Genomic DNA, 57,671 nt, shown 5'->3' with positions numbered 1-57,671 from the left:
GGGTCCACGCGAGCGTGCCCGATACCGGTGCGCCCGCGGCCTATACCGGCGGTTTCTTCGGCCACGAGCCCAGGCAGATCCGCCAGGGCTGGAAATCGACCGAGCACAACGTCGATACCTATGCCGCCTTCAGCTGGCTCGCCAGCCTGCGCAACGACCCGCGCTGGCGCGACGGCGCGGCGCTGTCGCGCGGCTTTGTCAATGCCATGTGGCAGCCGCGCGAGGGCCGCTTCGTGATCGGCACCAAGGACGACGGCCGCGGCCTCAATGCCGGCCCGTCCGCACTCGATGCCGTGCTGTGGCCGCTGATCGCCCTGCCCGATACGCCGCGGGACTGGTACCGCGCGCTGGGCTGGGTCGATGCACGCCATCGCGCCGGCGCGGGTTACGGCTTCAAGGCCAGCCCGGACGGCATCTGGACCGAAGGCACCGGCCAGGCCGCGCTGGTGCTGCAGGCCGCTGGCCGCGCGCAACAGGCGCAGCCGTTGTGGCCGCTGCTGCTGTCGCAGCGCGCTCCCTCGGGCATGCTCTACGCCACGCCCGATGCGCGCATCAGCACGGGGCTGTCGATCGGGCCCACGTCGACCACCGAAGACTTCCACTACTTCCACCTGCCGCATCTTGGCGCCACCGCGTGGGCCGTGCTCGCGGCAGCGCGCTGGAATCCGTTCCGCCCCGGCGGCTGCCTGGACCCGTCGTGCCCGCCGCCTGCCATCGCCGCGGCCAATACCGGCACCACCAACGCCACCAACACCAACGCCCCCGGCAAGGACTGACGATGTTCACCCTCTTTCTCGAGAACCAGTCGCTGCTGGCCATCAACGGCGGCGTGCTGCTGGCGATGGTGCTGCTGACGCTGCTGTGCCGCCAGGAGCGGCCGGCTGACCGCATGCTGTTCGGCGGCATCACCTTCCTGCTGCTGATGGTCTACGTGACCTGGCGCGTGCGCGAGACGCTGCCCCCATGGCAGCCGACCTTCGCCAGCGCATGGGCGCATGTGTTCTTCGCCTTCGAGTGCATGACGCTGGCCTACACGCTGCTGTCGATCGTGGTGCTCAGCCGCAACAGCAACCACTCGCCCGCGGCCGACGCCGGCGAATCCGCGCTGCGCCGCGCCGCACACGTGCCGCGCGTGGACATCTTCATCGCCACCTACAACGAAGGACTGGACATCCTGGAGAAGACCATCGTTTCGGCGCTGGCGATCGACTATCCCGATTTTCGCGTCTGGGTGCTCGACGACACGCGCCGCGACTGGCTGCGTGAATTCTGCGGCCGCGTCGGCGCCTACTACGTGACCCGCCCGGACAATGCGCACGCCAAGGCCGGCAATCTCAACAACGGCCTGCGCCACAGCGCCGAAGCCGGCGGCGCGCCGTACATCCTGGTGCTCGACGCCGACTTCGCGCCCCACCGCAACATCCTGCTGCGCACCGTGGGCCTGTTCGACAACCCGCGCGTGGGCGTGGTGCAGACCCCCCAGTTCTACTACAACGCTGACCCGATCCAGTACAACCTGCGCGCCACCGAGTGCTGGGTCGACGAGCAGCGCGCGTTCTTCGACGTGATGCAGCCGGCCAAGGACGCGTGGGGCACCGCGTTCTGCATCGGCACCTCGTTCGTGGTGAGGCGCGACCTGATCGAACACATCGGCGGCTTCCCGACCGGCACCGTGACCGAAGACATCCACCTCACCTACCGGCTGCTGCGGCACGGCTATATCACGCGCTGGCTCAACGAGCGGCTCAGCGTGGGACTGTCCGCCGAAGGGCTGCCCGAGTACATCAGCCAGCGCAGCCGCTGGGGGCTGGGCACGGTGCAGGTGGCGCTGACCTCCGACGGGCCGCTGCGCGGTCCCGGCTACACCGCGGTGCAGCGGCTGCACTACGTGCACGGGCTGCTGCACTGGATGTCGCGGCCGTTCACGCTGATGCTGCTGGCGGGGCCGCTGCTGTACTGGTATTTCGGCGTCTCCACGCTGTACGGCGAGCCGCTGCAATTCCTCGCCTACGGCCTGCCCGCGCTGGTGGCGTACTGGGCCTACAGCATCTGGATCACCGGCCAGCGCGCGCTGCCGATCTTTACCGAAGTCACGCAGATCGTCGCGTCGCTGGCGGTGACAGTGTCGCTGGTCAGCGCGATGTTCAAGCCGTTCGGGCGGCCGTTCAAGGTCACCAACAAGGGACTGGACCGTTCGAAGCTGGTGATCCACGGCAAGTTCGCGGCGCTGTACGCGAGCCTGCTGGCGTTATCGGCGCTGGGACTGGGGCGCGCGCTGGTGGTCGATGCCGATGCGCAGGGGCTGGCCTTCAATACGATATGGACGGGCGTGGCGCTGATGCTCTACCTGGCTTCGTTCCTGGTCTGCGTGGAGCTGCCGCGGCCGCGCAAGGAAGAGCGTTTCCCGCATCGCGCCGCGGCCTTGCTGCGCGTGGACGGGCGCGAATACCGCGTCACCACGCACGACCTGTCCTGCAACGGCGTGGCCGTGACGACGCCGCTGGCCGCCGCCTTCCACCCTGGCGCCGAAGGCGCGCTGTGGCTGGCGCAGACCGGCTGGATTCCATGTCGCGTGGTACGGCGCGATAACCAGTTGCTTGGCATCGCGCTGCATGCCGACATGGCGGCGCGTCACAGCCTGATCCGCCTGCTGTTCAGCGATCCCGCGCACAACATTGCCCGCCAGGGCCAGCCGCGGCTGGCGATCTCGCGCTTCATGCGGCGCGCGCTGCTGGGCTAAACAAAGACTGCCTTTCCCTGACTCTCCGGAAACCCTTCATGCGAAGCCTGAGCCGCCACTCCTCCCCTGCACAACGCTTGCTGCCCCGCGCCTCGGTGTTGGCGCTGTCACTGGCGCTCGCAGCCTGCACGCTGGAGCCGCAATACCAGCGGCCCGACGCGCCGATCCCTTCGGCGTTTCCGGATGGCGCCGCCTACCGCACGCCGCAGGCCGCCGCCGGCCAGCCTGGCCAGCGTGCTCAGGCGGTACAGCCGCCCGGGCCTTCCGCCGCCGATCTCGGCTGGCGCGATGTCTTCCTCGACCCGCAGTTGCGCCAGCTGATCGAACTCGCGCTGGCGAACAACCGCGACCTGCGCATAGCCACGCTTTCCATCGACGAAGCCCGCGCGCTCTACCAGATCGAACGCGCGGCGCAGTTCCCGACGGTGGAGGCCAATGCCGGCATGGCGTCGCAGCGCCTGCCGTCGCGGGTGCGTGCGCCGGGCCAGTCGCAGCAGATCACCACCTACAACGCCGGCATCGGCTTCACCGCATTCGAACTCGATTTCTTCGGCCGGGTGCGCAGCCTCAAGCATGCGGCGCTGGAGCAATACCTGGCCACCGAGGAAGCGCGCCGCAGCGCGCAGATTGCGCTGGTGGCGGAGGTTGCCAACGCCTACCTGACGCTGCGCGCCGACCGCGAGCTGCTGCGGCTGTCGCAGGACACGCTGAAGACGCAGCAGGAAGCGGCCGAAATGGTGCGGCGCGGGCGCCAGGCGGGCGCGATGGCGCAGCTGGACCAGCATCGCGTGCAAACCCAGGTGCAGACGGCGCAGGTCGGCGTGGAACAGTACACGCGGCAGGTGGCGCAGGACGAGAACGCGCTGACACTGCTGGTCGGCACCCAGTTGCCGAAGTCGATCGCCGAGGGCGGCAACCCGGCCGCTGGCGCGGCGGCAGACCCGCTCGAGCCGCGCACGCTGATGCAAGAGTTCCCGGAGGGGCTGCCATCGAGCCTTCTGACGCGGCGCCCCGACATCCTCGACGCCGAGCACCAGCTCAAGGCCGCCAACGCCAATATCGGCGCCGCACGCGCGGCGTTCTTCCCGCGCATCTCGCTGACTGGCGCGCTGGGCGTGGCCAGCACCAGCCTGGCGGGGCTGTTCTCCGGCGGCATGGCCTGGCTGTTCGCGCCGCAGCTGACGGTGCCGATCTTTGATGGCGGGCGCAATCGTGCCGGGCTGGATGCCGCCAACGTGCGCAAGGACATCAACGTGGCCAACTACGAGAAGACCATCCAGACCGCCTTCCGCGAAGTGGCCGACAGCATGGCGGCGCGCGCGACCTACGAGCGCCAGGTCAAGGCGCAGGAAGCGCTGGTGCGCGAAGGCAGCGAGACGCGGCGGCTGTCGGAGATGCGCTTCAAGAACGGGGTCGATGACTACTTCGGCGTCTTCGATGCGCAGCGCCAGCTCTATGCCGCGCAACAGTCGCTGGTCACGTACAAGCTGGCGGGGCTGACCAGCCGGGTATCGCTGTACAAGGCGCTCGGCGGCGGCTGGCGGGAGGTAACGGACAACGGGGGCAATGGCGCCCGCCCTGCGCCACCCGGACCGGCGGCATCGGCCGCGCCGCGGGCGCCGGCTGCGGCAGCGCCACGCCCGGCGCAAGCACCGGTCCCGGTAGCTGCAGCGCCACGTGCGGCGCAGGCGCAGGCGCAGGCACCGGCAGCCGCACCGGCCCCTGCACCGGCCCCTGCACCAGCACCAGCACCAGCACCTGCACCTGCACCTGCACCTGCTCCAGCTCCAGCTCCAGCACCTGCAGCGCCACGCTGAACGGCACGGCGGCAGATTGGCAGAGTTGCCGGGGCGCTGCCCCCGACTGCGCGCGCAAGGCGGTGCTTAGCCATCGAGCGCGGGCGGCGGGCCGGAACAACTGTACAGCGCCGCGCACCAAAACCTGTATATGGCGCCCTGGAGGAACTTGCCGCATGATGCGGCTGCATCGCGCACCAGACGCGAGCGTTCCCCCAGGACTCCAATTGCCGCACACCACCTCCGGAAAAAGCTCGACCCTTATTGCTGTCCTGGCCCTGACCGGCTCGATGGCCTCGCTATGCGTCGGCACGTCGTTCGCCAAGCATCTGTTCGACGCGCTCGGCGCGCAAGGCACCACGGCGCTTCGCGTCAGCTTCTCGGCCCTGATCCTGCTGTGTGTATGGCGGCCGTGGCGCATCCCCCTGACGCGCGCCAATGCGGAGGCGATCACGCTGTATGGCGCGGCGCTGGGCGCGACCAACCTGCTGTTCTACATGTCGCTGCGCACGGTACCGCTGGGGCTGGCGATTGCCATCGAGTTCACCGGGCCGCTGGCAGTGGCGGTGCTGTCGTCACGGCGCGCCATCGACTTCCTGTGGATTGCGTGCGCGGTAACGGGCCTGCTGCTGTTGCTGCCGATTGGCGAGGCGGCCGGCACGCTCGATCCGGTCGGCATCGGCTACGCGCTGGCCGCCGGCGTGGGCTGGGCGCTCTATATCGTATTCGGGCAGAAGGCCGGCAACGCGCACGGCGGCCAGGCTACCTCGCTGGGACTGACCATGGCAGCGCTGGTGGTGCTGCCGTTCGGGGTGGCGCACGCCGGCAGCGCGCTGCTCAGCCCGCCGCTGCTGCTGGCGGGGCTGGCGGTGGGCGTGCTGTCCAGTGCGATTCCCTATTCGCTGGAAATGGTGGCGCTCAAGCGCCTGCACCGGCGCACCTTCGGCATCCTGCTGAGCATGGAGCCGGCCATGGGCGCGCTGGCGGGGCTGGTGTTCCTGCATGAACAGCTGAGCCCGCTGCAGTGGCTGGCGATCGCCAGCATCATCACCGCTTCGGTCGGTTGCACGGCGACTTCGCGCGGCAAGCGCGATGCCGGCTGAGCCTGGCGTAGCGCTCAGTACGCGCCGAACCAGTCCGCCGGCAGCCGCTGGCCGCTGCCCGCTTCCTCCCGCAGCGTCATCGAGACTTCGTGCAGGAAGCTGTCCTCCGGATTGCGCCGGCTGCTGAAGCCCAGGCCCCGCAGGATCGCCAGCATGCGGCGGTTCTCGCTGAGCACGTCGCCGCGCATGGCGCGCAAGCCAGCCGCGCGGGCATGGTCGCGCAGCCGCGTGATCAGGCGCCGGCCCAGGCCCTGCCCTTGCCAGCCATCGGCGACGACCACCGCAAATTCGGCGACACGGCCGGTCACGACGTATTCGGCGCTGGCGACGATCGCCGGCGTCCCTTGCGCGTCGGGCGCGACTACCACCAGCGCCACGCTGCCCGGCGCGGGCCGGGCCAGCCCGTCGACGACCTGGTCGACCACCCGCCCACCGGTCAGGAAGCGGAAGTAGCGGCTTTCACGCGACAGTCCATCGATCATGGCGCGCAACGCGCCGCGATCCTGCTCGTGCGTGCGGCGCACCATCACCTGCCCACCCCGGCCCACCGGCCAGCTTTCTGCCAGTGGTTCGCTGGCTGCGTGCGCTGTCGTCGATCGGCTCCTGCCTGTCATGCCATACCCCTGAATACACTATTCGTAGTCAGAGTATAGGCAATAACCTGACTTTTGCAAATGAAGTCAGCATGCTAAGCTTCCGGCATGATGAACGCCACCGCGTCTGACCTCCGCCAATGCTCGATCGCCGCCACGCTTTCGCTGGTCGGTGAAAAGTGGACGATTCTTATCCTGCGGGACGTATTCCACGGCGTCACGCGCTTCGACGAGTTCCTGCGGCGGCTCGAATGCTCTCCGGCCGTGCTGTCCGCACGGCTCAAGACGCTGACCGAAGCCGGCCTGCTGCGTAAGGTCAGCTACCGCGAGCCCGGCGAACGCGAGCGCTTCGAGTACCGCCCCACGCGCGCCGCCGTCGAGTTGTTGCCGGTGTTGATCGGCCTGATGCAATGGGGCGACAGGCACATGACGTCCTGCGGCGAAGGCCCGGTCCAGATCCGCTCGCAGTCCAGCGGCAAGCTGGTGCGCGCGGCGCTGGTCGACGAGGACAATGTGCTGGTGTCTCCGCGCGACATGCAGGTCGTTCCCGTTGCTCCACGCCGCACCGAAGGCAAGCAATAACCCGCTGCCGTCCCTTGCTGCGCCGCACCGGCGCGGCACACCGCACTGCACCATGACTGTGCCGGCGGTCCGCCAACCGCCCCAGCACAGCGCATCGGGGCTTGCCGCCGGCGCCACTGCGCGCTCCAAACCCCCATTCACCGTCACTTCGCGTTCTGGCACACCCCTTGCGTAATGTGGTCCGGGCCCGTCAACGGCGACCGGCCCATCCCACACAGCGCAGCGGCTATCCCATGTAGCGGCTGTCAGGACAACGGCGTCCCCTGAACTGGCTCATCAGACCATCGATGTGCCGGCTCGCGGGACGCCATTTGTTTTTTTTTGGAGCAAGTGACGATGACCGGCAAAGCCACCCGCATCGAGCTGCTGAGCTTGAGCACCCCGCAGATGCGCGCCTTCCACCTGACCTGGATGGCGTTCTTCGTCTGTTTCTTCGCGTGGTTTGCCTGCGCGCCGCTGATGCCGGTGCTCAAGGGCGAGTTCGGCCTGACCCCGGGCCAGATCGCCAACATCAACATCGCGGCGGTGGCCGTGACCATCCTGGTGCGCCTGGTGATCGGGCCGATGTGCGACCGCTTCGGCCCGCGCAAGACCTATACCGGCCTGCTGGCGCTGGGCGCGCTGCCCGTGCTGGGCGTGGCGCTGGCGCAGAACTACGAGACCTTCCTGGTGTTCCGCCTGCTGATCGGCGCGGTCGGCGCCAGCTTCGTCATCACGCAGTACCACACCTCGGTGATGTTTGCGCCCAACGTGGTCGGTACCGCCAACGCGGCCGCGGCCGGCTGGGGCAACGCCGGCGGCGGCGCCGCGCAGGCCATCATGCCGCTGCTGCTGGCCGCCGTGCTGATGATGGGTGCGGATCACGCCTTCGGCTGGCGCATCGCGCTGCTGGTGCCGGGCGTGCTGATGCTGGCGATGGCAGTGGTCTATTACCGCTTCACCCAGGATTGCCCGGAAGGCAACTACTCGGACCTGCGCGCTCAAGGCATCGCTATCAGCGGCAAGGATGGCGGCAAGGGCGGTGGCTGGGCCAGCTTCCGCGCCGCCAGCGCCAACTACCGTGTGTGGCTGCTGTTTATCACCTACGGCGCGTGCTTCGGCGTGGAAATCTTCATCCACAACATCGCCGCCATGTACTACGTCGACCAGTTCGGCCTGAGCCTGAAGGCCGCAGGAATGGCCGCGGCAAGTTTTGGCCTGCTGGCGCTGTTCGCCCGCGCACTGGGCGGCTGGCTGTCGGACAAGGCGGCGCGCCGCCGCGGCCTGGATGCGCGTACCACGCTGCTGTTCGTGCTGATCCTGGGCGAAGGCCTGGGCCTGCTGTGGTTCGCACAGGCCGGCAACGTGGCCATGGCCGTGGTCGCGATGCTGATGTTCGGCCTGTTCACCCACATGGCCTGCGGCGCGACCTACGCCCTGGTGCCCTTTATCGATCGCAAGGCGCTGGGCGGCGTGGCCGGGATCATCGGTGCCGGCGGCAACGTCGGCGCGGTGGCCGCGGGCTTCATGCTCAAGGGCCTGGGCAACGTGCAGCAGACGCTGACGGTGCTGGGCGTGCTGGCCACCATCGCCGCCGTCTGCGCCATCGCCATCCGTTTCAGCGCCGAGCACAAGGCCCGCGAACAGGCGCTGTACGACAGCGCGCTGGCCAACTGAATTTGGTATCGCCCCACAGCACTGCAAGCACCACAAGCACCACAAGCACCACAAGCAGCAAAGACTGACTACCGGACAAGGAAAGCATCATGAAACTGATCATCGTCGGCCACGGCATGGTAGGTCACAAGTTCCTGGAATCGCTGGCGGAAGCCGGCGCAGACAACCTGGAAGTGACCGTCCTGTGCGAAGAACCGCGTCCCGCCTACGATCGCGTGCACCTGTCCGAGTTCTTCTCCGGCAAGTCGGCCGAAGACCTGTCGCTGGTGCCGGCGGGCTTCTTCGAGCAGCACAACAATATGCTGCTGCGCCTGAACGCCCGTGCGGTGGAGATCGATCGCGCCGCGCGCACGGTCAAGGTCTCCACCGGCGAGACCCTGTCCTATGACAAGCTGATCCTCGCCACCGGCTCCTACCCGTTCGTGCCGCCGGTGCCGGGCAAGGACCGCAAGGACTGCTTCGTCTATCGCACCATCGAAGACCTGGAAGCGATGCAGGAATGCGGCGCGCGCTCGAAGACCGGCGTGGTCGTCGGCGGCGGTCTGCTCGGCCTGGAGTGCGCCAAGGCGCTGCGCGACATGGGCCTGCAGACGCATGTGGTGGAATTCGCGCCGCGCCTGATGGCGGTTCAGGTCGACGAAGGCGGCGGCCGCATGCTGCGCCAGAAGATTGCTGGCCTGGGCGTGACCGCGCACACCGGCAAGAACACCGTCGAGATCGTCGACGGCGAGGACGGCACGCATCGCATGGTGTTCGCCGACGGCACGCATCTGGACACCGACATGATCGTGTTCTCGGCCGGCATCCGCCCGCGCGACGAGCTGGCGCGCGCCAGCGGCCTGGAAGTCGGTGCGCGCGGCGGCATCTCGGTCGACAACAACTGCCGCACCTCCGACCCGGACATCTACGCCATCGGCGAATGCGCGCTGTGGGACGGCAAGATCTACGGCCTGGTGGCCCCGGGCTACGACATGGCCCGCGTGGCCGCGCGCCACCTGCGCGGCGAGGCGGCCGAGTTCGGCGGCGCCGACATGAGCACCAAGCTCAAGCTGATGGGCGTGGACGTGGCCAGCATCGGCGACCCGCACGGCACCGTGCCGGGCGCGCGCATCTACCAGTTCAGCGACGACCGCAAGGAGGTCTACAAGAAGCTGGTGGTGTCCGATTGCGGCAAGTACCTGCTCGGCGGCGTGCTGATCGGCGATGCCAGCGAGTACGGCACGCTGCTGCAGATGATGCTCAACAAGATCGAGCTGCCGGAGTCGCCGGAATTCCTGATCCTGCCCGACAGCAGCGGCAAGGCCAAGCCGGCGCTGGGCGCCGACGCCCTGCCTGACACCGCGCAGATCTGCTCGTGCAACAACGTCTCCAAGGGCGAGATCTGCGGCGCCGTGTGCGATGGCGCCACCAGCATCGGCGCGCTCAAGAGCTGCACCAAGGCCGGCACCGCCTGCGGCGGCTGCGTGCCGCTGGTCACGCAGATCATGAAGGCCGAGATGAAGAAGCAAGGGATGGCGGTCAACAACCACATCTGCGAGCACTTCCCGTTCTCGCGCCAGGAGCTCTACCACCTGGTGCGCGTGGGCAAGTTCAAGACCTTCGACGCGCTGCTGGAAGCGCACGGCAGCGGCATGGGCTGTGACATCTGCAAGCCGGCGGTGGGCAGCATCCTGGCTTCGTGCTGGAACGAATTCGTGCTGAAGGAAGAGCACGCCAGCCTGCAGGACTCCAACGACTACTACCTGGCCAACATCCAGAAGGACGGCACCTACTCGGTGGTGCCGCGCATGCCGGGCGGCGAAGTCACGCCCGAGGGCCTGATCGCCGTCGGCCAGGTGGCCAAGAAGTACGGCCTGTACACGAAGATCACGGGCGGCCAGCGCGTCGACCTGTTCGGCGCGCGCGCCGAGGAGCTGCCCTTTATCTGGGAAGAGCTGATCGCCGCGGGCTTTGAATCGGGCCATGCCTATGGCAAGGCGCTGCGCACGGTGAAGTCGTGCGTGGGCTCGACCTGGTGCCGTTATGGCGTGGGCGACTCGGTCGGCCTCGCCGTCGAGCTGGAGAACCGCTACAAGGGCCTGCGCGCGCCGCACAAGATCAAGTTCGGCGTATCGGGCTGCACGCGCGAATGCGCCGAGGCGCAGGGCAAGGACGTCGGCGTGATCGCTACGGAAAAGGGCTGGAACCTGTACGTGTGCGGCAACGGCGGCATGAAGCCGCGCCACGCCGAACTGCTGGCCAGCGACCTCGACCACGACACGCTGGTGCGCTACATCGACCGTTTCCTGATGTTCTACGTGCGCACCGCCGACCGCCTGCAGCGCACCAGCGTCTGGCGCGACAACCTCGAAGGCGGCCTGGACTACCTGAAGGCCGTGGTGCTGGACGACAAGCTCGGCATCGCCGCCGAGCTGGAGACCGAGATGCAGCACGTGGTCGACACCTACGAAGACGAGTGGAAGAAGGCCGTGACCGATCCCGAGACGCGCAAGCGCTTCCGCCATTTCGTCAACAGCGACCGCCGCGACGACAACCTGGTCTTCATCGAAGAGCGCGGCCAGATCCGCCCGGCCACGCCGGAGGAACGGAAATTGCAGCGCTCCCGGCTGGGCCACATTCCCGTGGTCGCCGTGCCCGCAAAAGCAGCCTGATCGTGCATGCATTCAAGGAGAACGTGATGAGCCATTCCCACCATCCCGAAACCTGGACCGCGGTCTGCACCGTTCGCGATATCGTGCCCAATACTGGTGTATGCGCGCTGGTCGACGACAAGCAGATCGCCGTGTTCCGCATCGGCCGCGGCGAAGAGGTCTATGCCATCGATAACTTCGATCCCAACTCGCAGGCAGCGGTGCTGTCGCGCGGGCTGGTTGGCAACCTGGGCGAGCGCCTGGTGGTGGCCTCGCCCATCTACAAGCACCACTTCGACCTGCGCACCGGCGAATGCCTGGAAGCGCCGGAGCAGTCGGTCAACGCCTATGGCGCGCGCGTCTACGACGGCAAGGTGTGGGTTGCCGCCAGCGTGGCAATGCGCGAGGCCGAGGAAGAACTGGCCGCCTGATCCGCCCTTTATCCAACTTCCTGGTCGCGCCCCCGATGCTCACCACCGCCTTCACGCCCAGCCCCGGAGATGCCGGCATGACGCCGTCCGATTCCACCCAGGCCCGTCCGCGCCTGGTCGTCGTCGGCAACGGCATGGCCGGCATGCGCACCGTCGAGGAGCTGCTCAAGCTCGCCCCGGACCTGTATGACATCACGGTGTTCGGCGCCGAGCCGCATGGCAACTACAACCGCATCCTGCTCTCGCCGGTGCTGGCTGGCGAGAAGACGGTGGCGGACATCATGCTCAACACGCGCGAGTGGTATGACGAGAACGGCATCGAGCTGCTCGCCGGCGACCCCGTGGTATCGATCGATCGCCCGCGCCGCGTGGTGCGCTCGGCCTCGGGACGCGAGGTGCGCTATGACCGCCTGCTGCTGGCCACCGGCTCCAAGCCGTTCATCATCCCGGTGCCGGGACACCAGCTCGAAGGCGTGATCGCGTTCCGCGACATCCAGGACGTCGAGACCATGCTGCATGCCGCGCGCAATCACCGCCACGCGGTCGTGATCGGCGGCGGGCTGCTCGGACTGGAAGCTGCCAACGGCCTGCTGCGCCAGGGCATGGACGTGACCGTGGTGCACCTGGCCGACAGCCTGATGGAACGCCAGCTCGACAAGCCCGCCGCGACGCTGCTCCAGGGCGCGCTGGAACGCAAGGGCCTGCGCTTCCTGCTGGGCGCCCAGACCGCGGAGATCCTCGGTACCGAGCGCGTCACCGGCGTGCGCTTCAAGGACGGCAGCGAAATCCCCGCCGACCTGGTGGTGATGACCGCGGGCGTGCGCCCCAATATCGAACTCGCCGCCGGCGCGGGCCTGCACTGCGAACGCGCCATCGTCGTCGACGACACGCTGCAGACCTATGATCCGCGCATCTATGCCGTCGGCGAGTGTGTCCAGCATCGCCAGGCCACCTTCGGGCTGGTCGCGCCGATCTGGGACCAGGCGCGCGTGTGCGCCGCCCATCTCGCCGGCGCCGGCCATCGCCGCTACGTGCAGCAGGCCACCGCGACTAAACTGAAAGTGACCGGCGTCGACCTGTATTCCGCCGGCGATTTCATCGGTGCGGAAGGCTCCGAAGACCTGGTGCTGCGCGACGCGCGCCGCGGCGTCTACAAGCGCTTGGTGCTGCAGGACGGCTGCCTGGTCGGCGCCGTGCTGTACGGCGACGTGCAGGACGGGCCGTGGTATTTCGACATGATCCAGCGCCGCACGCCGGTGGGCGCGCTGCGCCAGCGCCTGCTGTTCGGCAAGGCGCAGTGCGAAGCGCTCGCTGCCTGAGCCTTACCAAAGCCATATAACGCCCCCGCACGGAGAACGCGTGAACCTGTCCGACATCCCGGTTGTATCTGCAACCCTGACCACTACCACCGCCACGACCTGCCCGTACTGCGGCGTCGGCTGCGGCGTGCGTGCCACGGTGCGCGCCGACGGCCAGGTCGAGATCGAGGGTGACGCACAGCATCCGTCCAACCAGGGCCGGCTCTGCGTCAAGGGCTCGGCACTGGGCGAGACCGTGGACCTGGAAGGCCGCCTGCTCCATCCCAAGCTGCGCGATGCCGACGGCCAGCTGCAGCCGGTGTCGTGGGACCGTGCGCTCGATACCGTGGCGCAGGGCTTCAGCGACATCATCCGCCGCCACGGCCCCGACTCGGTCGCGCTCTATGTCTCGGGCCAGTTGCTGACTGAGGACTACTACGTTGCCAACAAGCTGATGAAGGGGTTCATCGGCAGCGCCAATATCGACACCAACTCGCGCCTGTGCATGTCGTCGGCCGTTGCCGGCCACAAGCGCGCCTTTGGCGAAGACCTGGTGCCGGGCAGCTATGAAGACCTGGAACTAGCCGACCTGGTCGTGCTGGTGGGTTCCAATACCGCGTGGTGCCACCCCATCCTGTTCCAGCGCCTGAGCAAAGCCAAGGAAGCCCGCCCCGAGATGAAGATCGTGGCGATCGACCCGCGCCGCACCGCCACCTGCGAGCTGGCCGACCTGCACCTGGCGGTTCGTCCCGGTACCGACGTCTGGCTGTTCAATGGCCTGCTCAGCTACCTCGCGCGCGAAGGCCATACCGATGCGGCCTTCATCTCCGCAAGCACCGCGGGACTGGATGAAGCGCTGCAGGCGGCCGCCGTCGATTGCTCCGACCCGGCCGCCGTGGCCCGCGCCTGCAAGCTCGGCGTGCAGGACGTGCTGGACTTCTATGCGCTGTTCGCCGGCACGGAAAAGACCGTGACCGCGTTCTCGCAAGGCGTCAACCAGTCTTCCGCTGGCACCGACAAGGTCAACAGCATCATCAATTGCCACCTGCTGACCGGCCGCATCGGCCGGCCCGGCATGGGCCCGTTCTCGCTGACCGGTCAGCCCAATGCCATGGGCGGGCGCGAGGTCGGCGGCCTGGCCAACATGCTGGCCGCGCATATGGAGCTGGCCAATCCGCTGCATCGCGATGTGGTGCAGAGCTTCTGGCAGTCGCCAGTAATGGCGGACCGCACCGGCCTGAAAGCGGTGGAGCTCTTCGAAGCGATCGAAGCCGGCCGCGTCAAGGCGGTCTGGGTGATCGCCACCAATCCCGTCGTCAGCCTGCCAGATGCCGACCAGGTGCGCCGCGCACTCGCCAGGTGCGAACTGGTGGTGGCCAGCGACATCATCGAACGCACCGATACCAACGCGGCCGCGCACGTGCTGCTGCCCGCGCTGGGCTGGGGTGAAAAGGACGGCACCGTCACCAACTCGGAACGCCGCATTTCGCGCCAGCGCGCCTTCCTGGCCGCGCCGGGCGAAGCGCGCGCCGACTGGCACATCCTCTGCGACGTGGCACGCCGCATGGGCTTCAATGGGTTCGACTATGCCGGGCCGCACGAGATCTTCGACGAGCACGCGCGGCTGAGCGCCTGGCGCAACGACGACGCGCCGCGCGTTTTCGACATCGGCGGACTGGCTGGCCTGGACAAGACCAGCTACGACAGCCTGGAGCCGATTCAATGGCCGGTGCCAGCCAATGGCGGATCCGACTCGCAGCGCCTGTTCGGCGATGGCCGCTATGCGCACGCCGACGGCCTGGCCCGCTTCGTCGCCACGCCGACGCGCGCACCCGCCAATGCACCGGACGACGATTTCCCGCTGATCCTCAACACCGGCCGCGTGCGTGACCAGTGGCACACCATGACGCGCACCGGCAAGTCGGCACGGCTCGCAGACCACCTGCCCGAGCCCTTTGTCGACATGCACCCGCAGGATGCGCTGCTGTGCGGTGTGGGCGAAGGCAAGCTGGCGCGTGTCAGCACCCGCTGGGGCGCGATGGTGGCGCGCGTGCGTCATGGCGGCGGCATCCCGCGCGGCAGCGTATTCGTGCCGATTCACTGGAATGGCCAGTTCAGTTCCGATGCGCGCGTTGGCGCGCTGGTCAATCCGGTGGTCGATCCGGTTTCGGGCGAGCCGGAGTTCAAGCACACGCCAGTGCGGGTCGAGCCGTTTGGTGTCAGCTGGCACGGGTTCGTGCTGAGCCGGCGAGAACTGCCTGCGGAGGCGCTGACCTACTGGACCCGCGTGCAGGGCCGTCAATTCCAGCGCTATGAGTTTGCTGGCCGCGAAGTCGTCTCCGAGCGTGCCACCTGGGCGCGCGAGTTGCTCGGCGTGCAAGATCCGGAAGCGGACTGGCTCGAATACGAGGACCGTACTGCGGGCGTTTATCACGCTGGCTATGTCGTCAACGACAAGCTCGAAGCCTGCGTCTATGTGTCGACCCGGCCCGAGTTGCCGTCGCGGTCGTGGCTGTCAGGCTTGTTCGGTCGCGAGCGGCTGGAAGATGCGGATCGTATCGGATTGCTACTCGGCCAGCCGATGGAAAAAGGTGCTGATGCCGGGCCGACGGTTTGCTCGTGCTTTGGCGTGGGGCGTAACACCATCTGCGATGCAGTGCGGAAGCACGATCTGAAGACGCCGGCTGAGATCACCGCCTGCGTCAAGGCTGGTGGCAACTGTGGGTCTTGCGTGCCTGAGCTTAAGAAGTTGTTGGTGGAGATACGGGTGGTTGAGGTGGCATGAGGGGTTTTGGATTGCGGCTGGTGACATGCTGGCGGCGGCTTTTAGCGCCCGCTGTCGCTGTTGATGACATGCTCTCGGCCGTTGAACCGTCTGGTTCCGCCCTTCCTGGGCAGGTCACTTTTTGCCCGAGCGGCAAAAAGTAACCAAAAAGCGCGTTTACGGCCCTGCGGGCGGCCGCTCTTATCGTAGTGTTCCGGGGCTTTCGTACGGGGCTTTGCTTCGTTGCAGGGCAGGACTGCCTGACGCCGTGGTGCGCCACGGTGGCCTGGGATAAAAGCGATGTTTGAACGAGCCCAGAGCTGGGCATGGCCCCTGCTGCCGGCGGCGACGTAGGAACGCCTACGGCTGCGCTGCGCGCCGGCCCTAAGGTGGCGGGCTGCGCCCACGTCCTCGGCCCAGATTCGGCCCCGGCGTCTTTCACGACGGCGCTGTGCGAGCGCAGCGATGCACTCCGTGCCCGATCCCCCGACCTACGATACCGAGCCCGCGCAGCGCAGCCGTAGGCGTCCCCGCGTTGACGTCGGCAGCAGGCGGCCTACGCCCGGCATGGGGATCGTTCAATAGTGGGTCGACGCAGCCACCAGCCACATCGAACGGAAATCACCACCGCCCGAACCACCGACGCCGGTGAATTGATAGCCAGCCGCTCAGGCGACGCGTTTTTTGGTTACTTTTTGGCGCTCGGACAAAAAGTGACCCGCCCAGCAGGGCGGAACCAGGCGCTTCAACGGCCGACAGCATGTCACCAGCAACGCCAGCATGGCGCCAACCACCTTGTAGCAAAAAATCAAAACTCAAAAAGCAAAAACCCCTCGCAGCACACGCTGTCGAGGGGTTTTGCACAATAAGAGCCTGGCGATGACCTACTTTCACACGGGTAATCCGCACTATCATCGGCGCGGAGCTGTTTCACGGTCCTGTTCGGGATGGGAAGGGGTGGTTCCAGCTCGCTATGGTCACCAGGCATGAGGGGTTGTGACGCTGGGGTTCAAGCCAGCGTCACGAATCGGGATGTAGTTGGGGTTGTGCGTATCTGGCACAGACACGATCACACACACCAGGTGAAACACACTGGTTATAGGATCAAGCCTTACGGGCAATTAGTACTGGTTAGCTTAACGCATTACTGCGCTTCCACACCCAGCCTATCAACGTCCTGGTCTCGAACGACCCTTCAAGGAGGTCAAGCCTCCAGGGAATCCTCATCTTCAGGCGAGTTTCCCGCTTAGATGCTTTCAGCGGTTATCTCTTCCGTACATAGCTACCCTGCGATGCCTCTGGCGAGACAACAGGTACACCAGCGGTACGTCCACTCCGGTCCTCTCGTACTAGGAGCAGCCCCCGTCAAGATTCCAACGCCCACGGCAGATAGGGACCAAACTGTCTCACGACGTTTTAAACCCAGCTCACGTACCTCTTTAAATGGCGAACAGCCATACCCTTGGGACCGGCTACAGCCCCAGGATGAGATGAGCCGACATCGAGGTGCCAAACACCGCCGTCGATATGAACTCTTGGGCGGTATCAGCCTGTTATCCCCAGAGTACCTTTTATCCGTTGAGCGATGGCCCTTCCATTCAGAACCACCGGATCACTATGTCCTGCTTTCGCACCTGCTCGACTTGTCGGTCTCGCAGTTAAGCACGCTTTTGCCATTGCACTTTAGGTACGATGTCCGACCGTACCAAGCGTACCTTCGAACTCCTCCGTTACACTTTGGGAGGAGACCGCCCCAGTCAAACTGCCTACCATGCACTGTCCCCGACCCGGATTCACGGGCCAAGGTTAGAACCTCAAACAAACCAGGGTGGTATTTCAAGGACGGCTCCACGTGAACTGGCGTCCACGCTTCAAAGCCTCCCACCTATCCTACACAGATCGGTTCAAAGTCCAATGCAAAGCTACAGTAAAGGTTCATGGGGTCTTTCCGTCTAGCCGCGGGGAGATTGCATCATCACAAACACTTCAACTTCGCTGAGTCTCGGGAGGAGACAGTGTGGCCATCGTTACGCCATTCGTGCAGGTCGGAACTTACCCGACAAGGAATTTCGCTACCTTAGGACCGTTATAGTTACGGCCGCCGTTTACCGGGACTTCAATCAAGAGCTTGCACCCCATCATTTAATCTTCCGGCACCGGGCAGGCGTCACACCCTATACGTCCACTTTCGTGTTTGCAGAGTGCTGTGTTTTTATTAAACAGTCGCAGCCACCATTTTATTGCAACCCCTTCACCCTTCTGGCGCAGGCCAGTCAAGCTACCAGGGCGTACCTTATCCCGAAGTTACGGTACCAATTTGCCGAGTTCCTTCTCCCGAGTTCTCTCAAGCGCCTTAGAATACTCATCTCGCCCACCTGTGTCGGTTTGCGGTACGGTCTCGTATGACTGAAGCTTAGAGGCTTTTCTTGGAACCACTTCCAATTGCTTCGCAGCACTAGGCCGCTCGCCCCACATCCTTGAATCCCGCGCCCGGATTTGCCTGAGCGCCTTCTCCAATGCAGGGACCGGGACTTCCAACACCCGGACAACCTTCCGCGATCCGTCCCCCCATCGCATCATACGACGGTGCAGGAATATTAACCTGCTTCCCATCAGCTACGCATCTCTGCCTCGCCTTAGGGGCCGACTCACCCTACGCCGATGAACGTTGCGTAGGAAACCTTGGGCTTACGGCGAGGGGGCCTTTCACCCCCTTTATCGCTACTCATGTCAGCATTCGCACTTCTGATACCTCCAGCATCCTTTACAAGACACCTTCACAGGCTTACAGAACGCTCTCCTACCACGCACTTGCGTGCGTCCGCAGCTTCGGTATATAGCTTAGCCCCGTTACATCTTCCGCGCAGGACGACTCGATCAGTGAGCTATTACGCTTTCTTTAAAGGGTGGCTGCTTCTAAGCCAACCTCCTGACTGTTTTAGCCTTCCCACTTCGTTTCCCACTTAGCTATATTTGGGGACCTTAGCTGGCGGTCTGGGTTGTTTCCCTCTTGACACCGGACGTTAGCACCCGATGTCTGTCTCCCGTGATTGCACTCTTCGGTATTCGGAGTTTGCTATGGCGGGGTAATCAGCAATAGACCCCCCAACCATGACAGTGCTCTACCCCCGAAGGTGAGACACGAGGCACTACCTAAATAGTTTTCGGAGAGAACCAGCTATTTCCAGATTTGTTTAGCCTTTCACCCCTATCCACAGCTCATCCCCTAACTTTTCAACGTTAGTGGGTTCGGTCCTCCAGTACGTGTTACCGCACCTTCAACCTGGCCATGGATAGATCATCTGGTTTCGGGTCTACACCCAGCGACTCAACGCCCTGTTCGGACTCGCTTTCGCTACGCCTGCCCTAATCGGTTAAGCTTGCCACTGAATGTAAGTCGCTGACCCATTATACAAAAGGTACGCCGTCACCCGTTTCCAGGCTCCGACTGTTTGTATGCATGCGGTTTCAGGATCTATTTCACTCCCCTCCCGGGGTTCTTTTCGCCTTTCCCTCACGGTACTGGTTCACTATCGGTCGATCACGAGTATTTAGCCTTGGAGGATGGTCCCCCCATCTTCAGACAGGATTTCACGTGTCCCGCCCTACTTGTCGTACACCTAGTTCCACAACGCTGTTTTCGCATACAGGGCTATCACCTGCTAGGGCCGGGCTTTCCATCCCGTTCTGCTAACAACACTGCTAAAGAGTACAAGGCTGTTCCCATTTCGTTCGCCACTACTTTGGGAATCTCGGTTGATTTCTGTTCCTGCAGCTACTTAGATGTTTCAGTTCGCCGCGTTCGCTTCCCACACCTATGGATTCAGTGTGGGATGACCCATACGGGCCGGGTTTCCCCATTCGGACATCTCCGGATCAAAGCTCGTTTGCCAGCTCCCCGAAGCTTTTCGCAGGCTACCGCGTCCTTCATCGCCTGTGATCGCCAAGGCATCCACCACATGCACTTGTTCGCTTGACCCTATAACAAGTGTGTCTCAAGCTTGCGCTCATGACACCGCTCACTACAGGTTGAGTTCTCGCATTTGTGCCGTATTCCAAGTCATCTTTCGATCACTTTAAATACATTTTGGTTGATACAATCACAACCCGGTATCGCGTTAAACAACTGTGCTTCTCATCAAAGCACCGCGACACCTTTACTACATCCCATATTGTTAAAGAACAGCCGACTTTCGTCGCTTGGCAATGCCAAATGCAAACGCTCAATCCTTAAGCGCTTGCATTTGACCACCAATTCCAGGTATCCGTGCTCACTCGGCAGAGTGATGGTGGAGGATGACGGGATCGAACCGACGACCCCCTGCTTGCAAAGCAGGTGCTCTCCCAGCTGAGCTAATCCCCCCTCGGATAACTTGGTGGGTCTGGTAGGACTTGAACCTACGACCCCCGCCTTATCAAGACGGTGCTCTAACCACCTGAGCTACAGACCCTTGGCTGTAACAGCAAACAAACCGATAAGTGTGAACGCTAGGCTTGAGACACAAGCCTCTGGAAAGGAGGTGATCCAGCCGCACCTTCCGATACGGCTACCTTGTTACGACTTCACCCCAGTCATGAACCCTGCCGTGGTAATCGCCCTCCTTGCGGTTAGGCTAACTACTTCTGGCAAAACCCACTCCCATGGTGTGACGGGCGGTGTGTACAAGACCCGGGAACGTATTCACCGCGGCATGCTGATCCGCGATTACTAGCGATTCCAGCTTCACGTAGTCGAGTTGCAGACTACGATCCGGACTACGATGCGTTTTCTGGGATTAGCTCCCCCTCGCGGGTTGGCAACCCTCTGTACGCACCATTGTATGACGTGTGAAGCCCTACCCATAAGGGCCATGAGGACTTGACGTCATCCCCACCTTCCTCCGGTTTGTCACCGGCAGTCTCTCTAGAGTGCTCTTGCGTAGCAACTAGAGACAAGGGTTGCGCTCGTTGCGGGACTTAACCCAACATCTCACGACACGAGCTGACGACAGCCATGCAGCACCTGTGTCCACTTTCCCTTTCGGGCACCTAAGGCATCTCTGCTTCGTTAGTGGCATGTCAAGGGTAGGTAAGGTTTTTCGCGTTGCATCGAATTAATCCACATCATCCACCGCTTGTGCGGGTCCCCGTCAATTCCTTTGAGTTTTAATCTTGCGACCGTACTCCCCAGGCGGTCAACTTCACGCGTTAGCTACGTTACTGAAGAAATGAATCCCCAACAACTAGTTGACATCGTTTAGGGCGTGGACTACCAGGGTATCTAATCCTGTTTGCTCCCCACGCTTTCGTGCATGAGCGTCAGTGACGTCCCAGGGGGCTGCCTTCGCCATCGGTATTCCTCCACATCTCTACGCATTTCACTGCTACACGTGGAATTCTACCCCCCTCTGACATACTCTAGCCTGACAGTCACAAGCGCCATTCCCAAGTTGAGCTCGGGGATTTCACGCCTGTCTTATCAAACCGCCTGCGCACGCTTTACGCCCAGTAATTCCGATTAACGCTCGCACCCTACGTATTACCGCGGCTGCTGGCACGTAGTTAGCCGGTGCTTATTCTTCCGGTACCGTCATCCACGCCAGGTATTAACCAGCGCGATTTCTTTCCGGACAAAAGTGCTTTACAACCCGAAGGCCTTCTTCACACACGCGGCATTGCTGGATCAGGGTTGCCCCCATTGTCCAAAATTCCCCACTGCTGCCTCCCGTAGGAGTCTGGGCCGTGTCTCAGTCCCAGTGTGGCTGATCGTCCTCTCAGACCAGCTACTGATCGTCGCCTTGGTAGGCTCTTACCCCACCAACTAGCTAATCAGACATCGGCCGCTCCTGTAGCGCGAGGCCTTACGGTCCCCCGCTTTCACCCTCAGGTCGTATGCGGTATTAGCTAATCTTTCGACTAGTTATCCCCCACTACAGGGCACGTTCCGATGTATTACTCACCCGTTCGCCACTCGCCACCAGGCCGAAGCCCGTGCTGCCGTTCGACTTGCATGTGTAAGGCATGCCGCCAGCGTTCAATCTGAGCCAGGATCAAACTCTTCAGTTCAATCTCTGTGTGGGTCCGAAGACCCTCGCTCTTTCGAGCGGTCGCTCACTCTCAGAAAACTGACTGACCAGATCCGAAGACCCGGTCACGTTTTGCTGTGCGAGCACTGTATAACTTGTGAAGCAACACTGTCCGAAGACAGCGGCGTCCGCTACCCAGCGCCCACACTTATCGGTTGTTTGTTTGTTAAAGAACTTCGCTTCCCGGCTTTGCCGTTCAGCGCGCTGCGTTGTCTGCAGCAGAGAAACGAGATTATGCAGAGCTTTCTTCGTTTCGTCAACCGTTGCAGCAATCTTTTTTTGCTGCGGCCGGCGCTGCCAACTTCGCTGCGCCAACCTTGCGGTCGACCCCGCAACCCTTGCTGCGTCTGCTTTACAGCGCCGCGTTGTGTTGCGAGGGGGCGAATATTAAGGGACCCGGAGGTGGCTTGGCAAGGGGTTTCTGAAAACTTCTTCGTGCCGCCATCGCCAGGCACTTAAAATCGGCTGATGCCGGATATGCCCACTTACCTGCCGTCGCGCATGCCCGCGGACGGCAAGCACTTTGCAGACGCCCTCGCGCTCGCCGCGGCGCTGTCGCGCCCGATCGTCTTCGTCGACCTCGAAACCACCGGCGCCGATGCCCAGCGGGACCGGATCACCGAGATCGGCGTCGTCGAGGTCGGCCCGGACGGAATTACCGAATGGGATACCTTGCTGGACCCCGGCATGGGGATCCCGCCGTTTATCCAGCGCATGACCGGCATCTCCGACGAGATGGTGCGTGGCCAGCCGACGTTCGAGTCACTCGCCGAGCCACTTGCCGAGCGCCTGCAGGGCCGGCTTTTCGTAGCCCATAACGCACGCTTCGATTATGGCTTCCTGAAGAACGCATTCCGCCGCGCCGGCGTTACGTTCCGTGCGGATGTGCTGTGCACGGTACGCCTGTCGCGCTCGCTGTACCCGTCGGTGGAACGCCATGGTCTCGATGCGCTGATCGCCCGCTTTGGCCTGACGCCTAAGGGGCGGCACCGCGCCCTGGCCGATGCCGAGCTGCTTTGGCAGTTCTGGCAGAAGATCCACGACACCTATTCGGTCGAGCTGGTCGAGGCCGCGGTGCGCACCCTGGTGCGTCGCGCCAGCCTGCCGGCTGGCCTGGACGAGACCGCGCTGGAAGACGTGCCCGCCGCTCCCGGTGTCTATATCTTCTACGGCGATGACGACGTCCCGCTGTATGTAGGCAAGAGCGTGCACCTGCGCCAGCGCATCGGTGCCCATTTCTCGGGCGACTACCGCTACGGCAAGGATATGCGGCTGGCGCGGCTGGTGCGCCGGGTCGAGTGGCGCGAGACCGGCGGCGAGACCGGCGCGCTGTTGCTCGAGGCCAGGCTGGTCAAGACGATGCAGCCTGTCCACAACCAGCTGCTGCGCAGCAATGCCCGGCTCTACGCATGGGAGCTGCCGCCGCAGTTGCCGGTGCCGCGCCTGCGCACCAGCCGCGATACCGATTTCTGCCGGCATCGCGATCTGTTCGGCGCCTTTGGCAGCCGCGGTGCGGCCGAGGCGCGCCTGCGTGCGCTGGCCGAAGAGCACGGCTTGTGCATGGCCACGCTGTCGCTGGAAAAGACCACGCCGCAAGGCAACCCGTGCTTCGCGCGGCAGGTACACCGCTGCGCCGGCGCCTGCGTCGGCGCCGAGCCGGCCGCCGCGCATCGCGCGCGCCTGGCCACCGCACTGGCGCCGCTGGCACTGGTGCCGTGGCCATTTGACGGTCCGGTGGCATGGCGCGAGGAGCATGCCGGACGCACGTGGTGGCATGTCGCCAACGACTGGTGCTATCTGGGCTGCTCACTCACGCTGGACGAGGCCCGCGCGCTGGCCGTTGCGCCGGCGCACTTCGACCTGGACACCTACCATATCCTCGCCCCGCGCATGGCGCAGTGGATGCCGGAAACGGTCCCGCTGCCGGTAGCGAGCCTGTTCGAGCTGACCCCGCCGGCGAAGCCGCAGGAGCAGGATGTACTGCGGCCGGTGCGTGCTACCGCGGCGACCGCCCCACGCAGGCCAGCCCGCGCGGCCGGTCAGCAAGCCCTGGATCTGTTCGCGGACTGAACCGCGCCGCCGGCTGCCCGCTGTGTGGGCTGGCGCGCAGACCGTGCTTGTGGGCAGGCGTGCCCTTCCGTTAGTCTCGACGGACCGCCCTTGCCGCCGGGCGCGCCGATGCGGAGTCTCAATGCCTGCCAAACTGTTCCGTCCTGCCGAATCGGCCCGCGGCGCCGCGCGGGTGCGCGCGTGCCTGGCCATCCTCTGGGCCGGAGCCTTCACCGGCGCGTGTGCCAACCTGGGCGGCGGCGCCATGCAGGAAATCTTCGACTCCTGGAAGAACGTCTCGGTCGACGAGGCCAAGCGCCAGTGGGGACCGCCACAGGCGGTTCAGGCGATGCCGTCCGGCACCGCCTATGTCTGGAACGAGACCATCCCGGCAGCCCGCGCGCCAGGCAGCGGCCCCCGCGATGCCGGCATGGAACGCACGCCGGTGCCGGGCCATTGCCAGCGCAAGCTGATCGCGGGCCCGGACGGCATTGTCATCGGCGGCGAATGGAGCGGCGATGCCTGCTGCATCAGCACGCTGGTCGGCCGCTGTGCCGCACTGAAATACCGAGGGCCCGGCTGACCGGCGGCACGGCGCCTTGAAGTCCTTGAAGTACTGCATGACCAGCAGGACCGGGGCCGCCATCAGCTGCGCCTGCCCTCCCGTCGCAGAGCGGAAGCGCCATTCAGGCCGCCGGCCACGCGCCGGTGGCAGCCAGGACCGGCGAGTATTCGCGCAACTGCCAGCGCATCGGCAGCACCGACGGGCGCCGCATCACCTGCTCGACATGCAGCCGCACCAGCCGCTCCGCCCCGGCGAATGTCGCCAGCTCGGCGCCGTCCCAGATCACTTCGGCATGGCCACCGACATGGAGCAGCGCGCCTTCGGCAAAATCGGGCACCACCAGCCCGGCGCGTGGGTTCTGCAGCAAGTTGCCGACGGTATTGAAGAAGTTGTTGCCGTTGAAATCCGGGAAGGTGAGCGTGCCATTGCCGTCCACGCGGATAAAACCCGGCTTGCCGCCGCGGTGCGATACATCGACGCCGCCGGTGTGCGCGCCCTCCTCCGGCGAGGCAGCATGGCTGGTGGCAATGAACAGCGTATCGGCGGCCCGCAGCCACGCTGCCGCGGCGTCGTCCAGCACCGTGCCGTGCCATGCCGGCACGGGAGCTCCCGGTTGTGCCATGGTGCCTTCGCGCAGCTGGATATAACGCGGGCAGTTGCCGAAGCTCTGCTCGACTTCGACCGTGAACCCGCGCTGGTCGCGCGCCACGATGATGCCGTTCATCCGGTTGCGCCGGCGCGTGGACAGCTCGATGCCCAGCAAGCCAACGCTCGCACCGTGCTCCAGGGCCTGTTCCAGCGGATCGCCAGGCAGCGGCAAGGAGTCGATGCGCAAGTGCGTGGCATCGGGGCTATATGCAAACCCCGGCGCACCGGCAAGCACCGATGCCCACGGCAAGCCACCGGCATCGACCGCGCCAACCAGCAGGATCGGCAGCTGGGCATAGAAGTCGCGATGCTGTGCGGGCATTTCGCCGCGGATCACGCGCGCGCCGGCCGCAGCCATGCGCTCGCGCTTGCCGGCGCGCTCCTGCGCGGCCAGTTCCCCGGCGTGGAAAGGCAGGCCGGCATGCGGCCAGACGGGCAGTTCCATGATGGACTCCTTGGCTGATGCAGCCGGCGCTCGCGCGGCGGCGTCCGGTTATCCGGCCTCAGGCAGCCCTGCCGGGCCGGGATACGATCATCGGCACGAAGCCGGGCAGCGCCTCGATGCGGCGCAGCCACGCGTTCAGTGCGGGATACGGCGCCAGGGGCACGTTGCCTTCTTCGGCGCGGGCGATGTAGCTGTAGGCGGCGACGTCGGCGAGCGTGGCATGGCTGGCTGCCAGGAACGGCTGCTCGGCCAGCAGGGATTCCATCAGCACGAACAGGCGCTGCGCGCGGGCGATGGCGTCGTCCAGCGGCACCGGCCGGCCGAACAGCACGCCCAGGCGCGCCGCGGCGGGGCCGAAGGCGATTTCCCCGGCGGCCACCGACAGCCAGCGCTGCACGCGCGCGGCTCCGACCGGGTCGCGCGGCAGCCAGCGGCCATCGTCATAGCGCGTGGCCAGGTAGACCAGGATCGCGTTCGAATCGCCGATCACCGCGCCGTTGTCGTCCAGCACCGGCACCTGCCCGAAGGGATTGAGCCGCAGGAACGGCTCGCGATGCTGTTCGCCGCCGCGCAGGTCGACGTCGACCAGCCGGTACGGCAGTCCCAGCAGCGACAGGAACAGTTCGGCGCGATGGGCGTGGCCCGAGAGCGGCGAGCGATAAAGGACGAGCGGAACGCGGGGCTCGGCGGGATGGCTGGCGGCTTGCATGACACACTCCTCGGGGGTTGGGATACCGGGATTCTGGACGCGGAAGGCGCTGCAATAAATGGGGCGCCTGATATTTGACTACTCCAAAAATCGGAGTAATGTGTGGCGCCATGGACAAGCTTCGAGCCATGCAGACCTTCGTGCGCATCGTCGACGCGGGCAGCCTGACTGCCGCCGCGGCGACGCTGCACACTTCCCTGCCCGCGGTGGTGCGCACACTGGCCGCGCTCGAGTCCGAGCTGCAGGTGCGGCTGCTCAACCGCACCACGCGGCGGCTGTCCCTGACCGGCGAGGGGCGCAGCTACCTGGACAGCTGCCGGCGCATCCTGGCCACCATCGATGAAGTCGAGGCCGGCCTGACCGCCAGCCATGTCGAGCCCAGCGGCCAGCTCACGCTGACCGCGCCGGTGCTGTTCGGGCAGATGTATATCGCGCCGGCAGTCACGCGCTTCGTGCAGCGCTATCCGCGCGTGCGCTGCCGCATGGAATTCACCGACCGCGTGGTGAACCTGCTGGAAGAAGAACTCGACGTCGGCGTACGCATCGGCCCGCTGGCGGATTCGACCCTGGTGGCGCAGCCGGTCGGCCATATCCGGCGCGTGGTGGTGGCCACCCCCGCCTACCTGCGCAAGCATGGCACGCCGCGCCATCCCGACGACCTCGCGCGCGCCAATTGCGTGCGCTTCACCGGCAATGCCGCGCACTGGTGGACGTTCCAGGAAAACGGCAAGCCGTTCCAGGTGCAGGTGACGGGCAACCTCGAATTCAACCAGACCGCGCCGGCCGTGGCCGCTTGCGCGGAAGGCGCCGGCTTCGGCAATTTCCTGTCGTACCAGGTGGCGCAACTGGTGCAGGCGCGCAAGCTGCGCATTGTGCTGGAGACGTTCGAGCAGCCCGCCTGGCCGTTGTCGCTGATCTATCCGCATGCGCGCTTGCTGCCGGCGCGCACGCGCGCCTTTATCGACTGGATGCGCGACGACCTCGGTCCGCGCTTTCGCTGAGACAGCGTTCCCGCGGTGCGCGAGAGCAAGACCAAGACGCAGAGATGCCGATTCCATGCCCCTGGCCAGCGCTCCAACTCCGACGGGCTTCGGCGCCCGCTTGCGCCACCTCATCCGCCGACCCAGCGGCAATGCGCTGCGCGCGGCGGTGCTTGGCGTCAACGACGGCCTCGTCTCCAGCTTCTGCCTGGTGATGGGGCTGGAGGGCGCGGCCGCCACGCGTGAAGCCGTGATCCTGGCAGGGCTCGCCGGCCTGACCGCGGGTGCCTGCTCGATGGCACTGGGCGAATGGCTGTCGGTCACCAACAGCCGCGAGATGAACAACAAGCGGCTGCGCGACATGGCGCAACAGATCGCGCACGATACCGCCCGCGCGCGGCAGCGGCTGGTGGCGGTGCTGTCTGGCAAAGGCATGCCTCCGGCGGATGCGGAACGTGCCGCCGACGAGATCATGCGCGATCCGCGCGCCATGCTCGATATGGTATTCGGCTCGCTCTGATGCTGCCCGCCAGGGTATCCACGACGCGGAGCAACAGGCATGCGTACCTTGCGCGCACGAGTGGCGACCCACCCGTTCGCAGCGACCGGCCACCCGACAAAAGCCTTGACGCCGCGCGGCGCGCACCGGTATTTTTCAAAAGCGAATCTGCATTCGAATACGGAAAATCCCTATGCCAGCGACGTCGTCCGGCCTTCCGGCCACCTCTTCCTTCCCCCGTATCGATACGCCCTCGATCCTGCAGCCGCCGCGGCAGCGGCGCGCGCGCGAGACCGAGCAGGCGCTGCTCGGCGCGGGCCGTGAACTGCTGGCGAAGCGCGATTTCGCCGCGGTTTCGGTGGCCCAGATCGCCGCTGCGTGCCAGGTGTCGGTGGGCGCTTTCTATGGCCGCTTCCGCGACAAGATGGCTTATTTCGAGGCATTGCGCGCGCTGGTGATGGAGGAAACCTCGGCATCGATCGACCGTTACCTCGCGCAGGAGCGCTGGGAAGACGTGCCGACCGCCGTACTGCTAGACAAGGCCGCGCGCTTCATGGTGCTGGGCACGCTGGCCAATCGCGGCGTGATGCGCGCTTCGCTGCGGCATGCCTCGACGAAGCCGGAAGAGTGGCAGCCGCACCGCCAGAATGGCGAAGCGATCGTCGAGCGGATGGTGCAGTTGCTGGTACCACGGCTGTCGCTGCCCGCGGATATCGCCGATCTGCGTGTGCGCTTTGCCATGCAGGCGGTCTTTAGCGTGCTGGTCAATGCGGTGCTGAACGATTCGGGGCCGCTGCATCTCGACGATGAGCGAATGATCCCCGAACTGAGCCGCATGATGGCGGGGTACCTCGGCGTCACAGGCAACGCCCAGGCCTGAATTCGCGCGGTAGTGCAGTCTGGTAATGCAGCGCGCCCATGGCCGCTATGAATTCGGTGGTGCTTGCTTGGCGGCGGCGCACGTCCTCTCTAGAATGCGTCCACGCTGACTGCATCCACGCCCACTGATACCGCACATGGCCACGCTTTTCCTCGTCCGCCACGGACAAGCCTCGTTTGGCGCCGCCAACTACGATTGCCTGTCGGAGACAGGCCGCCAGCAGGCGCGCTGGCTGGGCGAGTATTTCAGCGAGCGCGGCTTGCGCTTCGCACGCGTGGCCGCGGGCAACCTCGTGCGGCAGCAGGACACCGCGCGCGAGATCCTGGCCGCGATGGGCCAGCCGCAAGCGGAAATTGCCACGCATACCGGCCTGAACGAATATGACGGCGAGGCGCTGTACCGCTGCCACACCGGCGGCGCCGACCATCGCGCCCACCAGAACGGCGATTACAACGACTACTGGCGCACTTTCCGCGCCGCCTACCATGCCTGGACCCAGGATGGGCTGACCGACATGACGGAAAGCTGGGCCGATTTCGGCGCGCGCATTGCCGGCGCGCTGACGCAAGCCTGCGAAGGCACCACGCGCGAAGACGCCATCCTCGTGGTCAGCTCCGGCGGCGCCATCGGCCGCGCCACGGCCGACCTGCTCGGCGCCCCCGCGGCCACTGCCATCGAAATGAACCTGCAGTTCCGCAATACCGCGTTCTGCGAAATCATCGTCGGCCGCGGCGTGCAGCGCTTGCTGAGCTTCAACAATATCCCGCACCTGGACCGGCCGGAACGCCGCAGCGCGCTGACCTTCGCCTGAAGGCCACAGGCACCACGCGCAACAATGACAAACCCGCCTGACGGCAGGTTTCTGTTTGGCGTGGAATGCGGCGGCAATCGCTCCGGCAACTGGCGCGGGCACTTTGACATGCCCGCGCCGCCGGTCCTTCTCCCTTTACTACCTTTTCTGCTGCATTCCTGCTCGGGCGCCCGACACGGACGCCAGTGCCTTACAGGCGTTCGACGATGGTCACGTTGGCCAGCCCGCCGCCTTCGCACATGGTCTGCAGGCCGTAGCGCTTGCCGTGCGTATGCAGCGCATGCACCAGCGTCGTCATCAGCTTGGCGCCCGAGCCGCCCAGCGGATGGCCCAGCGCAATCGCGCCGCCATGCACGTTGAGGCGCTCCGGATCGGCGCCCGTTGCCTGCAGCCAGGCCAGCGGCACCGGTGCGAAAGCTTCGTTGACTTCGAACAGGTCGATGTCGTTGATGCTCAGGCCGGCCTTCTTCAGCGCGTGCATGGTCGCCGGCAGCGGCGCTTCGAGCATCACCACCGGGTCGTGGCCGATTACGGTCATATGGTGCACGCGCGCCAGCGGCTTGACGCCGAGCTTCTTCAGGCCAGCCTCGTTGACCACCAGCAGGCCGGCGGCGCCGTCGCAGATCTGGCTCGACGAGGCAGCGGTCACGCGCCCGCCTTCGGCGATCAGCTTGACCGCGCCGATGCTGTCCATCGTGGCGTCATAGCGGATGCCTTCGTCCGCGGTATGCATTTCGCCGTTGGCGCCCTCGGCGGTGCGCACTTCGACCGGCACGATCTCGGCGTTGAAGCGGCCCGCCCTGGTCGCTGCCGCGGCGCGCTGGTGGCTGAGCAGCGCGTAGGCATCGAGCTGCTCGCGCGACAGGTTGTACTTGCGCGCAATCATCTCGGCGCCGGTGAACTGGCTGAACTGCACGCCGGGGTAGCGCGCCTCGACGCCCGGGCTCTTGGGCACGCCGAAGCCGTTCTTGGCCGGCAACTGCGACGACAGGCCCATCGGCACGCGTGTCATGCTTTCCACGCCGGCCGCGATCACGATGTCCATCGCGCCCGACATCACCGCCTGTGCGGCAAAGTGCAGCGCCTGCTGCGACGACCCGCACTGGCGGTCGACCGACGTGCCCGGCACGCTTTCAGGCAGCCGCGACGCGAGGATGGCGTTGCGCGCCACGTTGCCAGCCTGCTCGCCGACCTGGCTGACGCAGCCCATGATGACGTCTTCGACCAGCGCGGGATCGGCGCCGGTGCGCTCGACCAGCGCATCGAGCACCTGCGCGGCGAGGTCGGCCGGATGCCAGCCCGACAGCTTGCCGCCCTTGCGCCCGCCGGCGGTCCGTGCCGCGGCGACGATATATGCCTCTGCCATTTGATCTCCTTGTTCGGTGCCAGCCGCCCCGCGGCCGGCCGGTGCTTGATGCGGGGTGCCGGCGGCTGCCGGCAGGTTGGACCCTATTGTTGTCCCGGGCCGGCCGGCCAGCGTCGTCGGAAGCGACGAAGTTGGCCGGCCGCCTCAGGGCGATGTCAGGGCGATGTCAGGGCCAAGTCAGCGCGGTGTCAGCTGCGCGGGCCGAGCACCGCGAAGATCGCGGTGGCGCGCAGCAGGCAGCGCTCGCCGCTGACCAGCCGGCAGCTGCCGTAGCGCAGCCGCGAGCCGAGCTTGTCGAACTCCACGCGCGCCTCGACCCAGTCGCCCAGGCGCGCCGAGTCCAGGAAGTCCAGGCTCAGGTTGGCGGTGACCGCGCTCTTCTCGCGGCCGGTCTCCAGCGACATCATCATGCCGATGGCGGTATCGGCCAGCGTCGCCAGCATGCCGCCGTGCGGGATGCCGAGGTTGTTGAGATGGCTCTCGTCGATGCGCACCGCCAGCGTGCGGCGTTCGCGGTTCAGGTAAAGCTGGCCGAAGTTGGCCATGTAGCCTCCCGGCTGCCGCAGCGGCACGAAGCCCTCGGGCACGGCAGAGCCACTGGAGCTTTCGGCCGCCTGCGGCATCGCCGCCTCGATTCCGGCTTCAGCCATGGCGTCAGGCGAAGTAGCGCGAGGCCGAGCCAAGTTGCTCGCGGCATTCGCGGACCATGCGTGCGAGCAACTCCTCGCAGCTCGGCACGTCGTCGATCAGGCCCACGCACTGGCCGGCGCTGATGATGCCGCCGTCGGTCTCGCCCGCTTTCAGCGCTGCCTTGCCGCGCACACCGGCAACCAGGTGCTTGACGTCTTCGAACTGCGCACCGCCGGGGCGGCGCTCGATGCTCACGACCTCATCCGACACGGCGTTCTTCAGCACCCGTGCGGTGTTGTGCAGCGTGCGGAAGATCAGGTTGGTGTCGCGCTCGCTGGCCTGCACCAGCGCCCGCTTGACGTTGTCGTGGATCGGCGCTTCCTGGGTGGCGCAGAAGCGCGTACCCATGTTCACGCCCTCGGCGCCGAGCACCAGCGCGGCGGCCATGCCGCGGCCGTCGGCGATGCCGCCCGAGGCGATCACCGGCACCGACAGCTTGCGTGCCGCCAGCGGGATCAGCACCATGCCGGGGACATCGTCCTCGCCCGGGTGGCCGGCGCACTCGAAGCCGTCGATCGACACCGCGTCGACGCCCAGGCGCTCGGCCGACTGGGCATGGCGGATCGCCACGCACTTGTGGATCACCTTCATGCCTGCGGCCTTGGCGCGCGCGATGTGTTCCCTGGGGTTGTTGCCGGCGGTCTCCAGCACCTTGACGCCGTTTTCGATGATGACGTCGAGGTAGCGCGCGTATGGCGGCGGGTTGATCGAAGGCAGCAGCGTCAGGTTCACGCCGAATGGCTTGTCGGTCATATCGCGGCAGCGGCGGATTTCCTCGCCCAGCGCCTCGGGGGTCGGCTGCGTCAGCGCGGTGAGGATGCCCAGCCCGCCGGCGTTGGAGACGGCAGCGGCCATCTCCGCATAGCCGACCCATTGCATGCCGCCCTGGATGATCGGGTAGCGGATGCCAAGCAGTTCGGTGATTCGAGTCTTCATGATTGTCCTTTTTGCTGTCAGCTAGCGGGCCTTGCCGGCGTTCGGGCCAGTCTACGGCGCGCGCGTGCGCGATGCTTCGTCGGAAGCGACGATTGCGGGCGGCGCATTCTGCACTAGTGTTGGCTGCCCCCGCGCCGTTCCGGGCCCTTGCCGCCCTCCGGCCCGCGGCACCCGCCCCCTTCCCTCAGCAGGAGTCGCCATGACGCAAGCCACGCCTTCGTTCGAAACCCTGCGCTACGCCGTCGAAGACGGTGTCGCCACCATCACGCTGCATCGCCCGGACCAGCTCAACGCCTTCACCGCGCAGATGATGCAGGACCTGATCGCCGCCTTCGACGCCACCGATGCCGACGACAACGTCCGCGCGGTGATCGTCACCGGCTCGGGCCGCGCCTTCTGCGCCGGTGCCGACCTGTCCGGCGGCAGCTCGACCTTCGATTTCGAGAAGCGCTATGGCGCCAGCCCCGACACCGCGCACCGCGACGGCGGCGGCCGCGTGTCGCTGCGCATCTTCCGCAGCCTCAAGCCGGTGATTGCCGCGGTCAACGGCGCCGCGGTCGGCGTGGGCGTGACCATGCAGCTGCCGATGGACATCCGGCTGGCCTCGACCGACGCCAAGTTCGGCTTCGTGTTCGCGCGCCGCGGCATCACGCCCGAGGCCGCATCATCGTGGTTCCTGTCGCGCGTGGTCGGCGTTTCGACGGCGCTGGAATGGTGCTATACGGGGCGGGTGTTCTCGGCGCAGGAGGCGCATGAGCGCGGGCTGGTGCGCTCGCTGCACGCGCCCGAAGACCTGCTGCCGGCAGCGCGGGCGATCGCGCGGGAGATTGCGGACAACGCCGCGCCGGTCTCGGTCGCGATCTCCCGCCAGCTGATCTGGCGCATGGCCGGGGCCAGCCACCCCATGGAGGCGCACAAGCTCGACAGCCGGGCGATCCAGTCGCGCGGGCGCTCCGCCGACGTCAAGGAAGGCGTCAGCGCATTCCTGGAAAAGCGCCTGGCCGCGTTCCCCGACACCGTCTCGCACGACCTGCCGGACTTCTTCGACTGGCGCGGCGAGCCGCCGTTCGCCTGAAGCGCCTGAAGCCGGCGCCACCACGTACCCACCGGAGTCAGCATGAAAGTCAGTCAAGCCGTCGCCAGCCGCAAGTCCGTTCGCGGCTTCCTGGACAAGCCCGTGCCAGCCGACACCATCCGCCGCGTGCTCGACGCCGCGGCGCGCGCGCCGTCGGGCGGCAACCTGCAGCCGTGGCATATCCACGTGATCGGCGGCGAGGCGCTGGAGCGCTTGCGCGGCATCATGCGCGAGCGCATCGCGCACACGCCCAAGGGTGAAGACCGCGAATACAACGTCTATCCGCCCGAACTGGTTGCGCCTTATCGCGACCGGCGCTTCGAGGTGGGCGAGGCGCTCTACCACTACCTTGGCATCCCGCGTGAAGACAAGGCGCGGCGCCTCGCCCAGTTCGCCAGCAACTTCACGTTCTTCGGCGCGCCGCTGGCGCTGTTCTGCACCGTGGACCGGCGCATGGGTCCGCCGCAGTGGTCGGACCTGGGCATGTACCTGCAGACCGTGATGCTGCTGCTGCGCGAGGAAGGGCTCGACAGCTGCGCGCAGGAATGCTGGGCGATGTATCCGGAGACCATCGGCAGCTTCCTGCAGCTGCCGGCCGAGCGCATGCTGTTCACCGGCATGGCGATCGGCTTCGAGGATCCCGAGGCGCCGGCCAACCAGTTGCGCGCGGCGCGCGCACCGCTGGCGGAGTTCGCCGAGTTCATCGGCATCTGAGAACTGGCACCGCGCGCAGTTACGCACGCGGCGCCAGGATCAGAGCAGCCCCAGCTGCCGCGCGATCGCCACCGCCTGGGTGCGGTTGCTGGCGTGCAGCTTGGCGCTGATATTGCGCAGGTGCGTGCGCACCGTGGTCTCGGACACGAACAGGCGCTCGGCCATGGCGACATTGGAAAAGCCTTCCGCCAGCAACTGCAGCACCTTCTGCTCCTTGGGCGTCAGCGGCTCCACCAGCGCCGGCGGTGCGGGGCGGCCGGCCGCCCCGCCAGGCGCTTCGCCGGCTTGCTGGCCGCATGCATGCAGCAGTTTTTCCACGTAGGCGGATGGCAGGCTGGCGCCCTGGCGGGCGCAGGCGTCGGCCACCAGCCGGCGCACGTCGTCACCTTCGTCGGCGAAAATCCGCACGAAGCCCTCGGCTGCCCCGAAGCGCAACGCCTCGCCCATCACCACCAGCGCATGCGTGCCGTCGCCGCTGCGCTGGCACGCCTGTGCCAGCAGGATGCGCAGCTTGAGCGCGCGGCGCATCAGCTGGTTGCTGGTGGCGGCCGCCAGTTCGCGCTCGATCGCGTCGCGTACCTGCGCCCCCGGGCGGGCATGCACGTCCAGCCGCAGCCTGCCGACAAAAATGTCCTCGACGTCGCTGGCAAACGAGCTGACGCCCGGACGCGTGCGCCACAGCGCCGGGTCGGCGGCGCGCTCGATCGCCTCCTGCGCGGCGTGCACGTTGCCCTGGCGCAGCGCCAGCCGCGCGCGCTCCAGCATCGCCGCCATCACCAGCCGGGTCAGGCCGCGGTGGTGGCCGAGCGCCTCCAGCTGCGCCAGCCATTCATGGGCCTGGTCGGTCTCGCCACGCTCGAAGGCGATGCGGGCCAGCACGGTATGGCCGGTGATGATCTGGTCCGGCAGGCCGAGGTCGCGCGACAGCGGCAGATACACGGTAAGCAGCCGGCTGGCGCGGTCGGTATCGCCGCTCTCGTACAGCCCTTCGGCCAACAAAATGCCGGCCATGGCGTTGCCGTTGGTCGGGCCGAAGCGGTTCGGCAGCATCGTGCGCGCGGCGATGCGGAAGCGCCCGAGCGCCTGCTGCAGCCGTCCCTGGCGCAGGTCGATCAGGCCTTCGACCGATTCGGAGAAGATCTTGTTGAAGTTGCTGTCCGAGCCGCGCACGGCCTGGCGCGCGATCTGGAGCAGCCGGCGCGCCTCGGGATAGTCGCCGATGACCGCGGCCAGCCGCGCCATCGACGTACCCAGGATCGCATCCGGGAAGGCGTAGCCCATCGGCAGCGGCGGCACCTCGTTGCGGGCGAAGGCACGCGCGTCGTCGAAGCGGTCCATCATGTTGAGCAGCACGTGGCGCAGCGCGCGGATATGCGCGAGCAGGTCGCCGGCCGCGCCTTCGGTCGGGATCGCCTGCAGCAGCGCGATCGCGTCGGCCGGGCCGCGCGTGAATGACACCGCCCACGCATGCGCGATCTGCAGCTTGGGCCAGCGGGCCAGCTGTTCGGCCGGTACCGCCTCCAGCCAGCGCGTCAGCAGCCGCATGCGGCCCTGCCCCAGCAGGTCATCGACGGCGCTGTCCAGCAATTCCAGCGCATGGCCCAGCGCGCCGGCCGCGAGTGCGTGCTCGATGGCGGGCACCGGGCGGCCCTGAGATTCGTACCAGCGCGAGGCAGCCAGGTGCAGTGGCGGCACGGCGTCGGGCATCGACTGCGCCAGCTGGCCGCGCAGGAAGCCGGAAAACAGGCTGTGATAGCGGTACCACTGCTCCGCTGCCGCGCCGGTGCCGCGCTCGCCGTAGCGCTCGCTCTCCAGCGGCAGCAGGAACAGGTTGGCGCGCTCCAGCCAGGCCAGGATTTCGTCGCTGCTGCCGGCGCCGCCCCCGGATGGCGGAGCGGCCTGGCAGACCGCGTCGCACAGCGGGCCGCAGAGCTGGTCGAGGATCGAGGTCCGCAACAGGAAGTCCCGCACCGCATCGGGCAGGTGCAGGAAGACGTCTTCGACCAGATAGTCGGCAATTGCCGCGTTGGAGCCGGAAAAGCCGGCAATGAACCCCTCGGGCTGGCTGCGCCGCTCCATCGCCACCGAAGCCAGCCACAATGCCGTGGCCCAGCCTTCGGTGCGCCGGTGCAGCGCGCTGATCGCGGCTGGCTGCAATTTGAGCCCACGGGCCTCGCGCAGGAAGGATTCGGTCTCGCTGGCGCTGAAGCGCAGTTGCGCGGGCTCGATCTCGAGCAGCTCGCCGCGCGCGCGCAGCCGGCCCAGGCCGCTCTCCGGCACCCAGCGCGTACCGATTACGACACGGCAGCCCGGCGGCAGGCTTTCGACCATCTGCCACACCAGGCCGCTGACGGCGGCGTTCTGGATCGATTCGAAGTCGTCGAGGAACAGCGTGAAGGCGCCGCTGTGGCTGCCCAGCCGGTCGATCAGCGCGAGCGCCTGCTCGCCGGGATCCTGCATCAGCCCGGAGCGGGGCGGCTGGGCCGCTGCGCCGAGCGCCTGCGCGATGGCGGCCTCGACCGAGCCCAGGAAGCGGGTGGCATCGTTGTCGGAGCGGTCAAGGGTGAGCCAGGCGGTGCGCCCGCCCGCGGCTTCCAGGCGCGCACGGCACTGGAGCATGGCGGTGGTCTTGCCAAAGCCTGCGGGCGCGCGCACCAGCACGAGCTTGACGAAGTCCGCGGCGCACACGGCGTCGCAGATCGACGCGCGCTCGACCTGGAACGGCGTCAGCAGCGGTGGACGCAGCTTGGCGGCCAGCGCAGCGGCGCCGGTGGCGGACGGCATGCGCCGCCCGGTCTCCTCGATACTTGCCATTGGCGATTTGTCGTCTTCCGCGCCGCAGCGCCCTTGCGGCAATGCGAAGGGCAATGCGAAGCGATGCGCCCGCCCGCGCAGCAGCGCGGGCGGGCGTGACTGTGATGGAACACGGAATTATGGCGTAAACGCGCGCGGCCGCGCGCCGCCGAGGGTTCGGGGTCTCTTCAGGCGGCCTTCCGGCTGGATTAAGGGGCTCCCGGACCGCAGCGCCGCTGCGCTCGCCGGGCACAAGCCGGATGCCGGCGCCGCCTTCACACCAGCTTGTTGCCGTGGCCGGTCCAGTAGCGGTCGCGCAGCAGCCGCTTGAGCAGCTTGCCGGTCGGCAGGCGCGGCAGCTCGGACTCGAAATCGACCGAGCGCGGGCATTTGATGGTGGACAGGTTGGCGCGGCAGAACGCGATCAGCTCGGCTGCCAGTTCCGGCCCGGCCTGCGCCATGTCGGCCGGCTGCACCACAGCCTTGACCTCTTCGCCAAAATCCTCGTTAGGTACCCCGATCACCGCCACGTCAAGCACCTTGGGGTGCGTCATCAGCAGGTTCTCGGCTTCCTGCGGGTAGATGTTGACACCGCCGGAGATGATCATATTGGCCTTGCGGTCGGTCAGGAACAGGTAGCCGTCGGCATCGGCATAGCCGACATCGCCGATGGTGCTCCAGTCCGGATGCCGGGGATGGCGCGATTCGGCCGTCTTGGCCGGGTCGTTGTGGTATTCGAAGGCGCGGCCTTCGGCAAAATAGATGGTGCCGGGCTCGCCGGGCGGTTGCAGTTCGCCGTCGGGGCCGCAGATGCGCAGCTTGCCGACCATGGCCCGGCCGACGGTGCCCTTGCGCTGCAGCCATTCCTGGGTGCTGACCACGGTCACGCCGTTGCCTTCGGTGCCGGCGTAATACTCCCAGATCACCGGCCCCCACCACGCGATCATCGCCTCCTTGACCTGCACCGGGCATGGCGCCGCGGCATGGATCGCCACGCGCAGCGACGACACGTCATAGGCCCGGCGCTGTGCCTCGGGCAGTTTGAGCATCCGCGAGAACATCGTCGGCACCAGCTGCGTATGCGTGATGCGGTGCTGCTGCACCAGTTGCAGGTATTTCTCCGCGTCGAAATGCTCCATCACCACCGCGGTGCCCCCCAGCGCTTGCACCGACATGTTGTAGCGCAGCGGCGCGGCATGGTATAGCGGCGCCGGCGACAGGTAACGGGTCTCGGCATCGAAGCCATAGAGCCGCTGGCACAGGCTGGTCAACGTGGTGGCATCCTCGATGCGCGGGCTGCCCGGCGGCGCGAATACGCCTTTGGGCCGGCCCGTGGTGCCCGACGAATAGAGCATGTCGCCGCCAGTCACCTCGTCCGCGACGCGCGTCGTCGGGCAGCTTGCCAGGGCCGGTTCATAGGCGTCGTAGCCGGGCACCGTGCCGTCCAGCATCAGCCGGCGCTTCAGCGCCGGCGTCTGCGCCACCAGCGCGGCCGCGATCTCCGCCTGGGCGTGCGTGGTCACCAGCACCTGCGCGGCGCTGTCGTTGACGATGTAGGCGGCATCGGCCGCGTTCAGCTTGGTGCTCAGGCAGATATAGACGATGCCGCTGCGTTGCGCGCCCCAGCATAGCTCGAACATGCGCGGATGGTTCTCCAGCATGAACGCCACACGGTCGCCGGGGCGCAGGCCCAGCGTGCGGAACAGGTGCGCCACCTGGTTCGAGCGCTCGTCCAGCTCGCGGTACGTGACGACTGCGCCGCTGCTGCCCATGATGACGGCCGGCTTCTCCGGCGTGCGCTGCGCGTGGATGGACGGATGCATGGCGTTGGGCTCCTCGACAGGGGTTCGCTGGATTGGGATGGTGATCCCGCATTCTGTGAACGACCCGCCGGTTCAACCATCGTCGGAAGCGACGAAGCGTGGCGCCGGCATTTTGATGCGGCGCCGCATGAAACGAGCAAGTGCGGGCGTTGAGCGGCGCCTGCGCACCTTCGTCCGATGCGACGATGCGCCGCCCGTCGGCGTGCCCGGATCATGCTGACGCAAACTATCGCAGCCACGCCATCCCCCATTCCCGAAGGAGCCGAGGTGGATTTCAAGTTCAGCGAAGAACAATCGATGCTGCGCGACACGCTCGCGCGTTACCTGGCCGACCACTACGCTTTTGAAGCGCGCCGCGCCGCGGTCCAGTCCGCAACGGGCTGGCGGCCCGATTGCTGGCGTGCGTTCGCGCGCGACCTCGGCATCCTGGGCGCGGGCTTTGCCGAGTCGGTCGGCGGGCTGGGCGGCGGCGCTGCCGAGCACATGATCGTGATGGAACAGTTCGGCCGCCACCTGGTGCTCGAACCTTATCTCGGCACCGTGGTGCTGGCTGGCGGCGCGCTGGCGCAAGGCAGCCCGGAACTGGCGGCGCAGTGGCTGCCCGCCATCATCGGTGGCGAGGTCACCGCGGCCTGGGCGCATGCCGAGCCCGCCAGCCGCTATTGCCGGCATGACGTGCAAGCCAGCGCCACGCGCGCTGGCGACGGCTACAAGCTGAGCGGACACAAGCACGCCGTGGTGGGCGCGCCTTCCGCGTCGCACCTGGTGGTCAGCGCCCGCACCGCTGGGGCGCGCCGCGACCGCGAGGGCATCAGCCTGTTCTGGATCGCACGCGACACGCCCGGCGTGACCCTGCGCGAATATCCCACCTTCGACGGCATGCGCGCGGCCGAGGTGCTGCTCGATAACGTACAGGTGCCGGCCAGCCAGCGCATCGGCGCAGAAGGCGAGGCCTTAGCGCTGATCGAGCGGCTGTGCGACCACGCCCTGGTCGCGCTGGCCGCGGAAGCCAACGGCGCGATGGCGCGCATGCTGGCCGACACCATCGACTACGCACGCCAGCGCAAGCAGTTCGGCGTGCCGATCGGCACGTTCCAGGTGCTGCAGCACCGCATGGCCGACATGTATATGCAGCTGGAGCAATCCGTGGCACTGACGCAGGTCGCGGCGATGCAGGCCGACGGCGCGCAGGCGGACTTTGCGCAGGCGGCGTGCGCGGCCAAGGTCCAGGCCGGCCAGGCCGGGGCCTTCGTCGGCCAGGGCGCCGTGCAGATCCACGGCGGCATGGGGGTCACGGAGGAGCTGGCGGTGGGCCACTATTTCAAGCGCGTCACGGCGATCGACCTGCAGTTCGGCTCGGCCGAGCACCACCTGCGCCGCTACGCCGACCTGCTCTATCCCGTCGCGGCCTGAACCGCCAACCCCTGACGACTACCCCAGCGAGGCCCGTCGATGCATCTCGATTTTTCCCCGCAAGACCAGCAATTCCGTGAAGACGTGCGCGCCTGGATCACCGAGGCGTATGACGACGAACTGCGCGCGATGATGGCGCAGTCCAAGAACGGCTATCTCGACAAAGCCGGCCAGGTGCGCTGGCAAAAGGCACTGCATGCGCGCGGCTGGGCCGCGCCCAACTGGCCGCAGGAATACGGCGGCCCGGGCTGGACGCCGACGCAGCGCTTTATCTTCCAGTCCGAGCTGGCCACGGCCGGCTGCCCGCCGGTATCGCCGATGGGGCTGAAGATGGTGGCGCCGGTGCTCATGAAATACGGCACGCCGGCGCAAAAGGCGCGCTTCCTGCCGCCGATCCTGGCATCGGACGTGTGGTGGTGCCAGGGTTATTCAGAGCCCAATTCCGGCTCTGACCTCGCGTCCTTGCAGCTGCGCGCCGATCCCGGCACCGACAGCGACGGCGAGCACTACATCCTCAACGGCTCCAAGATCTGGACGACGCATGCGCAGTGGGCCGACTGGATGTTCTGCCTGGTCCGCACCAGCCGCGAGTCGAAGCGGCAGGAAGGGATCTCGTTCCTGCTGCTCGACATGCATACCCCCGGCATCACGGTGTCACCTCTGCCGACGCTGGACGGCCCGGTGGCCGGGCAACAGGAAGTGAACCAGGTCTTCTTCGAGAACGTGCGCGTACCGGCGGAGAATCGCATCGGCGACGAAGGCAAGGGCTGGACCTATGCCAAGTACCTGCTGGAGTTCGAACGCGGCGGCACCTACAGCCCGATGCTGCGCAAGCAACTGGCCAAGGTGGCGCAGATCGCCGCCGAGCAGACCGCCGACGATGGCGGGCGGCTGCTCGACGACCCCTCCTTCCGGCGCAAGCTGGCCACGCTGCACGTGCGCACCGCCGCGCTGGAGGCGGTCGAACTGCGCGTGTTTTCGGGCGTGGAATCGGGCACGTCGATCGGGGCCGCGTCGAGCATGCTGAAGCTCACCGGCACGGAGACGTTGCAGGCCGTCAGCGAGCTGGCGGTCGAGGCCGCCGGTCCCGCGGCATTGCCGTTCGTGCAGGACACCTGGGCCGGAATCCAGGGCCGCGAGGCCGCGCTGCGCGTGGGGCCGGACTATGCGGCCGTGCTGGCGCCGCGCTACTTCAACTACCGCAAGGCGTCGATCTACGGCGGATCAAACGAGATCCAGCGCAATATCATCGCCAAGCTAGTGCTGGGGCTTTGACGTGGCGTGCCGGCAGGTTGGTCCTGCCGGCTGGGCCTCAGACAAATTCCTTCAGGAACGCCAGCCTGGCGTCAGCCGATACCTGGGCGTGAACTGCCGCCTGCAGCGTCTGCGACGGCAGCCAGGGATACGGCAAGGCAGCCTGCAAGGCCGCCAGCATGGCCGCGCCGGCATCCGGCACCACGTCCATCCGCGCGATATGGATGTGCAGGCTGCCGATGCGGTACGTCCCATCTTGCTGCCGCGCAAAGCCCCAGCGGTAGACGCCCTTCCCCGCGCGCAAGGTATGCGCCGCCTTCTCGCGCATCAGCACCAGCCACGGCACCGTCAGCGTGGCTCCCGCCTCCGCCAGCGACAGGTCGCCGACGTAGTAGGTCCGGCAGCGGTCGAAGGTCTGCGCGAAGTCAGTCACCAGCGTCGCCGCGATCGCCGCGGCGCCTTCGGTCTTTGCCGGGAAGCTGATGGTGTCGGTGTCGATCGAGAAGGTCAGCGTCGCATCTTGCGCGAACGCCTCGTGGATCAGCGCGGGACGGTTGTTGTCCTTGGCCTCGACATAGCTGGCCAGCAGCGCTTGCGCTTCGGGTAGGGAGATCGGGTTCATACAGGCAACGCGTTGGCGTAAAAAGTGAGGCCGGGCAGCACGGCAGGCCGCGCGGCGAGTTTGGTAGAATTTGGCACAAAGCTTGCATTACAAGCTAATTGAACAATCCGCCGATGGCTACGACTCCTGCAAACAAGACCCTGACAATCACGCATCCGGCTTGCCTGATCGATGGCTCGGACCGCGAGTTCCGGCACCTCGTCAATGGCCTGCTGCCGTTTGCCGCGCGGCTGCTGTCGGTGCGGGACGGCTTTGGCAACCTGGTCGGGCTGACCGGCGTGCAATATTCGCTGATCCGCTCGATCGCCCACCTGTCGCAGCAGGGCGAGGTGACGGTGAACCAGCTGGCCGACCACCTGCACCTGAGCGGGCCGTTCATCACCATCGAGACCGGCAAGCTGAAGAAGCTCGGCCTGATCGACAAGAAGGCGCACCCCGACGACAAGCGCAAGATGCGCCTGACCATCACCACGGCGGGCAACAAGCTGCTCAATGAACTGCTGCCGGTGCAGCAGCAGATCAATGACGTGCTGTTCGACGGCGTCACGCGCACCGAATTCAAGGTGCTGTGCTCGGTGGTCGATCGCCTTGTCGCCAACGGCGACCGTGCCGCGCTCGACCTTGAGCACCTGCAGGCGCGCCGCCTGAAAGGCTAGGGACATGCCCCTGTCAATGCGCGGCCCATTGCACCGTGCCGACATCGATGCCCTCCTGATGCATCTCCCATAGCGGGCTGAGCTCGCGCAGCTTCGACACCGTGGCGCTGACCTGGCGGATGACTTCGTCGACTTCGGCCCCGGTGGTGTAGCGGCCCAGCGTGAAGCGGATCGAGCTGTGCGCCAGCTCGTCGCTGCGGCCCAGCGCACGCAGCACGAACGACGGTTCCAGCGAGGCCGAGGTACAGGCCGATCCCGAAGACACCGCCACGTCCTTGATGCCCATGATCAGCGACTCGCCTTCGACGTAGTTGAAGCTGATATTCAGGTTGTGCGGGATGCGGTGTTCCAGGCTGCCGTTGACGTAGACCTCGTCCAGCCGCGACAGGCCCGCCAGCAGCCGGTCGCGCAGCGCACCGACACGGCGTCCTTCCTCTTCCAGTTCCAGCCGCGCCAGCCGGAACGCCTCGCCCATGCCCACGATCTGGTGCGTCGGCAAGGTACCGGAACGCATGCCGCGCTCATGGCCGCCGCCGTGGATCTGCGCCTCCAGCCGGATGCGCGGCTTGCGGCGCACGTACAGCGCGCCGATGCCCTTGGGCCCGTAGACCTTGTGCGCGGTCACGGTCAGCAGGTCGATCTTCAGCGCCGCCAGGTCGATGGGGATCTTGCCGGCGGCCTGCACCGCGTCGCAGTGGAACACGATGCCAGCAGCGCGGCAGATCTCGCCGATCCGCGCGACCGGCTGGATCACGCCGATCTCGTTGTTGACCATCATCACCGACACCAGGATGGTGTCCGGCCGCAGCGCCGCGCGCAGGACATCGAGATCGACCAGGCCGTCCGTTCCCACATCGAGATACGTCACCTCGAAGCCTTGCCGCTCCAGTTCGCGGCAGGTATCGAGCACGGCCTTGTGTTCGGTCTTGACCGTGACGATGTGATTGCCCTTGCCGCGGTAGAAATGCGCCGCGCCCTTGATCGCGAGGTTGTTGCCTTCGGTGGCGCCGGAGGTCCAGACGATCTCGCGCGGGTCGGCATTGAGCAGCGCCGCGACGTGCGCGCGCGCGGTTTCCACCGCCGCTTCCGACTGCCAGCCATAGCTGTGGCTGCGCGATGCCGGGTTGCCGAACTGCTGGTGAAGGAACGGCACCATCTTGTCGACGACGCGGAGGTCCACCGGCGTCGTCGCGCTGTAGTCCATGTAGATGGGAAGGTTGTCTTGCTGGTTTTGCATGGGGCGCATTCCTGGCTGCGGAGGGAGTACGACCGGGGGAGAAAGTGAAACCGCGCGAACCGCGCGAACCCGCTGGTCAGGGAAAGTGCGGCCGAGTCTAGCACCGGGCCGCGCGGCCGGGGGCGGGCCGCCATGCTGCCGATAGGGTTGCTCCGTGCTGTCGCACGCGCCATCCGCAACGCCCCAACCCCCAATTCCACTTCCCGAAAACCTTTGTGCCACAAGGCTTTCCGGCATTCACGCGGCGGCGCAGCGTGCGCGCCAGGCTCCTCGCCTAGGGTTTCCACCAACTTGAATACCGCAGTTTGTTAGCATTCAATGAAACCTAAGTTACAAAGCTAATTAAGAAAACAAACCGCGGCAGCCACAGCGGTTGCCCAAACATGCGTAGGAGTCGTGATGGCTGAGTCATCTGTCGATCAGGGCGTCGTAACGGACGCCGATGCGCAGCGCCGCTTTCGCAACGCGCTGGCCATGTTCGCCACCGGCGTCGCCGTGATCACCGCGCCGCGCGCCGGCGAGGTCCCGGTCGGCATCACGGTGGCGTCGTTCAACTCGGTATCGCTGGATCCGCCGCTGGTGCTGTTCTCGGTCGATCGCCGCTGCCTGAGCCTGGCTGACCTGCGCAGCGCGCCGCGCTACGCGGTCAACGTGCTGGCCGAGGCGCAGCAGGATCTCTCGAACCGCTTTGCCCGCGCCAGCTCGGGCAAGTGGGATGGCATCGACTTCGGCAACGTCAGCGACAGCCATGTGCTCTTGCCAGACACGCTGGCGACGTTCGAGTGCGAGCCCTATGCGATGCATGACGGCGGCGACCACGTGATCTTTATCGGTCGGGTGGTCCGCCATCAGGCCCGGCATGACGGCCGGCCGCTGATCTTCTTTGGCGGCAAGTACCGGGCGCTGGAATACAGCCCCACCGCGGCCTGAACCCAACAACACAAGCAGTCAGCTACAGGAGAACGACATGATCAAGACCGGCACCCAGCACATCGCCATGCTGCGCGATGGGCGCGAAGTGTACCTCGATGGCAAGCGCGTCACCGACGTCACGGCGCACCCCGCCTTCCGCAACTCGATCCGCAGCTATGCCAATCTCTACGACTTCCAGGCGCGTCCAGAGAATGCCGACAAGATGACTTTCCGGCCCGAAGGCAGCGACCGGCGCGTCAGCCGCATCTGGGAGCTGCCCACCAGCTACAACGAACTGGTCGAGCGCCGCGAGATGCTGGAAGCCTGGACCGCGCTGCACTACGGCTTCATGGGCCGCTCGCCCGATCATGTCGCGTCGTGCATCTCCGGCATGTACATGGGCATCGACGTGCTCGAGCAGGCCGATCCGGCGCGCGCCGGCGCCTTGCGCGACTACTACCGCTACGCCCGCGACAACGACCTGTTCCTCACCTATGTGATCGTCAACCCGCAGGCCAACCAGGCCAAGGCGGCGCACGAGCAGGAAGACAAGTACCTGGCGGTGGGCATCGTCGACCAGGACGCGGAAGGCATTACCGTGCGCGGCGCCAGGATGCTCGCCACCAGCGGCATCATGGCCAACGAAGTGTTCTGCAGCTGCATCCAGCCGCTGCGCGAGGGCGACGAGATGTATGCGCTGTCCTTCGCGGTGCCGATGAACAGCAAGGGCCTGAAGGTGATGTCGCGCAAGTCGTACGAGGCCAGCGCCACCTCGGTCTTCGACAACCCGCTGGCGAGCCGCTTCGACGAGAACGATGCGGTGCTCTACTTCGACGACGTCAAGGTGCCCTGGGAACGGATCTTCGTCGCGGGCGACGTCGCTATGTGCGCGAAGCAGTTCCATGCCACGCCGGCGCACGTCTACCAGAACTACCAGTGCCAGGTGCGGCTGATGGTCAAGCTGCGCTTCCTGGTCGGCCTGGCGCACCGCATCACCGAGATCAACGGCACTGCCGGCTTCCCGCAGGTCAAGGAGCTTCTGGGCCAGCTCGCCGCCGAGGCAGGCATGGTCGAGGCCTGGGTCTATGGAATGGAAGCGAAGGGCCAGGTCAACCAGAACGGCTACTTCATTCCCGACCGCGGCATGCTGTACGGCTCGCAGGTGGTGACGCAACAGCTCTACGCCAAGGTGCTGAACACGCTGCGCGAGCTGGCCGGCGGCGGCATGATCATGCTGCCCTCCAGCATCGAGGATTTCGCCAATCCCACGCTGGCCGACATCATCGCCAAGACGCAGAAATCGCCGGTGTGCAGCCCGGAGGAGCGCGTCAAGTTCTTCAAGCTCGCCTGGGACGCGGTCGGCTCCGAGTTTGCCTCGCGCCACAACCAGTACGAGATGTTCTACGCCGGCGCCACCTTCGTCACCAAGGGCCATGCCTACCGCACCTACGACTGGAAGCGCGCGTCGGGCCTGGTCGACAGCATGCTCGGCAGCTATTCCCTGCAGGACGAACTGGCCCGGCTGCCGCAGGCCGCCTGACCCGCTCCCCTCCCGTTCCCCACCCTTGCCTCGATAACGGAGATCAGCATGGCGATCAACAAACTTCACGACGAGTTCCATACCCTGGACCTGGCCTCCGGCTGGGAAGTGCCCGAAGGCTACCCCGCCGGCATCCAGCAGAAGATCCTGTCCGGCGCGCTGGACGAAAGCGGCCGCCGCGGCAGCCGTACCCGCCTGCTGCGCTTCGACGCGGGCATCTTCACCAGGGCGCCGTTCGTCCACGACTACTGGGAGGAGGTGTACCTGCTCAGCGGCGACCTGACCGTCGGCAACGATGCCAACGGCGACGGCGGCGAAGCCTTCGCGCCCAATACCTACGCCTGCCGCCCTCCCGGCGCGTTCCACGGCCCGTTCCGGTCCAACGGCGGCTGCATGCTGCTGGAAATCCACTACTACGACCCGGCCTGATCATGGAAGCGACCGTAGCCACCGCCAGGCGCCAGCTTGCCGACGGCAGCGCCAATGCGCTGTCCCTGCTGGCCTCCTGTGTCGAACGCATCTGCAATCCGGGCGGCGAAGGCGCGCGCGTCTTCCCGCACGGCGTCAGCATGGCCGCCCGCAAGCAGGCGCAGGCCAGCGACATGCTGCGCGAACAGGGCGTGGCCGGTGCCCTTGCGGGGGTGCCGGTGTCGGTGAAGGACCTGTTCGACGTGCAGGGCGATGTGACCCGCGCCGGCGCGAAGGTACTGCCGGAACGCGCCGCCAGCGCCGATGCCCCGGCCATTGCGCGGCTGCGCGCCGCGGGCGCGGTCTTCGTCGGCCGGACCAACATGACCGAGTTCGCCTATTCCGGCGTCGGCATCAACCCGCACTACGGTACGCCGCGCAACCCGTTCGACCGGCAAGCCGGGCGCATTCCGGGCGGCTCGTCGTCCGGCGCTGCGGTCTCGGTAACCGACGGCATGGCGCTGGCCGCGATTGGGTCGGACACTGGCGGCTCGTGCCGCATCCCGGCAGCGCTGTGCGGGATCGTCGGATTCAAGCCCAGCGCGAGCCGGGTGCCGCTGCAAGGCGCGGTGCCGCTGTCGCCCAGCTACGACTCGGTCGGCTGCCTGGCCAATACCGTGGCGTGCTGCGCCGCCGTCGACGCGGTAATGGCCGGCGCAGCGCCGCCCGCGGCGCCGGCCAGCCTGGCCGGACTGCGCCTGGCCGTGCCCGGCGGGATGGTGCTGGATGCCATCGACTATGCGGTAGCGCAGGCGTTCAGCGACGCCCTGCGCCGGCTTTCCGCCGCCGGCGCGCTACTGCACGACGTGGACTTCGACACCTGGGGCCAGCTCGGCGACCTCGGCCACGGCGGCGGGCTGGTGGCCGCCGAGGCCAGCGCCTGGCACGGCAAGCTGATGGCGGCGCACGCCGACCGCTACGACCCGCGCGTGCTGTCGCGCATCCGGCTGGCCGACGGGCAGCTCGCCGCCGACTACCTGCGCATGCGCGACCGCCGCACCGCGCTGTGCCGGCAGGCGGATGCCGAACTGGCGGGCTTCGATGCCGTGGTGCTGCCAACCGTGCCGATCCTGGCGCCGCGCATCGCCGACCTCGATGACGACAACGCCTTTTTCGCCACCAACCGCCTGCTGCTGCGCAACCCCGCCATCGCCAACATGCTCGACCTTTGCGCGCTGTCGGTCCCTTGCCATCGCCCTGGCGAAGCGCCGGTGGGCCTGATGCTGTTCGGCCGGCACGGCGCCGACCGCAGGCTGCTGGCGATCGGCATGGCCGTGGAAGCGGCGCTGCGGCAGTGCCACAGGTAGCCGCAGCCTGAGCAGTACTCACTATTCCTACAAAACCCAAGGAGACAACATGCCTGATATCCGCATCGGCGCGGCCGCGCTCGCCTGCGCCGCCCTCATCTCGGGAACCGCCGTGGCGGCCGATCCCGCCCCCGTCAGCGATGGCGTCGTCAAGATCGGCGTGCTCACCGACATGTCGTCCATCTTTTCCGATATCGGCGGCAAGGGCTCGGTGATCGCCGCGCAGATGGCTGTCGACGACTTCGGCGGCAAGGTGCTCGGCGCACCCGTGCAGGTGGTCAGCGCCGACCACCAGAACAAGACCGACGTCGCCGCCACGCTTGCGCGCGGCTGGTTTGACAACCAGAAGGTCGATGTCATCCAGGACGCGCTGCCGTCGTCGGTGGCGCTGGCCGTTTCCAACCTGGGCAAGCTCAAGCACAAGATCGTCATTGCCAGTGGTGCCGGCACCACGCGGCTGAGCAACGAGGACTGCTCGCCCTATACGATCCAGTACTCGTACGACACCTACGCCTTCGCCGCCAACACGGTCAAGGCACTGACCCGCCGCGGCGACAACAGCTGGTACTTCCTGACTGTCGACTACGCCCTGGGTGCGTCGCTGGAGAAGGATGGCACCGAGGCGCTGTCGAGTGTCGGCGGCACGCTCAAGGGCAAGGCGAAGCATCCGATCAACTCCGCCGACCTGTCGTCGTACCTGCTGCAGGGGCAGGCGTCCGGCGCCAGCGTGATCGGGCTGGCCAACGCCGGCGCCGATACCGTCAACGCGATCAAGACCGCGGCGGACTTCGGCATCAACGGCAGCAAGCAGCGGCTGGCGGGCCTGCACATGTTCATCAGCGACATCCACAGCCTGGGGCTGCAGGCCGCGCAAGGCATGACGCTGACGACTTCGTTCTATTGGGACCGCGACGACGCCACGCGCGCGTGGTCGCAGCGCTACTTCGCCAAGACCGGCAGGATGCCGACACTGGTCCATGCCGGCGTGTATTCGTCGACCATGCACTACCTGAAGGCGATCCAGGCCGCGCGCACCGACGAAAGCGACGCGGTACTGGCCAAAATGCGCGCCACGCCGGTCAATGACTTCTTCGCGACCAACGGCACCATTCGCGCCGATGGCCTGATGGTGCATGACATGTACCTGGTCGAGGTCAAGCGGCCACAGGAATCGAAGCGCCCGTGGGACTACTACAAGATCAAGAGCGTGATCCCCGCCAGCGAAGCGTTCCGGCCGCTCAGCGCCAGCGCCTGTCCGCTGGTCAAGAAGTAAGCCAACCCGTCCATGCGGCCGGCGCTGACGCTGGCCGCCCCTCCCCCGCACAGAGAGCCCCCGAACATGAAGACCCTTACCTTTGATATCGACAGCCGCCAGGGCAAGTCGCAACGCGCCGTCGCCATTCGCCAGCTGGTGGTGGCGGGATGGACCGGCCGCGACGTCGAGGCCATGGAAGCCCATATCCGCGAACTGGAAGAACTTGGCGTCAAGCGCCCGCCCTACACGCCCGTGTTCTATCGCGTCGCCGCAGAACGGCTGGGCGCCGCGCCGGAGATCCAGGTCAGCGGCGAAGCCAGCAGCGGCGAAGCGGAATTCCTGCTCGTGAACGACGGCGGCGAGATCCTGGTGGGCATCGCCTCGGACCACACCGACCGCGAGGCCGAGATCTATGGCATCACTGTGTCCAAGCAGATGTGCGAGAAGCCCTGTGCGCAGACCCTGTGGAAGCTGGCTGAAGTGGAAGGCCACTGGGACCGGCTGGTGCTGCGCTCTTACGCCACCATCGACGGCGAACGCGTGCTGTACCAGCAAGGCGCGGTGACGGCGATGCGCTCGCCGGCCGACCTGCTCGACCGCTTTGCCGGGCATGGCGGCAGCTTTGGCGAGGGCTCGGCGATGCTGTGCGGCACGCTGCCGGCCATCGGCGGCATCCGCCCGGCGCAGCGTTTCGAGATCGAGCTGGAAGACCCGGTGCTGGGCCGCACGCTGCGCCACGCGTACGCGATCGCGACGCTGCCGGTGGAGGGCTAAGCATGGCGCGCTATCTCTTTCGCCACGGCAACGTGGCAGCCAACGATAAGGAGGCACGGCCATGCCGCATGACGACCTGATCCTGGCGACCCGCGATCTCGGCAAGTCGTTCCGCGGCTTTACCGCGGTCAACGGCGTCAACCTGCAAGTCCGGCGCGGCTCGATCCATGCATTGATCGGCCCTAATGGCGCAGGCAAGACCACTTGCTTCAACCTGCTCACCAAGTTCCTGGAGCCGACCACCGGCACCATCGTATTCAACGGCATCGACATCACCCGCGAGAAGCCCGCGCAGATCGCGCGCCGCGGCGTGATCCGTTCGTTCCAGATCTCGGCGGTGTTCCCGCACCTGACGGTGATGGAGAACGTGCGCATCGGGCTGCAGCGACAGCTTGGCACCGCGTACCAGTTCTGGCGCAGCGAGCGCTCGCTCGATGTGCTCAACGACCGCGCCATGGAGCTGCTCGAGCAGGTGGGGCTGACCGAGTTCGCGCACACGCTGACGGTGAACCTGCCGTACGGGCGCAAGCGCGCGCTGGAGATCGCCACCACGCTGGCGATGGAGCCGGAGCTGATGCTGCTCGACGAGCCCACGCAGGGCATGGGCCACGAGGACGTGGACCGCGTCACGCAGCTGATCAAGAAGGTCTCCGCCGGCCGCACCATTTTGATGGTCGAGCACAACATGAGCGTGGTCTCGTCGATCGCCGACAAGATCACCGTGCTGCAGCGGGGCGCAATCCTGGCCGAGGGGCCTTACGCCGAGGTGTCGAAGGACCCGCGCGTGATGGAGGCCTACATGGGCACGGCCGATGCCGAGCTGCAGGGCGCGCACTGAAGCGGGGGACGAGCAAATGAGTACGATCAGCACGAACAACACTCCCGCCCTCGAAATCAAGGGCCTGCAGGCCTGGTATGGCGAATCGCACATCCTGCACGGCGTCGACCTCACGGTGAACCGCGGCGAAGTGGTGACGCTGCTGGGCCGCAACGGCGCCGGGCGCACCACCACGCTGCGCGCGATCATGGGCCTGACCGGCGCGCGCAAGGGCTCGATCAAGGTCAACGGCAACGAGACCATCGGCCTGCCCACGCACAAGATCGCGCACTACGGCATCGGCTACTGCCCGGAAGAGCGCGCGATCTTCTCCAGCCTGTCGTGCGAGGAGAACCTGCTGCTGCCGCCGCAGCTCAAGGGCAAGGGTGGCGAGACGACCGCGGGCATGAGCGAGTCCGAGATCTACGACATGTTCCCCAACCTGAAGGAGCGCCGCCAGAGCCAGGGCACGCGCCTGTCGGGCGGCGAGCAGCAGATGCTGGCGGTGGCGCGCATCCTGCGCACCGGCGCCAACCTGCTGCTGCTCGATGAAATCTCGGAAGGGCTGGCACCGGTGATCGTGCAGGCGCTGGCGCGCATGATCCGGATGCTCAAGCAGAAGGGGTACACGGTGGTGATGGTGGAGCAGAACTTCCGCTTCGCCGCGCCGCTGGCCGACCGCTTCTACGTGATGGAGCACGGCAGCATCGTCGAGCGCTTCGATGCCGGCGATCTGCAGGCAAAGATGCCGGTGCTGCATGAACTGCTGGGCGTATGAGTCTGACGAGGAGCACCCATGAACCTGTTTGAAATCCCCCTGCCGGCCCTGCTGTCGCAACTGCTGCTGGGGCTCGTCAATGGCGCCTTCTACGCCATGCTGAGCCTGGGCCTGGCCGTGATCTTCGGCCTGCTCAATGTCATCAACTTTGCCCACGGCGCGCTGTTCATGCTGGGCGCGGTGCTGGCCTGGGCCGGCATGTCGTATGCCGGCCTGAGCTACTGGGCGATGCTGGCACTGGCGCCGCTTGCGGTGGCCGGCGTCGGCGTGTTGATCGAGAAAACCATGCTGCGCTGGATCTACAGGCTCGACCATATCTACGGCCTGCTGCTGACGCTGGGCATCACGCTGGTGATCGAAGGCGTGCTCCGTTCGGCCTATGGCGTTTCAGGCCTGCCCTATGCCCCGCCTGAAGCGCTGCAGGGCGCAACGGACCTGGGCTTCATGCGGCTGCCGAACTACCGCGTGTGGGTGGTGGTCGCATCGCTGGCGTCGTGCCTGTCGACGTGGTACGTGATCGAGAAGACCAGGCTCGGCGCGTATCTGCGCGCCGGCACCGAGAACCCGAAGGTGGTCGAGGCATTCGGCGTCAACGTGCCGAGGATGGTGACGCTGACCTACGGCTTCGGCGTCGCACTGGCCGGCTTCGCCGGCGTGCTGGCGGCGCCGGTGATGCAGGTGTCGCCGCTGATGGGGCAGAACCTGATCATCGTCGTGTTCGCGGTGGTGGTGATCGGCGGCATGGGTTCGATCCTCGGCGCGATCCTGACCGGCCTGGGGCTGGGCGTGATCGAGGGGCTGGCCAAGGTGGTCTACCCCGAGGCGTCGTCGACGGTGGTGTTCGTGGTCATGGTGGTCGTGCTGCTGCTGCGCCCGGCCGGACTGTTTGGAAAGGAGAAGTGATGAACGGATCGACTATCGCTACCCTCGGCATGCAGCCGGCACAGGCCGCGCGCCGCCTGCCGAAGCGGGCGCTCTACGGCGCGCTGCTGGCTTGCCTGCTGGCCGCGCCGCTGGCTGGCGCGTATCCGGTGTTTGTGCTCAAGGTGCTCTGCTTCGCGCTGTTCGCGTGCGCGTTCAACCTGCTGATCGGCTATGCCGGCCTGCTGTCGTTCGGCCATGCGGCGTTCTTCGGCGGTGCGGGCTATGCGGCCGGCCACGCCATAAAGGTGTGGGGCGTGACGCCCGAGATCGGGCTGCTGCTGGGCACGGGAACCGGCGCGCTGGTCGGCCTGGTGATGGGGGCGCTGGCGATCCGGCGCCAGGGCATCTACTTCTCGATGATCACGCTGGCGTTGGCGCAGATGCTGTTCTTCCTCTGCCTGCAGGCGCCGTTCACCGGCGGCGAGGACGGGCTGCAGGGCATCCCGCGCGGCAAGCTGTTCGGCGTGCTGCCGCTGTCCAATGACCTGACGCTGTACTACGTGGCGCTGGCGATCGTCGTGGCGGCGTTCGCGCTGATCGTGCGCACGGTGCATTCGCCGTTCGGCCAGATCCTGAAGGCGATCAAGGAGAACGAGCCGCGCGCGATCTCGCTGGGCTATGACGTCGACCGCTTCAAGCTGGCTGCCTTCGTGCTGTCGGCGGCGCTCGCGGGTCTGGCGGGTTCGGTCAAGGCGCTGGTGCTGGGCTTCGAGACCCTCAGCGACGTGCACTGGTCGATGTCGGGGCTGGTGATCCTGATGACGCTGGTCGGCGGGCTGGGCACTTTGGCCGGCCCCATCGTCGGCGCCTTCGTGATCGTGGCGCTGGAGAACAAGCTGGGCGACATCGGCAACCTGCTGGCCTCGGCCACCGGGCTCCAGTGGTTCAACGGGCTTGGCGAATCGGTGTCGATGGTGACCGGCTTCATCTTTGTCATCTGCGTGCTGGCGTTCCGCAAAGGCATTGTCGGCAGCTTCGGGCGGCAACCGGACTAGCTGCATTCGCTACGCGTTAACCCTTGGTTGACCCGCTGCCCCACTCGCGCATAGACTTTTTATGAACATATAGTTCATTTATGAACATAAAAGTCAGCGCGTGCCCGACCGATTCCGGAACGCCCCGCTGGCGTTACCGGAACGGCAACATGACTTTGAAGATCGGCATCAACGGCGCCGGCATCGGCGGACTGGCCGCGGCCATCGCGCTGCGCAGGCTCGGCCTGGACGCGGTGGTGTATGAACAGGCGCCCCGCTTTGCCCGGGTCGGCGCGGACATCAACCTGACGCCCAACGCGGTGCGCGCGCTGGACGGCCTTGGCGTCGGCGACGCGCTGCGCGAGACCGCCGCGCGGCCTTCGCACCGGATCAGCCGCATGTGGGATACCGGTGAAGAAACGTCGCGCCTGCCGATGCAGGAAGATGCCGAGCGCCGCTACGGCGCTCCGCAGCTCACCATGCACCGCGCCGACCTGATGACTGCGCTGGAAGCCGCGGTGCCCGCCGCGACCGTACGCCTGGATCACAAGGCCGTGGCGATCGTGTCGGACGCCGACGGCGCCACGCTGCGCTTTGCCAGCGGCACGGAAGAGCGTGTCGACGTGCTGGTCGGCGCCGACGGCATCCATTCCACGGTGCGCACCGCGCTGCTGGGCCAGGAAAGCCCGATCTTCACCGGTGTGGTCGCGTACCGTGCCGTGGTGCCCGCCGATAAGCTGGCCGGCGTGCCCAACCTGGGCGCCTTCACCAAATGGTGGGGTCCGGATGCCGCCACGCAGATCGTCACCTTCCCGCTCAACCGTGGCCGCGACATCTTTGTCTTTGCCACCGTGGCACAGGAAGCGTGGCGGCACGAGTCGTGGACCACGCCGGGCCGCGTGGAAGACTTGCGCAGCGCCTATGCCGGCTTCCATCAGGAAGCGCGCGCGCTGCTCGATGCCTGCGACGACGTGCTGATTTCTGCGCTGTACGTGCGCGATCCGCTGCCGCGATGGTCGTCCGGCCCGGTCACGCTGCTGGGCGATGCCTGCCATCCGATGATGCCGTTCATGGCGCAGGGCGCCGGCATGGCGATCGAGGATGGGGTGGTGCTGGCGCGCTGCCTGGCCGATGCGGCGAAAGATGGCGCTGCCGCCGTGCCCGCGGCGCTGGACCGTTACCAGGCTGCGCGCCATGAGCGCACCAGTCGCATCCAGATCGGCTCGCGCAGCAATGCGTGGCTCAAGGAAGGCGGCAATGCCGACTGGGTGTACGATTACGACGCCTGGAACGTGGCGCTGGGGTGAACGTATCCTTTGGGGGGTTGCTCCCCCACTCCCGCTTGCGGGGAGCGCCTGCCAGGGGTGGTAGTGAACCATAGCGCGCTCACATACCAACGGGCCCGCACTAGAGATCACCAGCCTGACGGCCGCGCGCGCGGCCGTCTTCCGTTAACACCAAAACCTCAGATGCCCAAGTCCCGTCCGCCGACCGAACCCGACCTCGACGACAGCGCCGAAGCCGAAGACGCCCGCGAAGCCCAGCTGGTTTCGCCGGTGATCCGCGGCCTGCGTCTGCTGCGCTATATCGCCGAAGGCGGTCCCACCGCCAACCTGAGCGAGGTCGGCCGCCGCATCGACGTGAACCGCGTCACCGTGATGCGGCTGCTGGACACGCTGGAGCACGAAGGCATGGTCGAACGCCTGCCTCATGGCGGCCACCAGGTCGGCTTCAATTTCCTGAAGCTCGCGTCGCGCGTGCTGGCATCGAACGACCTGACCAGCCTGGCCGCGCGCGTGCTGGCCACGCTGAGCGGTTCGCTGCAGCTGTCCGCGTACCTGGTGGTGCGCGACGGCGGCGACGCGCTCTACCTGCTGCGCCACATGCCGGCAGCGACGCTGGTCAGCAATATCCAGGTGGGCAGCCGCGTGCCGGCGCACCTGACCACGCCCGGCCGGATGCTGATCGCCGGCCTGCCGCCGGAAACACTGAAGGAATTGCTGGGCCCGGACCCGCTGCCGACCGTCACCGGCCAGAGCCCGGCCACCCATGCGCGGCTGGCCGATATCCTGGCCGCCGACCGCGAGCGCGACTGCGCGTGGAGTTTTTCGGCCTACGAACCGGGGATCGATTCGTGCGCGGCGCCGGTGCGCGGCGCCGATGGCGAAGTCGTCGCGGCCCTCAGCGTGGCGGGACCGCAGCAGCGCTTCGAGTCGGACGGCACGCTGCGCGCACGCGTGGAAAAGGAAGTCAAGGCAGCGGCGCGCGACCTGTCGGCGCTGCTCGGCCATCGCCCCGAGCGCCAGCGCTGACGCCAGCGGCAGCTATTTCGCCGTCATTCCGCGGTAATCCCGTACTCGCGGATCAGCTTTGCCCACGACGCGGTCTCCTGGCGAATGCGCGCGTCCAGCGCCTGCGGCGTGCTGCCGGCGGGCTCCATGCCCTGGCGCTGCAGTTCCTCTCGCACTGCCGGCGTAGCCAGCAACGCGCGCACGTCAGCGCTGAGCGCATCCGCCGCCGGCTGCGGCGTCGCCCTGGGCACCAGCAGCGCATACCAGGAACTGACATCGATGCCGGCCACGCCCTGCTCCGCCAGCGACGGCACGCCCGGTGCCGCAGGCGAGCGTCTGGCCTGCGTCACGGCCAGCGCGCGCAGCTGGCCCGACTGGATGAACGGCGCCAGCGTAGGCCAGGTGCCGAACAAGATCGGCACCTGCCCGCCCACCACGTCATTGAGCGCCTGCGTGGTGCCCTTGTACGGCACGTGCAGCAGCGCAATGCCGGCCTTGTGCCGGAACAGCTCGCCCGCCAGGTGCAGCCCGCTGCCGACGCCTGGGCTGGCGTAGCCCAGCGGCTTGCCGCTCTTGTCCGCCTGCTGCGCCAGCTTCACCAGCTCCTGCACGCTGTTGGCCTTGACCGACGGATGCACCGCCAGCACGTTGGGCGACCCTGCCAGCAGCGACACCGCGCGGAAATCGCGTTCGACGCTGTAGGTCAGCGCCGGCATCAGCGTGGGATTGATGGTGAGGTTGCCGGCCGGCGCCACCAGCAGCGTGCAGCCGTCGCCAGGAGCGCGCCGCACGGTGTCGATGCCGATATTGCCGTTGGCGCCCGGCTTGTTGTCGACCACGAACGGCGTGCCGCGCTTCTGCTGCAGGCCGTGCGCGAGCGTGCGCGCCAGCTGGTCGGCCGGGCCGCCGGCGGGAAACGGCACCACGATACGCACATTGGCGCAACTGGCCGCCTGCGCCACGGTCCACGGCATCGCCGCCAGGGCGATTGCCGCGCCCAGCCATCGGCGTCGTCGCGGCGAATGCTTCGATTGCCTGGATTGCTGCATGTCGCTGCCTGTACAAACGCCTATACAAACGGTTTCGGCATGACCGGACGGTAGTCGAGCAGGCGCGACAGCTCTGCCGCCGCCTGCCGGACTTTCTCGACCATGCCGTCCAGCTGGTCGGGTTCGATGCGCGCGGCGGGGATGGTGGCACCGAGCGCCGCCACAACCTTGCCGGTGCGGTCGCGCACCGGCGCCGCGATGGTGGAAATGCTGGCCTCGAAGAAGCCTTCATGCAGCACGTAGCCGCGCTCGCGGTCGCGCTGGACCATCTCATACAGCTCCTGGACCGTGCGCGGGGTGCTCTCGGAATACACTTCAAGGCGGTCTTCGGGATACAGCGCGCGCAGTTCTTCCAGCGTCAGGTCTTCCAGCAGCACCCGGCCCAGCACGGTGGCGTGCGCCGGCAGCCGCGTGCCGACGTTGACCGTGCTGGCGAACGGCCGCGCCGCGACCGACTTGGCCACGTAGACGATCGAGCGCCCGTCGCGCACCACCAGGTTGCACGGATAGTGGATCTCGTCGCGCAGCCGGTCGAGCAGCGGCCGGCCCAGCTCGGTCAGTTCCAGCGAAGCCAGGTAGTCAAAGCCCAGCCGCAGCACCGCCATGCCCAGGCGGAATTCGCGCCCGCCATCGGTGCGCTCGACAAATCCCATCATTTCAAGCGTGGCCAGCAGCCGGAACACGGTCGAGCGCGGCACCTTGAGGCGGCGCGCCAGGTCGGCGGCGGACAGCGTGCGCTCGCGGCTGCTGAACTCGCCC

45 protein-coding genes, 2 tRNA genes and 3 rRNA genes (2 of these 50 only partly in view) are annotated in these 57,671 nt (G+C 66.6%); 33 read left to right on the top strand and 17 right to left on the bottom strand.

Annotated features, from left to right (window positions below):
- The 4 genes from E0W60_RS08845 to E0W60_RS08830 form a co-directional block, all read left to right on the top strand.
- Positions 1-776 carry the 3' portion of a hypothetical protein gene (locus E0W60_RS08845; RefSeq protein WP_218959729.1) on the top strand. The gene continues 586 nt to the left of window position 1, outside the view, so only the last 776 of its 1,362 coding nucleotides appear in the window; its start codon lies beyond the left edge, outside the window; its stop codon occupies positions 774-776.
- Between the two features lie 2 nt (positions 777-778).
- A complete protein-coding gene (locus E0W60_RS08840; RefSeq protein WP_135703684.1) occupies positions 779-2,740 on the top strand; it encodes a glycosyltransferase family 2 protein in 1,962 nt (653 codons plus the stop codon).
- Positions 2,741-2,778: 38 nt separating this feature from the next.
- The gene (locus E0W60_RS08835) at positions 2,779-4,557 is read left to right on the top strand and encodes an efflux transporter outer membrane subunit (RefSeq protein WP_135703683.1); all 1,779 of its coding nucleotides are present in this window, start codon (positions 2,779-2,781) and stop codon (positions 4,555-4,557) included.
- A 269-nt stretch (positions 4,558-4,826) separates the two neighbouring features.
- Positions 4,827-5,639, top strand: coding sequence for an EamA family transporter (locus tag E0W60_RS08830; protein ID WP_431189874.1), 813 nt, complete (start codon positions 4,827-4,829; stop codon positions 5,637-5,639).
- Positions 5,640-5,653: 14 nt separating this feature from the next.
- On the opposite strand, the gene E0W60_RS08825 is transcribed toward E0W60_RS08830, so the two are convergent.
- Positions 5,654-6,253 carry a GNAT family N-acetyltransferase gene (locus tag E0W60_RS08825; protein ID WP_133095380.1) on the bottom strand — a complete coding sequence of 200 codons (600 nt, stop codon included), beginning with the start codon at positions 6,251-6,253 and terminating at the stop codon, positions 5,654-5,656.
- A gap of 90 nt (positions 6,254-6,343) precedes the next feature.
- Here E0W60_RS08825 and E0W60_RS08820 point away from each other — a divergent pair, with 90 nt between their 5' ends.
- The 6 genes from E0W60_RS08820 to E0W60_RS08795 all read left to right on the top strand — a co-directional run bounded on the left by E0W60_RS08820 (position 6,344) and on the right by E0W60_RS08795 (position 15,614).
- Positions 6,344-6,814 carry a winged helix-turn-helix transcriptional regulator gene (locus tag E0W60_RS08820; RefSeq protein WP_133095410.1) on the top strand — a complete coding sequence of 157 codons (471 nt, stop codon included), beginning with the start codon at positions 6,344-6,346 and terminating at the stop codon, positions 6,812-6,814.
- Between the two features lie 336 nt (positions 6,815-7,150).
- Positions 7,151-8,470, top strand: a complete 1,320-nt coding sequence (locus E0W60_RS08815) for a NarK family nitrate/nitrite MFS transporter (protein WP_133095381.1) — start codon at positions 7,151-7,153, stop codon at positions 8,468-8,470.
- An 89-nt stretch (positions 8,471-8,559) separates the two neighbouring features.
- Complete coding sequence (gene nirB, locus E0W60_RS08810; RefSeq protein WP_133095382.1) at positions 8,560-11,121, top strand: nitrite reductase large subunit NirB; 2,562 nt, start codon at positions 8,560-8,562, stop codon at positions 11,119-11,121.
- A gap of 26 nt (positions 11,122-11,147) precedes the next feature.
- Positions 11,148-11,531, top strand: a complete 384-nt coding sequence (gene nirD, locus E0W60_RS08805) for a nitrite reductase small subunit NirD (protein WP_135703681.1) — start codon at positions 11,148-11,150, stop codon at positions 11,529-11,531.
- A gap of 77 nt (positions 11,532-11,608) precedes the next feature.
- Positions 11,609-12,850: an NAD(P)/FAD-dependent oxidoreductase gene (locus E0W60_RS08800; RefSeq protein WP_133095383.1), complete on the top strand. Its 1,242-nt coding sequence runs from the start codon at positions 11,609-11,611 to the stop codon at positions 12,848-12,850.
- Between the two features lie 40 nt (positions 12,851-12,890).
- Positions 12,891-15,614, top strand: coding sequence for a nitrate reductase (locus E0W60_RS08795; RefSeq protein WP_133095384.1), 2,724 nt, complete (start codon positions 12,891-12,893; stop codon positions 15,612-15,614).
- An 850-nt stretch (positions 15,615-16,464) separates the two neighbouring features.
- Here E0W60_RS08795 and rrf read toward each other — a convergent pair.
- The 5 genes from rrf to E0W60_RS08770 form a co-directional block, all read right to left on the bottom strand.
- A 5S ribosomal RNA gene (gene rrf, locus E0W60_RS08790) occupies positions 16,465-16,578 on the bottom strand.
- 115 nt (positions 16,579-16,693) lie between these two features.
- Positions 16,694-19,572, bottom strand: a 23S ribosomal RNA gene (locus E0W60_RS08785).
- A gap of 308 nt (positions 19,573-19,880) precedes the next feature.
- Positions 19,881-19,956: transfer RNA gene (locus tag E0W60_RS08780), tRNA-Ala, on the bottom strand.
- Positions 19,957-19,967: 11 nt separating this feature from the next.
- Positions 19,968-20,044, bottom strand: a tRNA-Ile gene (locus tag E0W60_RS08775).
- Positions 20,045-20,106: 62 nt separating this feature from the next.
- A 16S ribosomal RNA gene (locus E0W60_RS08770) occupies positions 20,107-21,638 on the bottom strand.
- The 16S, 23S and 5S rRNA genes sit together here with 2 tRNA genes alongside, the layout of an rRNA operon.
- A gap of 488 nt (positions 21,639-22,126) precedes the next feature.
- On the opposite strand from E0W60_RS08770, the gene E0W60_RS08765 reads away from it, so the two are divergent.
- Both E0W60_RS08765 and E0W60_RS08760 read left to right on the top strand, forming a co-directional pair.
- Entirely contained in the window at positions 22,127-23,728 is a 1,602-nt protein-coding gene (locus E0W60_RS08765; protein ID WP_135703680.1) for a 3'-5' exonuclease family protein, read from the top strand.
- Between the two features lie 121 nt (positions 23,729-23,849).
- Positions 23,850-24,290: a hypothetical protein gene (locus E0W60_RS08760; RefSeq protein WP_133098425.1), complete on the top strand. Its 441-nt coding sequence runs from the start codon at positions 23,850-23,852 to the stop codon at positions 24,288-24,290.
- Positions 24,291-24,393: 103 nt separating this feature from the next.
- On the opposite strand, the gene E0W60_RS08755 is transcribed toward E0W60_RS08760, so the two are convergent.
- Entirely contained in the window at positions 24,394-25,365 is a 972-nt protein-coding gene (locus E0W60_RS08755) for a pyridoxamine 5'-phosphate oxidase family protein (protein WP_135703679.1), read from the bottom strand.
- Between the two features lie 58 nt (positions 25,366-25,423).
- Positions 25,424-26,074, bottom strand: coding sequence for a glutathione S-transferase family protein (locus E0W60_RS08750; RefSeq protein WP_133098423.1), 651 nt, complete (start codon positions 26,072-26,074; stop codon positions 25,424-25,426).
- A gap of 98 nt (positions 26,075-26,172) precedes the next feature.
- Between E0W60_RS08750 and E0W60_RS08745 the strand changes: the two genes are divergently transcribed.
- The 4 genes from E0W60_RS08745 (at position 26,173) to E0W60_RS08730 (ending at position 29,244) form a co-directional block, all read left to right on the top strand.
- Positions 26,173-27,075, top strand: a complete 903-nt coding sequence (locus E0W60_RS08745) for a LysR family transcriptional regulator (protein WP_084402443.1) — start codon at positions 26,173-26,175, stop codon at positions 27,073-27,075.
- A 100-nt stretch (positions 27,076-27,175) separates the two neighbouring features.
- Positions 27,176-27,574, top strand: coding sequence for a VIT1/CCC1 transporter family protein (locus E0W60_RS08740; RefSeq protein ID WP_240745764.1), 399 nt, complete (start codon positions 27,176-27,178; stop codon positions 27,572-27,574).
- Between the two features lie 172 nt (positions 27,575-27,746).
- Complete coding sequence (locus E0W60_RS08735; RefSeq protein WP_133098420.1) at positions 27,747-28,433, top strand: TetR/AcrR family transcriptional regulator; 687 nt, start codon at positions 27,747-27,749, stop codon at positions 28,431-28,433.
- Between the two features lie 136 nt (positions 28,434-28,569).
- Positions 28,570-29,244, top strand: a complete 675-nt coding sequence (locus E0W60_RS08730) for a histidine phosphatase family protein (protein WP_135703678.1) — start codon at positions 28,570-28,572, stop codon at positions 29,242-29,244.
- A 190-nt stretch (positions 29,245-29,434) separates the two neighbouring features.
- On the opposite strand, the gene E0W60_RS08725 is transcribed toward E0W60_RS08730, so the two are convergent.
- From E0W60_RS08725 to E0W60_RS08715, 3 genes are all read right to left on the bottom strand, one after another.
- Positions 29,435-30,610: an acetyl-CoA C-acetyltransferase gene (locus E0W60_RS08725; RefSeq protein ID WP_135703677.1), complete on the bottom strand. Its 1,176-nt coding sequence runs from the start codon at positions 30,608-30,610 to the stop codon at positions 29,435-29,437.
- A 188-nt stretch (positions 30,611-30,798) separates the two neighbouring features.
- Positions 30,799-31,260, bottom strand: coding sequence for a PaaI family thioesterase (locus E0W60_RS08720; protein ID WP_133098417.1), 462 nt, complete (start codon positions 31,258-31,260; stop codon positions 30,799-30,801).
- A 4-nt stretch (positions 31,261-31,264) separates the two neighbouring features.
- Positions 31,265-32,236, bottom strand: a complete 972-nt coding sequence (locus tag E0W60_RS08715; RefSeq protein ID WP_135703676.1) for an NAD(P)H-dependent flavin oxidoreductase — start codon at positions 32,234-32,236, stop codon at positions 31,265-31,267.
- A 199-nt stretch (positions 32,237-32,435) separates the two neighbouring features.
- On the opposite strand from E0W60_RS08715, the gene E0W60_RS08710 reads away from it, so the two are divergent.
- A complete protein-coding gene (locus E0W60_RS08710; RefSeq protein WP_133098415.1) occupies positions 32,436-33,311 on the top strand; it encodes a crotonase/enoyl-CoA hydratase family protein in 876 nt (291 codons plus the stop codon).
- Between the two features lie 42 nt (positions 33,312-33,353).
- A complete protein-coding gene (locus tag E0W60_RS08705) occupies positions 33,354-34,025 on the top strand; it encodes a nitroreductase (RefSeq protein WP_133098414.1) in 672 nt (223 codons plus the stop codon).
- 39 nt (positions 34,026-34,064) lie between these two features.
- Here the strand turns inward: E0W60_RS08705 and E0W60_RS08700 are convergent, their stop codons facing one another.
- Positions 34,065-36,839, bottom strand: a complete 2,775-nt coding sequence (locus E0W60_RS08700; RefSeq protein WP_135703675.1) for a LuxR C-terminal-related transcriptional regulator — start codon at positions 36,837-36,839, stop codon at positions 34,065-34,067.
- A gap of 254 nt (positions 36,840-37,093) precedes the next feature.
- Entirely contained in the window at positions 37,094-38,641 is a 1,548-nt protein-coding gene (locus E0W60_RS08695) for an AMP-binding protein (protein ID WP_135703674.1), read from the bottom strand.
- 267 nt (positions 38,642-38,908) lie between these two features.
- On the opposite strand from E0W60_RS08695, the gene E0W60_RS08690 reads away from it, so the two are divergent.
- Together E0W60_RS08690 and E0W60_RS08685 are read left to right on the top strand one after the other, a co-directional pair.
- Positions 38,909-40,054, top strand: a complete 1,146-nt coding sequence (locus tag E0W60_RS08690; RefSeq protein WP_135704014.1) for an acyl-CoA dehydrogenase family protein — start codon at positions 38,909-38,911, stop codon at positions 40,052-40,054.
- Positions 40,055-40,093: 39 nt separating this feature from the next.
- Positions 40,094-41,329 carry an acyl-CoA dehydrogenase family protein gene (locus E0W60_RS08685; protein ID WP_135703673.1) on the top strand — a complete coding sequence of 412 codons (1,236 nt, stop codon included), beginning with the start codon at positions 40,094-40,096 and terminating at the stop codon, positions 41,327-41,329.
- A 37-nt stretch (positions 41,330-41,366) separates the two neighbouring features.
- Here E0W60_RS08685 and E0W60_RS08680 read toward each other — a convergent pair whose 3' ends face one another.
- Entirely contained in the window at positions 41,367-41,930 is a 564-nt protein-coding gene (locus E0W60_RS08680) for a nuclear transport factor 2 family protein (RefSeq protein WP_135703672.1), read from the bottom strand.
- Positions 41,931-42,043: 113 nt separating this feature from the next.
- Between E0W60_RS08680 and E0W60_RS08675 the strand changes: the two genes are divergently transcribed.
- On the top strand, positions 42,044-42,586 hold the full coding sequence (locus E0W60_RS08675; protein WP_133098409.1) for a MarR family winged helix-turn-helix transcriptional regulator: 543 nt from the start codon (positions 42,044-42,046) through the stop codon (positions 42,584-42,586).
- 13 nt (positions 42,587-42,599) lie between these two features.
- On the opposite strand, the gene E0W60_RS08670 is transcribed toward E0W60_RS08675, so the two are convergent.
- Positions 42,600-43,823, bottom strand: a complete 1,224-nt coding sequence (locus E0W60_RS08670; protein WP_135703671.1) for an IscS subfamily cysteine desulfurase — start codon at positions 43,821-43,823, stop codon at positions 42,600-42,602.
- Positions 43,824-44,222: 399 nt separating this feature from the next.
- Between E0W60_RS08670 and E0W60_RS08665 the strand changes: the two genes are divergently transcribed.
- The 12 genes from E0W60_RS08665 (at position 44,223) to E0W60_RS08610 (ending at position 55,884) form a co-directional block, all read left to right on the top strand.
- Complete coding sequence (locus E0W60_RS08665; RefSeq protein ID WP_133098407.1) at positions 44,223-44,753, top strand: flavin reductase family protein; 531 nt, start codon at positions 44,223-44,225, stop codon at positions 44,751-44,753.
- 37 nt (positions 44,754-44,790) lie between these two features.
- A complete protein-coding gene (locus tag E0W60_RS08660) occupies positions 44,791-46,275 on the top strand; it encodes a 4-hydroxyphenylacetate 3-hydroxylase family protein (RefSeq protein WP_135703670.1) in 1,485 nt (494 codons plus the stop codon).
- Between the two features lie 48 nt (positions 46,276-46,323).
- Positions 46,324-46,704: a cupin gene (locus E0W60_RS08655; RefSeq protein ID WP_135703669.1), complete on the top strand. Its 381-nt coding sequence runs from the start codon at positions 46,324-46,326 to the stop codon at positions 46,702-46,704.
- A gap of 2 nt (positions 46,705-46,706) precedes the next feature.
- Entirely contained in the window at positions 46,707-48,050 is a 1,344-nt protein-coding gene (locus tag E0W60_RS08650) for an amidase (protein ID WP_135703668.1), read from the top strand.
- Between the two features lie 49 nt (positions 48,051-48,099).
- Positions 48,100-49,323, top strand: a complete 1,224-nt coding sequence (locus E0W60_RS08645; RefSeq protein WP_135703667.1) for an ABC transporter substrate-binding protein — start codon at positions 48,100-48,102, stop codon at positions 49,321-49,323.
- A gap of 66 nt (positions 49,324-49,389) precedes the next feature.
- Positions 49,390-50,079 carry a DUF2848 domain-containing protein gene (locus tag E0W60_RS08640; RefSeq protein ID WP_133098402.1) on the top strand — a complete coding sequence of 230 codons (690 nt, stop codon included), beginning with the start codon at positions 49,390-49,392 and terminating at the stop codon, positions 50,077-50,079.
- 61 nt (positions 50,080-50,140) lie between these two features.
- Positions 50,141-50,917 carry an ABC transporter ATP-binding protein gene (locus tag E0W60_RS08635; RefSeq protein WP_135703666.1) on the top strand — a complete coding sequence of 259 codons (777 nt, stop codon included), beginning with the start codon at positions 50,141-50,143 and terminating at the stop codon, positions 50,915-50,917.
- 25 nt (positions 50,918-50,942) lie between these two features.
- On the top strand, positions 50,943-51,674 hold the full coding sequence (locus E0W60_RS08630) for an ABC transporter ATP-binding protein (RefSeq protein ID WP_135704013.1): 732 nt from the start codon (positions 50,943-50,945) through the stop codon (positions 51,672-51,674).
- 18 nt (positions 51,675-51,692) lie between these two features.
- The gene (locus tag E0W60_RS08625; RefSeq protein ID WP_135703665.1) at positions 51,693-52,577 is read left to right on the top strand and encodes a branched-chain amino acid ABC transporter permease; all 885 of its coding nucleotides are present in this window, start codon (positions 51,693-51,695) and stop codon (positions 52,575-52,577) included.
- Complete coding sequence (locus tag E0W60_RS08620; RefSeq protein WP_135703664.1) at positions 52,577-53,593, top strand: branched-chain amino acid ABC transporter permease; 1,017 nt, start codon at positions 52,577-52,579, stop codon at positions 53,591-53,593. The genes E0W60_RS08625 and E0W60_RS08620 overlap by 1 nt, the downstream gene beginning before the upstream one ends.
- A 149-nt stretch (positions 53,594-53,742) precedes the next feature.
- A complete protein-coding gene (locus E0W60_RS08615) occupies positions 53,743-54,879 on the top strand; it encodes an FAD-dependent monooxygenase (protein WP_135703663.1) in 1,137 nt (378 codons plus the stop codon).
- A 162-nt stretch (positions 54,880-55,041) separates the two neighbouring features.
- A complete protein-coding gene (locus E0W60_RS08610) occupies positions 55,042-55,884 on the top strand; it encodes an IclR family transcriptional regulator (protein ID WP_135703662.1) in 843 nt (280 codons plus the stop codon).
- Positions 55,885-55,907: 23 nt separating this feature from the next.
- Here E0W60_RS08610 and E0W60_RS08605 read toward each other — a convergent pair whose 3' ends face one another.
- On the bottom strand, positions 55,908-56,912 hold the full coding sequence (locus tag E0W60_RS08605) for a Bug family tripartite tricarboxylate transporter substrate binding protein (RefSeq protein ID WP_135703661.1): 1,005 nt from the start codon (positions 56,910-56,912) through the stop codon (positions 55,908-55,910).
- Between the two features lie 20 nt (positions 56,913-56,932).
- Positions 56,933-57,671 carry the 3' portion of an IclR family transcriptional regulator gene (locus E0W60_RS08600; RefSeq protein ID WP_133094917.1) on the bottom strand. Its footprint extends 89 nt past the window's final position, so 739 of the gene's 828 nt are visible here — the last part of the coding sequence; its start codon lies off the right edge, out of view; its stop codon occupies positions 56,933-56,935.

Source organism: Cupriavidus oxalaticus (genome assembly GCF_004768545.1).
GTDB lineage: Bacteria > Pseudomonadota > Gammaproteobacteria > Burkholderiales > Burkholderiaceae > Cupriavidus > Cupriavidus oxalaticus_A.
Note: the sequence above shows the minus strand (reverse complement) of the source record. Positions and strands in the feature narration are given on the sequence as shown.

What these genes read in the sequence shown, in the direction of transcription:
- E0W60_RS08615 (WP_135703663.1), top strand. Translation starts at nt 53,743, where the DNA reads ATGACTTTGAAGATCGGCATCAACGGCGCCGGCATCGGCGGACTGGCC.
- E0W60_RS08820 (WP_133095410.1), top strand. Translation starts at nt 6,344, where the DNA reads ATGAACGCCACCGCGTCTGACCTCCGCCAATGCTCGATCGCCGCCACG.
- E0W60_RS08830 (WP_431189874.1), top strand. Translation starts at nt 4,827, where the DNA reads ATGGCCTCGCTATGCGTCGGCACGTCGTTCGCCAAGCATCTGTTCGAC.
- E0W60_RS08650 (WP_135703668.1), top strand. Translation starts at nt 46,707, where the DNA reads ATGGAAGCGACCGTAGCCACCGCCAGGCGCCAGCTTGCCGACGGCAGC.
- E0W60_RS08695 (WP_135703674.1), bottom strand. Translation starts at nt 38,641, where the DNA reads ATGCATCCGTCCATCCACGCGCAGCGCACGCCGGAGAAGCCGGCCGTC.
- E0W60_RS08710 (WP_133098415.1), top strand. Translation starts at nt 32,436, where the DNA reads ATGACGCAAGCCACGCCTTCGTTCGAAACCCTGCGCTACGCCGTCGAA.
- E0W60_RS08725 (WP_135703677.1), bottom strand. Translation starts at nt 30,610, where the DNA reads ATGGCAGAGGCATATATCGTCGCCGCGGCACGGACCGCCGGCGGGCGC.
- E0W60_RS08625 (WP_135703665.1), top strand. Translation starts at nt 51,693, where the DNA reads ATGAACCTGTTTGAAATCCCCCTGCCGGCCCTGCTGTCGCAACTGCTG.
- E0W60_RS08720 (WP_133098417.1), bottom strand. Translation starts at nt 31,260, where the DNA reads ATGGCTGAAGCCGGAATCGAGGCGGCGATGCCGCAGGCGGCCGAAAGC.
- E0W60_RS08745 (WP_084402443.1), top strand. Translation starts at nt 26,173, where the DNA reads ATGTGTGGCGCCATGGACAAGCTTCGAGCCATGCAGACCTTCGTGCGC.
- E0W60_RS08635 (WP_135703666.1), top strand. Translation starts at nt 50,141, where the DNA reads ATGCCGCATGACGACCTGATCCTGGCGACCCGCGATCTCGGCAAGTCG.
- E0W60_RS08640 (WP_133098402.1), top strand. Translation starts at nt 49,390, where the DNA reads ATGAAGACCCTTACCTTTGATATCGACAGCCGCCAGGGCAAGTCGCAA.
- E0W60_RS08765 (WP_135703680.1), top strand. Translation starts at nt 22,127, where the DNA reads ATGCCGGATATGCCCACTTACCTGCCGTCGCGCATGCCCGCGGACGGC.
- E0W60_RS08675 (WP_133098409.1), top strand. Translation starts at nt 42,044, where the DNA reads ATGGCTACGACTCCTGCAAACAAGACCCTGACAATCACGCATCCGGCT.
- E0W60_RS08605 (WP_135703661.1), bottom strand. Translation starts at nt 56,912, where the DNA reads ATGCAGCAATCCAGGCAATCGAAGCATTCGCCGCGACGACGCCGATGG.
- E0W60_RS08735 (WP_133098420.1), top strand. Translation starts at nt 27,747, where the DNA reads ATGCCAGCGACGTCGTCCGGCCTTCCGGCCACCTCTTCCTTCCCCCGT.
- E0W60_RS08825 (WP_133095380.1), bottom strand. Translation starts at nt 6,253, where the DNA reads ATGACAGGCAGGAGCCGATCGACGACAGCGCACGCAGCCAGCGAACCA.
- E0W60_RS08670 (WP_135703671.1), bottom strand. Translation starts at nt 43,823, where the DNA reads ATGCAAAACCAGCAAGACAACCTTCCCATCTACATGGACTACAGCGCG.
- E0W60_RS08835 (WP_135703683.1), top strand. Translation starts at nt 2,779, where the DNA reads ATGCGAAGCCTGAGCCGCCACTCCTCCCCTGCACAACGCTTGCTGCCC.
- E0W60_RS08610 (WP_135703662.1), top strand. Translation starts at nt 55,042, where the DNA reads ATGCCCAAGTCCCGTCCGCCGACCGAACCCGACCTCGACGACAGCGCC.
- E0W60_RS08705 (WP_133098414.1), top strand. Translation starts at nt 33,354, where the DNA reads ATGAAAGTCAGTCAAGCCGTCGCCAGCCGCAAGTCCGTTCGCGGCTTC.
- E0W60_RS08815 (WP_133095381.1), top strand. Translation starts at nt 7,151, where the DNA reads ATGACCGGCAAAGCCACCCGCATCGAGCTGCTGAGCTTGAGCACCCCG.
- E0W60_RS08645 (WP_135703667.1), top strand. Translation starts at nt 48,100, where the DNA reads ATGCCTGATATCCGCATCGGCGCGGCCGCGCTCGCCTGCGCCGCCCTC.
- nirD (WP_135703681.1), top strand. Translation starts at nt 11,148, where the DNA reads ATGAGCCATTCCCACCATCCCGAAACCTGGACCGCGGTCTGCACCGTT.
- E0W60_RS08680 (WP_135703672.1), bottom strand. Translation starts at nt 41,930, where the DNA reads ATGAACCCGATCTCCCTACCCGAAGCGCAAGCGCTGCTGGCCAGCTAT.
- E0W60_RS08755 (WP_135703679.1), bottom strand. Translation starts at nt 25,365, where the DNA reads ATGGAACTGCCCGTCTGGCCGCATGCCGGCCTGCCTTTCCACGCCGGG.
- E0W60_RS08750 (WP_133098423.1), bottom strand. Translation starts at nt 26,074, where the DNA reads ATGCAAGCCGCCAGCCATCCCGCCGAGCCCCGCGTTCCGCTCGTCCTT.
- E0W60_RS08665 (WP_133098407.1), top strand. Translation starts at nt 44,223, where the DNA reads ATGGCTGAGTCATCTGTCGATCAGGGCGTCGTAACGGACGCCGATGCG.
- E0W60_RS08760 (WP_133098425.1), top strand. Translation starts at nt 23,850, where the DNA reads ATGCCTGCCAAACTGTTCCGTCCTGCCGAATCGGCCCGCGGCGCCGCG.
- E0W60_RS08715 (WP_135703676.1), bottom strand. Translation starts at nt 32,236, where the DNA reads ATGAAGACTCGAATCACCGAACTGCTTGGCATCCGCTACCCGATCATC.
- E0W60_RS08730 (WP_135703678.1), top strand. Translation starts at nt 28,570, where the DNA reads ATGGCCACGCTTTTCCTCGTCCGCCACGGACAAGCCTCGTTTGGCGCC.
- E0W60_RS08800 (WP_133095383.1), top strand. Translation starts at nt 11,609, where the DNA reads ATGACGCCGTCCGATTCCACCCAGGCCCGTCCGCGCCTGGTCGTCGTC.
- nirB (WP_133095382.1), top strand. Translation starts at nt 8,560, where the DNA reads ATGAAACTGATCATCGTCGGCCACGGCATGGTAGGTCACAAGTTCCTG.
- E0W60_RS08700 (WP_135703675.1), bottom strand. Translation starts at nt 36,839, where the DNA reads ATGGCAAGTATCGAGGAGACCGGGCGGCGCATGCCGTCCGCCACCGGC.
- E0W60_RS08655 (WP_135703669.1), top strand. Translation starts at nt 46,324, where the DNA reads ATGGCGATCAACAAACTTCACGACGAGTTCCATACCCTGGACCTGGCC.
- E0W60_RS08685 (WP_135703673.1), top strand. Translation starts at nt 40,094, where the DNA reads ATGCATCTCGATTTTTCCCCGCAAGACCAGCAATTCCGTGAAGACGTG.
- E0W60_RS08620 (WP_135703664.1), top strand. Translation starts at nt 52,577, where the DNA reads ATGAACGGATCGACTATCGCTACCCTCGGCATGCAGCCGGCACAGGCC.
- E0W60_RS08660 (WP_135703670.1), top strand. Translation starts at nt 44,791, where the DNA reads ATGATCAAGACCGGCACCCAGCACATCGCCATGCTGCGCGATGGGCGC.
- E0W60_RS08840 (WP_135703684.1), top strand. Translation starts at nt 779, where the DNA reads ATGTTCACCCTCTTTCTCGAGAACCAGTCGCTGCTGGCCATCAACGGC.